Annotated in this window: 59 protein-coding genes and 1 pseudogene (1 of these 60 only partly in view); 22 read left to right on the forward strand and 38 right to left on the reverse strand. The window is 60.7% G+C overall.

The window, feature by feature from the left end:
* Positions 1–114: pseudogene (locus tag GVK95_RS23425) on the forward strand (IS5/IS1182 family transposase); the annotation flags it as partial.
* A 192-nt stretch (positions 115–306) separates the two neighbouring features.
* On the opposite strand, the gene GVK95_RS23430 reads toward GVK95_RS23425, so the two are convergent.
* A complete protein-coding gene (locus tag GVK95_RS23430; RefSeq protein WP_007607318.1) occupies positions 307–519 on the reverse strand; it encodes a cold-shock protein in 213 nt (70 codons plus the stop codon).
* Between the two features lie 444 nt (positions 520–963).
* Here GVK95_RS23430 and GVK95_RS23435 point away from each other — a divergent pair, with 444 nt between their 5' ends.
* Positions 964–1,584 carry a J domain-containing protein gene (locus tag GVK95_RS23435; RefSeq protein ID WP_159953176.1) on the forward strand — a complete coding sequence of 207 codons (621 nt, stop codon included), beginning with the start codon at positions 964–966 and terminating at the stop codon, positions 1,582–1,584.
* A gap of 79 nt (positions 1,585–1,663) precedes the next feature.
* Here GVK95_RS23435 and GVK95_RS23440 read toward each other — a convergent pair whose 3' ends face one another.
* Positions 1,664–2,200 (reverse strand): hypothetical protein, encoded by a 537-nt coding sequence (locus GVK95_RS23440; protein ID WP_159953104.1) that lies wholly within the window; start codon positions 2,198–2,200, stop codon positions 1,664–1,666.
* Between the two features lie 880 nt (positions 2,201–3,080).
* Here GVK95_RS23440 and GVK95_RS23445 point away from each other — a divergent pair.
* Positions 3,081–5,507 (forward strand): SIR2 family protein, encoded by a 2,427-nt coding sequence (locus tag GVK95_RS23445; protein WP_159953105.1) that lies wholly within the window; start codon positions 3,081–3,083, stop codon positions 5,505–5,507.
* A gap of 381 nt (positions 5,508–5,888) precedes the next feature.
* A complete protein-coding gene (locus tag GVK95_RS23450; RefSeq protein ID WP_159953106.1) occupies positions 5,889–6,200 on the forward strand; it encodes an antibiotic biosynthesis monooxygenase family protein in 312 nt (103 codons plus the stop codon).
* A gap of 138 nt (positions 6,201–6,338) precedes the next feature.
* Here the strand turns inward: GVK95_RS23450 and uvrB are convergent, their stop codons facing one another.
* From uvrB to GVK95_RS23465, 3 genes are all read right to left on the reverse strand, one after another.
* Complete coding sequence (uvrB, locus tag GVK95_RS23455; RefSeq protein WP_159953107.1) at positions 6,339–9,518, reverse strand: excinuclease ABC subunit UvrB; 3,180 nt, start codon at positions 9,516–9,518, stop codon at positions 6,339–6,341.
* Positions 9,519–9,630: 112 nt separating this feature from the next.
* On the reverse strand, positions 9,631–10,530 hold the full coding sequence (locus tag GVK95_RS23460; protein ID WP_159953108.1) for an HNH endonuclease: 900 nt from the start codon (positions 10,528–10,530) through the stop codon (positions 9,631–9,633).
* A 128-nt stretch (positions 10,531–10,658) separates the two neighbouring features.
* Positions 10,659–12,638, reverse strand: coding sequence for an EAL domain-containing protein (locus tag GVK95_RS23465; RefSeq protein ID WP_159953109.1), 1,980 nt, complete (start codon positions 12,636–12,638; stop codon positions 10,659–10,661).
* A gap of 400 nt (positions 12,639–13,038) precedes the next feature.
* On the opposite strand from GVK95_RS23465, the gene GVK95_RS23470 reads away from it, so the two are divergent.
* Positions 13,039–13,389, forward strand: a complete 351-nt coding sequence (locus GVK95_RS23470) for a DMT family protein (RefSeq protein WP_007607909.1) — start codon at positions 13,039–13,041, stop codon at positions 13,387–13,389.
* A 37-nt stretch (positions 13,390–13,426) separates the two neighbouring features.
* Here the strand turns inward: GVK95_RS23470 and GVK95_RS23475 are convergent, their stop codons facing one another.
* On the reverse strand, positions 13,427–13,831 hold the full coding sequence (locus GVK95_RS23475) for an acyl-CoA thioesterase (protein ID WP_159953110.1): 405 nt from the start codon (positions 13,829–13,831) through the stop codon (positions 13,427–13,429).
* Positions 13,832–14,005: 174 nt separating this feature from the next.
* Between GVK95_RS23475 and GVK95_RS23480 the strand changes: the two genes are divergently transcribed.
* From GVK95_RS23480 to GVK95_RS23500, 5 genes are all read left to right on the forward strand, one after another.
* A complete protein-coding gene (locus GVK95_RS23480) occupies positions 14,006–15,814 on the forward strand; it encodes a methyl-accepting chemotaxis protein (protein WP_159953111.1) in 1,809 nt (602 codons plus the stop codon).
* A gap of 202 nt (positions 15,815–16,016) precedes the next feature.
* The gene (locus GVK95_RS23485; protein ID WP_159953112.1) at positions 16,017–16,844 is read left to right on the forward strand and encodes a hypothetical protein; all 828 of its coding nucleotides are present in this window, start codon (positions 16,017–16,019) and stop codon (positions 16,842–16,844) included.
* Positions 16,845–16,976: 132 nt separating this feature from the next.
* Positions 16,977–17,798: a sulfite exporter TauE/SafE family protein gene (locus tag GVK95_RS23490; protein WP_159953113.1), complete on the forward strand. Its 822-nt coding sequence runs from the start codon at positions 16,977–16,979 to the stop codon at positions 17,796–17,798.
* Between the two features lie 104 nt (positions 17,799–17,902).
* Complete coding sequence (locus tag GVK95_RS23495) at positions 17,903–18,817, forward strand: DMT family transporter (RefSeq protein WP_159953114.1); 915 nt, start codon at positions 17,903–17,905, stop codon at positions 18,815–18,817.
* A gap of 138 nt (positions 18,818–18,955) precedes the next feature.
* On the forward strand, positions 18,956–19,336 hold the full coding sequence (locus GVK95_RS23500) for a DUF930 domain-containing protein (protein WP_159953115.1): 381 nt from the start codon (positions 18,956–18,958) through the stop codon (positions 19,334–19,336).
* A 97-nt stretch (positions 19,337–19,433) separates the two neighbouring features.
* On the opposite strand, the gene GVK95_RS23505 is transcribed toward GVK95_RS23500, so the two are convergent.
* The 3 genes from GVK95_RS23505 to GVK95_RS23515 form a co-directional block, all read right to left on the reverse strand.
* A complete protein-coding gene (locus GVK95_RS23505) occupies positions 19,434–20,453 on the reverse strand; it encodes a helix-turn-helix domain-containing protein (RefSeq protein ID WP_007607894.1) in 1,020 nt (339 codons plus the stop codon).
* A 305-nt stretch (positions 20,454–20,758) separates the two neighbouring features.
* Positions 20,759–20,974 (reverse strand): hypothetical protein, encoded by a 216-nt coding sequence (locus GVK95_RS23510; RefSeq protein ID WP_159953116.1) that lies wholly within the window; start codon positions 20,972–20,974, stop codon positions 20,759–20,761.
* 5 nt (positions 20,975–20,979) lie between these two features.
* Positions 20,980–21,249, reverse strand: coding sequence for a hypothetical protein (locus GVK95_RS23515; protein ID WP_159953117.1), 270 nt, complete (start codon positions 21,247–21,249; stop codon positions 20,980–20,982).
* 105 nt (positions 21,250–21,354) lie between these two features.
* Between GVK95_RS23515 and GVK95_RS23520 the strand changes: the two genes are divergently transcribed.
* Together GVK95_RS23520 and GVK95_RS23525 are read left to right on the forward strand one after the other, a co-directional pair.
* Positions 21,355–22,251: a LysR family transcriptional regulator gene (locus GVK95_RS23520; RefSeq protein WP_159953118.1), complete on the forward strand. Its 897-nt coding sequence runs from the start codon at positions 21,355–21,357 to the stop codon at positions 22,249–22,251.
* A gap of 32 nt (positions 22,252–22,283) precedes the next feature.
* A complete protein-coding gene (locus GVK95_RS23525; RefSeq protein ID WP_159953119.1) occupies positions 22,284–22,733 on the forward strand; it encodes a thioesterase family protein in 450 nt (149 codons plus the stop codon).
* Here GVK95_RS23525 and GVK95_RS23530 read toward each other — a convergent pair.
* Positions 22,728–23,453 (reverse strand): pyridoxamine 5'-phosphate oxidase family protein, encoded by a 726-nt coding sequence (locus GVK95_RS23530; protein WP_159953120.1) that lies wholly within the window; start codon positions 23,451–23,453, stop codon positions 22,728–22,730. The genes GVK95_RS23525 and GVK95_RS23530 overlap by 6 nt on opposite strands.
* A gap of 95 nt (positions 23,454–23,548) precedes the next feature.
* Here GVK95_RS23530 and GVK95_RS23535 point away from each other — a divergent pair, with 95 nt between their 5' ends.
* Complete coding sequence (locus GVK95_RS23535) at positions 23,549–24,973, forward strand: PLP-dependent aminotransferase family protein (protein ID WP_159953121.1); 1,425 nt, start codon at positions 23,549–23,551, stop codon at positions 24,971–24,973.
* Here the strand turns inward: GVK95_RS23535 and GVK95_RS23540 are convergent.
* A complete protein-coding gene (locus tag GVK95_RS23540; RefSeq protein WP_244618880.1) occupies positions 24,962–25,627 on the reverse strand; it encodes a TetR/AcrR family transcriptional regulator in 666 nt (221 codons plus the stop codon). The two genes, GVK95_RS23535 and GVK95_RS23540, sit on opposite strands and share 12 nt — an antisense overlap.
* 114 nt (positions 25,628–25,741) lie before the next feature.
* On the opposite strand from GVK95_RS23540, the gene GVK95_RS23545 reads away from it, so the two are divergent.
* On the forward strand, positions 25,742–26,338 hold the full coding sequence (locus GVK95_RS23545; protein WP_159953122.1) for an NAD(P)H-dependent oxidoreductase: 597 nt from the start codon (positions 25,742–25,744) through the stop codon (positions 26,336–26,338).
* A 16-nt stretch (positions 26,339–26,354) separates the two neighbouring features.
* Here the strand turns inward: GVK95_RS23545 and GVK95_RS23550 are convergent, their stop codons facing one another.
* The 7 genes from GVK95_RS23550 to GVK95_RS23580 form a co-directional block, all read right to left on the reverse strand.
* Positions 26,355–28,385, reverse strand: a complete 2,031-nt coding sequence (locus GVK95_RS23550) for an ASKHA domain-containing protein (protein ID WP_159953123.1) — start codon at positions 28,383–28,385, stop codon at positions 26,355–26,357.
* Positions 28,386–28,591: 206 nt separating this feature from the next.
* A complete protein-coding gene (locus tag GVK95_RS23555; protein WP_159953124.1) occupies positions 28,592–29,554 on the reverse strand; it encodes a methyltetrahydrofolate cobalamin methyltransferase in 963 nt (320 codons plus the stop codon).
* 98 nt (positions 29,555–29,652) lie between these two features.
* Entirely contained in the window at positions 29,653–30,747 is a 1,095-nt protein-coding gene (locus GVK95_RS23560; RefSeq protein WP_159953125.1) for a methylenetetrahydrofolate reductase, read from the reverse strand.
* Between the two features lie 3 nt (positions 30,748–30,750).
* Entirely contained in the window at positions 30,751–31,362 is a 612-nt protein-coding gene (locus tag GVK95_RS23565) for a methylenetetrahydrofolate reductase C-terminal domain-containing protein (RefSeq protein WP_159953126.1), read from the reverse strand.
* Positions 31,355–31,657: a virulence factor gene (locus tag GVK95_RS23570; protein ID WP_159953127.1), complete on the reverse strand. Its 303-nt coding sequence runs from the start codon at positions 31,655–31,657 to the stop codon at positions 31,355–31,357. Before GVK95_RS23570 ends, GVK95_RS23565 begins: the two co-directional genes overlap by 8 nt.
* A gap of 100 nt (positions 31,658–31,757) precedes the next feature.
* The gene (locus tag GVK95_RS23575) at positions 31,758–32,501 is read right to left on the reverse strand and encodes a formyl transferase (protein WP_159953177.1); all 744 of its coding nucleotides are present in this window, start codon (positions 32,499–32,501) and stop codon (positions 31,758–31,760) included.
* A 58-nt stretch (positions 32,502–32,559) separates the two neighbouring features.
* Positions 32,560–33,213, reverse strand: coding sequence for an exopolysaccharide biosynthesis protein (locus GVK95_RS23580; protein WP_159953128.1), 654 nt, complete (start codon positions 33,211–33,213; stop codon positions 32,560–32,562).
* 245 nt (positions 33,214–33,458) lie between these two features.
* Here GVK95_RS23580 and GVK95_RS23585 point away from each other — a divergent pair, with 245 nt between their 5' ends.
* Positions 33,459–33,599, forward strand: coding sequence for an entericidin B signal peptide protein (locus GVK95_RS23585; RefSeq protein ID WP_159953178.1), 141 nt, complete (start codon positions 33,459–33,461; stop codon positions 33,597–33,599).
* 13 nt (positions 33,600–33,612) lie between these two features.
* On the opposite strand, the gene GVK95_RS23590 is transcribed toward GVK95_RS23585, so the two are convergent.
* On the reverse strand, positions 33,613–34,263 hold the full coding sequence (locus GVK95_RS23590; RefSeq protein WP_159953129.1) for a DUF1638 domain-containing protein: 651 nt from the start codon (positions 34,261–34,263) through the stop codon (positions 33,613–33,615).
* A 42-nt stretch (positions 34,264–34,305) separates the two neighbouring features.
* Between GVK95_RS23590 and GVK95_RS23595 the strand changes: the two genes are divergently transcribed.
* Positions 34,306–34,464 carry an entericidin gene (locus GVK95_RS23595; RefSeq protein WP_159953130.1) on the forward strand — a complete coding sequence of 53 codons (159 nt, stop codon included), beginning with the start codon at positions 34,306–34,308 and terminating at the stop codon, positions 34,462–34,464.
* 69 nt (positions 34,465–34,533) lie between these two features.
* Complete coding sequence (locus GVK95_RS23600) at positions 34,534–34,686, forward strand: hypothetical protein (RefSeq protein WP_159953131.1); 153 nt, start codon at positions 34,534–34,536, stop codon at positions 34,684–34,686.
* 31 nt (positions 34,687–34,717) lie between these two features.
* On the opposite strand, the gene GVK95_RS23605 is transcribed toward GVK95_RS23600, so the two are convergent.
* On the reverse strand, positions 34,718–35,419 hold the full coding sequence (locus GVK95_RS23605; RefSeq protein WP_159953132.1) for a B12-binding domain-containing protein: 702 nt from the start codon (positions 35,417–35,419) through the stop codon (positions 34,718–34,720).
* A 257-nt stretch (positions 35,420–35,676) separates the two neighbouring features.
* On the opposite strand from GVK95_RS23605, the gene GVK95_RS23610 reads away from it, so the two are divergent.
* Both GVK95_RS23610 and GVK95_RS23615 read left to right on the forward strand, forming a co-directional pair.
* The gene (locus GVK95_RS23610; RefSeq protein ID WP_113143501.1) at positions 35,677–37,242 is read left to right on the forward strand and encodes a trimethylamine methyltransferase family protein; all 1,566 of its coding nucleotides are present in this window, start codon (positions 35,677–35,679) and stop codon (positions 37,240–37,242) included.
* Between the two features lie 98 nt (positions 37,243–37,340).
* Positions 37,341–38,045, forward strand: coding sequence for a ferredoxin (locus GVK95_RS23615; protein WP_159953133.1), 705 nt, complete (start codon positions 37,341–37,343; stop codon positions 38,043–38,045).
* Between the two features lie 6 nt (positions 38,046–38,051).
* On the opposite strand, the gene GVK95_RS23620 is transcribed toward GVK95_RS23615, so the two are convergent.
* Positions 38,052–38,786 carry a ParA family protein gene (locus GVK95_RS23620; RefSeq protein WP_159953134.1) on the reverse strand — a complete coding sequence of 245 codons (735 nt, stop codon included), beginning with the start codon at positions 38,784–38,786 and terminating at the stop codon, positions 38,052–38,054.
* Between the two features lie 187 nt (positions 38,787–38,973).
* On the opposite strand from GVK95_RS23620, the gene GVK95_RS23625 reads away from it, so the two are divergent.
* The gene (locus GVK95_RS23625; protein ID WP_159953135.1) at positions 38,974–39,720 is read left to right on the forward strand and encodes a phosphodiester glycosidase family protein; all 747 of its coding nucleotides are present in this window, start codon (positions 38,974–38,976) and stop codon (positions 39,718–39,720) included.
* 6 nt (positions 39,721–39,726) lie between these two features.
* On the opposite strand, the gene GVK95_RS23630 is transcribed toward GVK95_RS23625, so the two are convergent.
* The 6 genes from GVK95_RS23630 to GVK95_RS25405 form a co-directional block, all read right to left on the reverse strand.
* Positions 39,727–40,068 (reverse strand): hypothetical protein, encoded by a 342-nt coding sequence (locus GVK95_RS23630; protein WP_159953136.1) that lies wholly within the window; start codon positions 40,066–40,068, stop codon positions 39,727–39,729.
* 331 nt (positions 40,069–40,399) lie between these two features.
* Positions 40,400–41,416: a betaine--homocysteine S-methyltransferase gene (gene bmt, locus GVK95_RS23635; RefSeq protein WP_159953137.1), complete on the reverse strand. Its 1,017-nt coding sequence runs from the start codon at positions 41,414–41,416 to the stop codon at positions 40,400–40,402.
* Between the two features lie 128 nt (positions 41,417–41,544).
* On the reverse strand, positions 41,545–42,597 hold the full coding sequence (locus GVK95_RS23640) for a glycine betaine/L-proline ABC transporter ATP-binding protein (protein ID WP_159953138.1): 1,053 nt from the start codon (positions 42,595–42,597) through the stop codon (positions 41,545–41,547).
* Positions 42,590–43,504: a proline/glycine betaine ABC transporter permease gene (locus GVK95_RS23645; protein ID WP_159953139.1), complete on the reverse strand. Its 915-nt coding sequence runs from the start codon at positions 43,502–43,504 to the stop codon at positions 42,590–42,592. The genes GVK95_RS23640 and GVK95_RS23645 overlap by 8 nt, the downstream gene beginning before the upstream one ends.
* Before the next feature lie 225 nt (positions 43,505–43,729).
* Positions 43,730–44,728: a glycine betaine ABC transporter substrate-binding protein gene (locus GVK95_RS23650; RefSeq protein WP_159953140.1), complete on the reverse strand. Its 999-nt coding sequence runs from the start codon at positions 44,726–44,728 to the stop codon at positions 43,730–43,732.
* 641 nt (positions 44,729–45,369) lie between these two features.
* Positions 45,370–45,495: a hypothetical protein gene (locus GVK95_RS25405; protein ID WP_280178095.1), complete on the reverse strand. Its 126-nt coding sequence runs from the start codon at positions 45,493–45,495 to the stop codon at positions 45,370–45,372.
* 245 nt (positions 45,496–45,740) lie between these two features.
* On the opposite strand from GVK95_RS25405, the gene GVK95_RS23655 reads away from it, so the two are divergent.
* Complete coding sequence (locus GVK95_RS23655) at positions 45,741–47,195, forward strand: cobyric acid synthase (RefSeq protein WP_159953141.1); 1,455 nt, start codon at positions 45,741–45,743, stop codon at positions 47,193–47,195.
* 56 nt (positions 47,196–47,251) lie between these two features.
* Here GVK95_RS23655 and GVK95_RS25410 read toward each other — a convergent pair whose 3' ends face one another.
* The gene (locus GVK95_RS25410; protein ID WP_280178096.1) at positions 47,252–47,380 is read right to left on the reverse strand and encodes a hypothetical protein; all 129 of its coding nucleotides are present in this window, start codon (positions 47,378–47,380) and stop codon (positions 47,252–47,254) included.
* A 212-nt stretch (positions 47,381–47,592) separates the two neighbouring features.
* Entirely contained in the window at positions 47,593–47,826 is a 234-nt protein-coding gene (locus tag GVK95_RS23660) for a hypothetical protein (protein WP_159953142.1), read from the reverse strand.
* Positions 47,827–47,998: 172 nt separating this feature from the next.
* Here GVK95_RS23660 and GVK95_RS23665 point away from each other — a divergent pair, with 172 nt between their 5' ends.
* Complete coding sequence (locus tag GVK95_RS23665) at positions 47,999–48,376, forward strand: hypothetical protein (protein WP_244618881.1); 378 nt, start codon at positions 47,999–48,001, stop codon at positions 48,374–48,376.
* A 316-nt stretch (positions 48,377–48,692) separates the two neighbouring features.
* Here GVK95_RS23665 and GVK95_RS23670 read toward each other — a convergent pair whose 3' ends face one another.
* From GVK95_RS23670 to GVK95_RS23710, 9 genes are all read right to left on the reverse strand, one after another.
* The gene (locus GVK95_RS23670; protein WP_159953143.1) at positions 48,693–48,887 is read right to left on the reverse strand and encodes a hypothetical protein; all 195 of its coding nucleotides are present in this window, start codon (positions 48,885–48,887) and stop codon (positions 48,693–48,695) included.
* A 513-nt stretch (positions 48,888–49,400) separates the two neighbouring features.
* On the reverse strand, positions 49,401–49,625 hold the full coding sequence (locus GVK95_RS23675; protein ID WP_159953144.1) for a hypothetical protein: 225 nt from the start codon (positions 49,623–49,625) through the stop codon (positions 49,401–49,403).
* Positions 49,618–49,836, reverse strand: coding sequence for a hypothetical protein (locus GVK95_RS23680; RefSeq protein WP_159953145.1), 219 nt, complete (start codon positions 49,834–49,836; stop codon positions 49,618–49,620). The genes GVK95_RS23675 and GVK95_RS23680 overlap by 8 nt, the downstream gene beginning before the upstream one ends.
* A complete protein-coding gene (locus tag GVK95_RS23685) occupies positions 49,833–50,276 on the reverse strand; it encodes a DUF551 domain-containing protein (RefSeq protein WP_159953146.1) in 444 nt (147 codons plus the stop codon). The genes GVK95_RS23680 and GVK95_RS23685 overlap by 4 nt, the downstream gene beginning before the upstream one ends.
* The gene (locus tag GVK95_RS23690; protein WP_159953147.1) at positions 50,263–50,670 is read right to left on the reverse strand and encodes a hypothetical protein; all 408 of its coding nucleotides are present in this window, start codon (positions 50,668–50,670) and stop codon (positions 50,263–50,265) included. Before GVK95_RS23690 ends, GVK95_RS23685 begins: the two co-directional genes overlap by 14 nt.
* Complete coding sequence (locus GVK95_RS23695; protein ID WP_244618882.1) at positions 50,667–51,053, reverse strand: hypothetical protein; 387 nt, start codon at positions 51,051–51,053, stop codon at positions 50,667–50,669. Before GVK95_RS23695 ends, GVK95_RS23690 begins: the two co-directional genes overlap by 4 nt.
* Positions 51,054–51,084: 31 nt before the next feature.
* Positions 51,085–51,633, reverse strand: a complete 549-nt coding sequence (locus GVK95_RS23700; RefSeq protein WP_159953149.1) for a hypothetical protein — start codon at positions 51,631–51,633, stop codon at positions 51,085–51,087.
* Complete coding sequence (locus GVK95_RS23705) at positions 51,630–52,574, reverse strand: DUF551 domain-containing protein (protein WP_159953150.1); 945 nt, start codon at positions 52,572–52,574, stop codon at positions 51,630–51,632. The genes GVK95_RS23700 and GVK95_RS23705 overlap by 4 nt, the downstream gene beginning before the upstream one ends.
* Positions 52,571–52,632 carry the 3' end of a hypothetical protein gene (locus GVK95_RS23710; RefSeq protein WP_159953151.1) on the reverse strand. It continues 238 nt past the right edge of the window, so 62 of the gene's 300 nt are visible here — the last part of the coding sequence; its start codon lies beyond the right edge, outside the window; it ends in the stop codon at positions 52,571–52,573. The genes GVK95_RS23705 and GVK95_RS23710 overlap by 4 nt, the downstream gene beginning before the upstream one ends.

A 52,632-nucleotide genomic window follows, 5' to 3' on the forward strand; every position in this document is an offset into this window, starting at 1 on the left:
TTCAGCAAACTCAAACAGTTCAGAGGCATCGCCACCCGTTACGACAAAGACCCGATGAACTTTCTCGCCGCCGTCAAATTGGCAGCAGCGAGAATTTGGATCAGATCGTTATGAGTCTACGGCCTAGCCCGACACATCCCTGGCCCGAAACATCCCTGGCCCAACACATCACCAGACCGGCACATCACCAACAAAAAAAACGGCGCCCGGTGAGGCGCCGCTGGTTCCTCGTGCCCAGGGGGACAAGGATAATGCGAAAATGTGGCGCGCGTCAGGCGGGCGCCCTCATCAAGCCGGCAGGTGACCTTAGTCAGCCTGGATGTTGACGGCCTTCGGGCCCTTGCCCATGCGATCCGGCTCGGTGTCGAAGGTGACCTGCTGGCCGTCCTTCAGGGTCTGCAGGCCCGAGGCCTGGAGCGCCGAGATGTGGACGAACACGTCTTTCGCGCCGCCGTCCGGAGTGATGAAGCCGAAGCCCTTGTCCTGGTTGAAGAATTTAACGATGCCCTTGGTGGCCATGGGGGATTTCCTTTTCCCGTGTTGCGGTATCCTCCGCGCCCGGCTGACCGGAGGCGGACAAGTTAAGTCCCGGCAGGCGGGACCGTCGAGTGGTCGCGATAACGGGGAAAGAACGTCTACCAGCGGGAGGAGGCCCCCAGAGACCGCATGACGCGGTCGAAACAATCGTTCCAGTCTCCGGGATCATTAGTGCCCGAACATCAATAGAGGTATGGACATTTTTTCCGAAAGGCAAGGGCCAAAAATGAACGGCGCCTTTCCGTATGCCCTGCAAACGGCTGATATCCTTGATCATTGACAGGTCAACCGGGGCAGCCGTCCCTCCGGCAAGCACCCGCCCGGGCGCAGCAGCGGCTGCAGGCGGCGGGGGAAAGCCGGTCGTCCGGTCTTGATGCCGCCGGCGGTCCGGGGTAGGGGAAGGGCGGCTGGGAGCGAGGTTTTATGATGGCGAAAACGGGTGCCACGGTGATCGATCCCTATGACATTCTCGGCGTGGCGCGCGATGCCGACGAGGCGGCGGTCAAGGCCGCCTACCGCAAGATGGCGAAGAACGCCCATCCCGACGGCGGCGGCGATACGGACCGGTTCGCGACGATCAGCGCCTGCTACGAGCTGCTCAAGGACCCGGTGCGCCGGCGCGTCTATGACGATACCGGATACGATCCACAACTGGCCGAACCGACCGACCTCAAGGGGCTTATGGTGCTGGAAACGCTGGTCAATGACATGATCCTCGACGAGCGCGAGCCGGGCAGTTTCGACCCCGTCGCCGGCCTTCGCCGCAAGCTCACCGACGATATATTGAAAGCCCGCTTCCACATTCTCGAACTGGAGCGGCACCGCGCCCGGGTGCGCAAGCACATGGACCGGATCGGCCGGAGGCCCGAGGCCGACGTGCTCGGCTCGATGCTGCGGGCGCGGGCCACCTCGATCTCCGAGGCGATCAAGAACAGCGAGACGCAGATCGCCGCGATCGAGCGGGCCTATACGATGCTGGAAGGCTATTCCTACGAAATGGAACCGGCACCGGCGCATGCCGAGGAACTGCCGAAGGCAGCGGAATAGAAGGCAAGCCGGCGGCCGAGCGATTGGCAAGGCCGGGGGCACCTGCTGCCGGATAGTCGGCACCATTGCCCCGGCTCGCTCAGGTCGGGGGCGCCGGACGTCTTTTCCTGGGCGGTTTCTGCATTGCCGCCCTGTCGCTCGGCCAGTCGGGATCGGACCGCACCCAGGCGCGCACCCTGGCGCCATGCACCGGATGCCGAAAGCCGAAGGCGAGATTGAGCAGGATCACGTCGAGCCGGCGCCGGCCGACGGCGTCTTCATTCTGATCCGCCGACTCCTGCTGCAAAGACCCTTGCTGCACTGGCCAGGGATCGGGATCCCGGCCGAGCTTGTCGCGGGCGCCGGCCGCAAGCCGGTGAAATTCGCAGCGCGTGGTGGCGCGATCGGCCTCGGACAGGACGGCGAGGCAACGCGGCCAGGCGGGCTGGCCGCTGCTGGCGGTGCACCGGTGCCGGCGGTGGCAGGCGCGCACCCGGCAGGCGTCGAGCTTGAACACCAGCTTGACCAAGGTGCGGAAGATCACGTCGTCGGCAGGTGCCGAGGTCGGATCGGCGGATGTCGGCCTGGCTGCCGAACTGGCGGATGATGGGGGGAGGTTGGTCTTGCGCTCGGTCATCCTGGGTCTCCTGAACAGCGCTGGTGAAAGGGAAGGGTGGAAAAAAGGTCGCGCTTCGCCGCCGGTCGGATCGAACTCCTCCGGGGATGGTGGCAGTTTCGGACAGGGCGCCAGAAGCAACCTGATTTAATAATTTATATGGCTCCTTCCGGCGCCCTGTTCGGCGATTTTTGCCGGTTGCATGCGTCTCTCTGGCAAGGCGGCTCTGGCCGGCGAAACCAAGCGTTTCACCGTCAACCGGGCTTGGATCCCAAACGTCTCGTTGAGACGTCCTGGCCGGGTGCCCGGGAGGTTTCAGGTTCTCGGCGGATGTGCGCACATCCCGACCTGACCCTCGCCCGGGGAGCCTTGGCATTGTCGCCGCAGCTCCCGCCGTCTTTGTCACCGCACCCGTTGACCGGATCCGGCGCCTTGTTTGTGTGCCGCTGAGGCACGTCCGATGGCCGTTGGGATCGAGGTTGGCTCAAACCATCCGAGGTCTTTGCCATCCACCATCCCTCCACCGGAGGGAGACCGTTGCATCCGGCCCGGAGGGTCTGGCCAGCGACAGCCGCGCCCCCCGGCGCCGGTTCCGCTTCGCCGGGCTCGCAGCACCCGGTGTATCCGAAAGCGGAACGGGAGGAGTATGGCACGGACGGAAACGAGGGGGATGAAATGTGGTGCGTTTTATTGAAAAGACTGGGGGATTTGGAAAAGTCATCCTCTCTCCAGAAGTCAAGCTGCAGGCCTAACGGCGCAGAGTGGCATCGCGACAATGAAAACCTTTTGATATCGCTCCAAAGAGCGCGGGGGTCGCATTCAATTAGAAAATTCAACCGTTGATTTCAGAAACTACAAATTGTTACATGGGCTCGAAGGAACGCGAATCAGGAACGGGGCAATGACAAAAAACCACCTTTTGGATGAAATGTTGACTGACGTTCATGCTGGTTTTCCTATCCTAATCGTTGGTTCTGGATTCTCCGCTCAAGCCAAAGATCAAAATGGCTCCCCCATGAAGACGGGCGGACAGTTCGCGGCTTGGCTTAACAGCAAGCTCTCCTTCGCGAAGGAGTACCCACTCGATATCGTGTCTCGCGAATACAAAGAGGCTTTTGGCGAGCACGACTTGTTCGAAAAAATGCAATCTATGTTTACTTGTAGCGCAATTTCTGATCTGCAAACGAAAATGGTTTCATTGCCATGGAAGAGGATATACTCAACAAATTACGACGATGTAATCGATGAGGCCGCAAAATCTCTCTCGAAGCATATAGATGTAGTAAATGGAACAATTTCATCATCTTCCGATGTCGATAAAAACAAACTTAGCCTAATTCATATAAATGGCAAAATAAAGGATGTTGAATTTAAGGATTTTGATCAGAAGGTTCGGCTTACGAGAGCCAGTTACCTCACGGACGCATTTCTGAATTCTTCGTGGCCATCAATGATGCGGGCAGATCTCTCAGTTGCATCAGCGATTGTTATATACGGATACAGCACTTATGACTTGGACATTGCGCGGATATTGTACAGCGACCCGCAGTTTCGACAAAAGACATACTTCATTGAGCCTGTGGACTCAGATCCAGTTTTTAAGCGGGAGCTTGAGCAATTTGGTAGGGTGATCGAAGTCGATCCCTCTATAATTCTTGATACAATTAGACAATTCAAGGTCGTCCCTTCGGCCCCCAAAAATCTCCTCTCTTTTGAGCGGATGGATATGCCTGCGACGGCCAAGTCAGCGAGCGGAGATGACGTTCTCTCGCTCCTGTTGTACGGAGATTTCCAATCCGTGGTCGAGGTTGGCTCGCAGCATAGTCATCATAAGTACACTGTGAGCAGCAATATTGCGTCCGACATCAGGGAGAGAATTGTCTCAAATTCAGATAGGTATTTTCTGTTGCACTCTGACCTGGGCAACGGGAAAACGGTTTTTTGCGAGAAGCTCGCCCTTCTTTTAATCGCCGAGAAGAAAAAGTGCTATAAACTTCTTCAGTACGATGAGTATGTTGAGAGCGATCTATTTCAAATTTCCAAAGAAACAGATGTAGTTTTCTTCATAGAAGACGTATTTAGAAGCGGTAAAATAGTTTCAAAGGTCACTACAATGTGCCCCAATGCAGCTATCGTTGGTACTACTCGATCTGCAATATACGAACTAAGATCTCATCGTGTGAACGAGATTTTTTCTGCAGATTTCGTCGAATATGATTTAAATAAACTTGATGCCAATCAAGCGGATGAATTGATTGATCTCATTGATCAAAACGGGCTTTGGGCTGAGTTCTCAAGAAGGTCCCCTTCTGAGAAAAAGGACTTTGTTACGAGAAATTGCAAAAGTGAGTTGCGTAACGTTCTGATTTCCCTACTGGAATCTCCATCTATAAAAACTAAAATTCTCGACGCCTACAGGGATCAGCCGGACAGTGATGCACTTAGGGTCCTTGTTTCTGCGCTATTGTTAGATGTGGCTGGTTTCAATCCTGATATCATCCTCGTTAATCAGTTTACAGGCGTCGATATTTTCAAAAACAGGGAGAAGATAAATAACTCGTTCTCTATGGAGTTCGTGCAGAATGTAGGTGGACGAATTAAGGTGAAGTCTGCGGTATTCGCTGAGTATGTTCTCCAAAATGTCGTCGGATATAAATATATTGTGGATCGTATTATTGAAGTTATACGTACTTGCGAGAAATCAAAAAACAGTGCGTCAGTATTTTCCGATATACAAAAAGAGGTCATAAGGTTTAGCTTTATAGACAGAGTTTTCAAAAGGAAGGACGCCGGTGATAGCTACAAGCAGATATATGACAGCATTAAAGACTTGCCTTCGATGGCGCGCAATCCGCAGTTTTGGCTTCAATATGCAATAGCTCGACTCGAAGACGGAAACTACCGGGTAAGTGAAATACATTTCAAAACATCTTATAGTCATGCCAGCAAAATAAAGGGCTATGACACGTTCCAGATTGACAATCATTATGCAAGATTTCTGCTTGAAAGCCGTAAAAATGATAATTCTCTGAAAGATGATTTCAAAGCCTTCATCGATGCCCACGCACTTCTTATAAAGCAGGCGCGAAAAGAGAAAGATGCTTACTACCCGTACAAAGTCGCTAGAATATATCTTGATTTCTACAAGGTTAGAGGTGCATCTTATACTCCTGAGCAATTGAGGGTTTTACTTAACTCATGTCAGGAAATGATTGCAGAGATCGGAAAAGTAACGAAGGCGGCAAACAAGTATTATGTGATAGAAGAATGCTACGCTGATCTCACACGAATGAGCTCCGATCTTAAAAGTGCAATTGCGGGACGCTGATCGAGGGTTGCAGCTGGGTGCCGAAAGCTATGCGGATCGGTTCACAAAGTTACCAAGTTCTGCATGGGTTCCGGATCCAGGTCGTCTCAAGGTGGCAATCTGCCCCTTCGTTACCCTGCACAGAAGTGCGAGGGATGTTCCTCATCCGCGTATTGTGGGATTTCTCCCAGTGAGCTGGGAGAAAGGAGTGTCAGAGGCCCGGTCTTCCCGTCTTGCCCTTGGTGCGCTTCTGTCGCTTGACGTCGCCGGCGTCCTCGTAAGAGCCGGCGCCGGATTTGGCGCGGATAATCGGTCCTCGGGGCGAGACCGGGGATGGGGCTTGCGCATAACCCGCACTCAGCCGACACTCCACCGCTGAGCCAAATACCTCGGGAGGATACCATGAAATGCATCATCGGTTTCTTTACCACCAAGCCCGGACAGCGCGAGGCCTATCTCAGGGCGGCGCAGGATCATCTGGTGAAAAGCAGGCTTGATCCGGACTGTCTTTACATCGAACTGGTGCCGATGCCCGAGCATCCGGACCGGATCCTGCTGGCCGAGGCGTTTACCAGCGAAGAGGCGCATCGGCGGCATGAGGATACCGACCATATGCGGGCACTCTGGGCCGTCGGGCCCTTGCTGCTGTCGCATGTGGTGATCGACAATGTGATCTCCGACCAGGTGCAGCATATCGATGAGCGGTTTGATTGAGGGGGGCGCGCCCCCTCATCCGCCCTTTGGGCACCGCCGGCCCTTCGCATGGCTCAGGGCGTTCGACACTGCAATCGATTCACTGGATCGATTGCTTCGCTTCGCGAACCGTGTCTCACCCTCCGGGGGAGAAGGAAGTCACCGCCCGGGTCGGCCGGTCTTGCCCTTGGTGCGTTTCTGTCGCTTGACGTCGCCGGCGTCCTCGTAGGAGCCGGCGCCGGATTTGGCGCGGATGATCGGGCGGGGGTCGTCGGTGGATCCTCGGGTCGAGCCCGAGGATGACGATGTTGTGTCCGTGGCCGGCTTTTCCGGCAGTTTGCCGGGCATCGGTTTTTCGGTACGGCCGACGGTCATTTCGTCGAGGGTGTTCTTGCGGAACAGCGGCGTCGCCGTATCGGTGCCCGGGCCCATGTCGTCGAGGGTGGGTTTGGCGAAGTAGCTGCCCTTGCCCTCTGGTGAGCCGGATTTGTTGCGGCCTGACGTCGAGATGCGGGGTTGGCTTTCGCCTGCGTTGTCGGTGGGTCCTCGGGTCAAGCCCGAGGATGACGCCGGAGAGGTTGCGGATGGAGACGGAGAGGCTGCGGATGGAGACGGAGAGCTGGGTGCGGATCCTTTTCCATTGCCTCTCGAGCCTTCCGCATTTTTCGCCTCCTGTCTGGCCATCGGGTCGTCCATGGCGGCGAGTTCGGCGGCCTTGAGGCGTTTGATCTCGTCTCGCAGGCGGGCGGCCTTTTCGAAGTCGAGGTCGGCGGCGGCGTCGCGCATCGATTTTTCCAGGGCGTTGAGGTGGCTCTGGAGATTGTTGCCGACGAGGTGGCCGCCATCGGCAAAGCCCTTGCCGCCGGTGACGCCGGAAATGTCGGCGCGGACGTGATCGCGCTCGTAGACGGAATCGAGAATGTCGGAGATCTTCGCCTTGACCGATTCCGGCGTGATGCCGTGTTCGAGATTGTAGGCCTGCTGCTTTTCTCGGCGCCGGGAGGTCTCGTCCATCGCCCGCTGCATCGAGCCGGTGACCTTGTCGGCATAGAGGATCACTTTCCCGTCGACGTTACGCGCGGCGCGGCCGATGGTCTGGATCAGCGAAGTTTCCGAGCGCAGGAAGCCTTCCTTGTCGGCATCGAGAATGGCGACGAAGCCGCATTCGGGGATGTCGAGGCCTTCGCGCAACAGGTTGATGCCGACCAGCACGTCGAAAGCACCGAGACGCAGGTCACGCAGGATCTCGATGCGCTCCAGCGTGTCGATGTCGGAATGCATGTAGCGGACGCGCACGCCATGTTCGTGCAGGTATTCGGTGAGGTCCTCGGCCATGCGCTTGGTCAAGACGGTGACCAGGGTGCGGTAGCCCTTGAGGCTGGTTTCCTTGATCTCGCCGAGCACGTCGTCGACCTGGGTCTTGGCCGAGCGGACCTCGACCGGCGGGTCGATCAGGCCGGTCGGGCGGATGACCTGTTCGGCAAAGACGCCGCCGGACTGTTCCATCTCCCAATTGCCGGGCGTCGCCGAGACGGCGACCGTCGGCGGGCGCATGGCGTCCCATTCCTCGAAGCGCAGCGGCCGGTTGTCCATGCAGGACGGCAGGCGGAAGCCGTATTCGGCCAGCGTCGCTTTTCTGCGAAAATCTCCTCGGTACATGCCGCCGATCTGGGAGACGGAGACGTGGCTCTCGTCGATGAACAGCAGGGCATTGTCGGGGATGTATTCGAACAGCGTCGGCGGCGGCTCGCCGGGCTGGCGGCCGGTGAGATAACGCGAATAGTTCTCGATGCCGGCGCAGGAACCGGTGGCTTCCAGCATCTCGACATCATAGCGGGTGCGCTGTTCGAGGCGCTGGGCTTCGAGCAGACGGCCGGCCTTTTCCAGTTCGGCGAGGCGCTGTTTCAGCTCGTCCTTGATCGACTTGATCGCGCCGTTGAGGGCAGGGCGCGGGGTGACATAGTGGGAATTGGCGTAGATCTTCACCGACTTCATCTCGCCGGTCTTCTGGCCGGTCAGAGGGTCGAATTCGGTGATTGAATCGATCTCGTCGCCGAACAGCGAGATGCGCCAGGCGGCATCCTCCAGGTGGGCGGGGAAGAGTTCGATCGTGTCGCCGCGCACGCGGAACGAACCGCGGACGAAATTGATCTCCTGGCGCTTGTATTGCTGGGCGACGAGGTCGGCGAGCAATTGCCGCTGGTCGATGCGGTCGCCGACCGACATCTGGAAGGTCATGGCGGTGTAGGTCTCGACCGAGCCGATACCGTAGATGCACGAGACGGAGGCGACGATGATGCAGTCGTCGCGCTCGAGAATGGCGCGGGTGGCGGCGTGGCGCATGCGGTCGATCTGTTCGTTGATCGAACTCTCCTTCTCGATGAAGGTATCGGAGCGCGGCACATAGGCTTCCGGCTGGTAGTAGTCGTAGTAGGAGACGAAATATTCGACCGCGTTGTCGGGGAAGAAGTGCTTGAACTCGGAATAGAGCTGGGCGGCGAGCGTCTTGTTCGGCGCGAGGATGACGGCCGGGCGCTGGGTCGCCTCGATCACCTTGGCCATGGTGAAGGTCTTGCCGGAGCCGGTGACGCCGAGCAGGACCTGGGAACGCTCGCCGGAGTTTATGCCCTCGACGAGGTCGGCGATCGCGGTCGGCTGGTCGCCGGCCGGCTCGTAGTCGGAGACCATGCGGATGGCGATGCCGCCTTCCGACTTGTCCGGCCTGGCCGGGCGGTGCGGCGTCCAGATCTTGCCGTCCTTGAACAGCGGATTGCCGCTTTCGATCAGCGAGGACAGGGCTTCCACGGTTGCGGTGACAGCGCCGGGGGCGAGGCTTTCGGCCTCTTCCAGCGAGACATCCATGCCCGCGACCGGATTGAGGCCGGCAGCCGCGCGGGTCTTCGGATCGGAGGAGGCACCGACGGAGACGCCGCGCGACGTGGTGGTCGCGGTGGTGTGTTTTGCGGTTGCCTGTTTTGCGCTCGCGCTGCCGTCGCTCTGCGACTTCGCTCCGCGGGGGCCTCGCACGGGCTCGGACGCCCGTTCGGGCTTGCGGCCTGCGGCCGATTGCTGGGCCTTTTCCAGCGCCAGCTTCTCGGCGTGGCGGCGGGCCTCGATCTCGATCTTCTTGCGGTGCTTGCCGGCCTTCGACGCCAGCTCGCGCTGGCTCTCGACGCCCGCCGCCTCGGCCTCGGCCTCAAGCTGCCTGACCCAGTCGGAGACGGAGCCGGACAGCCCGCCCGAGATCGGCGCGCCTTCGAATTCAGACTGCGGGGCTTCTTCGAAACCGGGGGCGAAACCGGGCTTCGAAGGGGCGGAGGATTTGGGTGTCTTGGCCATCGGCGGAATATGGCGAAGGGCCGCGCGAAAAGGAAGGGCTGGCGGTGAAGAATCCGGAACAAAGGTGCAACGGGATCGGCGTCAACTGACAGGGTGGTGGCAGGAGGACGTGCTATTGCTTGAAGATGTTGTCGCGATGCCAGGCCATGTAGGCTGGATGTGGCCGATGGCGTGGCTCGGCTGGAACCTTGGCGATCAGATCCCGGGCGAGCATGTGCGAAATGTCCTCGTTCAGATGGCGCGACTGCAGGATTTTGTAGTCATCCGCAATCGACAGCAATCCACGATCGAACATCCAGTGAACTGTGCCGGACAGAGCAAGACCGTTCTGGATCGAGTCGTTGCCGCCACGCTCGACCGGCACGATATGGGCCGCTTCGACTTCCGGGCGTCCACCGCCATTGATCAGGCGCAGGCCGGTGAAGGCGCAGGTGCGGTCATAGACCTGACGGATGTGCTGCTTGAACTTGGCGTCGCGAAAGGGACGATTGATGGTCTGCTGGAGTATTGTCCGCTCAATGGGCTCGAACAAGAATGGGGTCTGGGCGGTTTCGTCGAGCTCCAGGCGTGGCAAGTCAATGGCTTGGGCATCGGTCCGGGCCGGCCATTCATCCGGCTCGGACAGACCTACCTGCACGATGGCAGCAAATTCGCGGTCGTCGATGATGCGAACGGCCTGGACACTTCGACCGGGATTGATTGTGCCGTCGGGGCGAACAAGTTGTTTCTCGAACCCGCCTTGCTCGACGTAATCGACAGGTCTGTCGAAATCCAAATAGTCATCAAGGAATGCGTAGAAATGGTCTGACTTCAACGGATCGGGTGAAACGCGGTTTATCCTCGCCAAGCCGGAATAGTATCGGCTTTTAAGGCCGGGCAGTGGGCCGTAGTAGATGATCCAGTCGCCGACTGCCTGTGAGACACGGGAAAGATAGGTCTTGGGGAAGTGATAGCGTCCCAGCGCATCGTCATAGATGCTTCCAGCCTTATGATAAAAGATCGCCTTGGCCATATCCCCCCCGAGTCACACGGCTGTAGTTTTAGGCGAGGACAGCAGCAAGTGGCAACAGCCTTAAGCCGCAACCTGAGCTTGGCGAAGCTTCATGCCCGGAGCAGAGCGTAGTCCCGTAGCAATCGGGATCAGGGTGCGGCGACCGAGAGGTGGCTGGTCTTGCGCTTCAGCGGCGTCTTGGTCTGGTGTTCGGCGATCCAGTCCTCGAGTTGCTTGACCGGCATCGGGCGGGCGAAGAGGTAGCCTTGCGCGGTCGTGCAGCCGAGGCGGGCGAGGATGGCGGCATCTTCGGCTGTTTCGACGCCTTCGATGATGATGTCGAGGGAGAGCGATTCACCGAGGCTGACCAGGGCGCTGATCAGCTTCTGGTTCGTCTCGAAGCGGGCGACGTCCTGGGCGAAGCTGCGGTCGATCTTCAGCCGGTCGATCTTCAGGCTGATCAGATAGGCGAGCGACGAATGGCCCATGCCGAAATCGTCGACGGCCAACTTGTAGCCGGCGGTTTCCAGGCGCTTCAGCTGTTCGCCGGCGATTTCCGGATCGAGGATCGCTTCCTCGGTGATCTCGATCTCGATCAGGCTGGGATCGACGCCGTGTTCGCCGGTGACGCGTTCAAGCATGTCGGCGACCGAATAGAGGGCGAATTCGCGCGGCGAGACGTTGAGCGCGACTGTCACGCCCTTGATGCCCAGTTCCGGCAGCCGCTTGCTGAGCAGGCAGACATCGGCGGCGATGCGCGCCGTCAGGCGGTCGGACAGGTGCACGACGCCCGCGGCCGTGACGATTTCCGGCGGCGAGACAAAGCCGAGCTGCGGATGCTGCCAGCGCACCAGAGCCTCGAAACCGGCGATGTCGCGGGTGGCCAAGTTGATCTGCGGCTGGAACCAGGCGGTGACCGCGCCGGATTCGATCGCCTTTTCCAAGTCCTGCTCGATGATGCGCTGGCGCTCGGCGTCACGCTTGAGATCGGGATTGAACTCGCGCATCTGGCGGCGACCGAGACGCTTGGCGTCATAAAGCGCCATGTCGGCGCAGGCGAGCAGTTCCTCGGCATTGGCGCCGTGATCGGGATAGGCGGCAAGGCCGATGCTCAGGCCGATGACCGAATTGCTCGCTCCACAGCGGATTGCGTCCCGACTGGCCAGCAACACCCGGTTGGCGTGGTTGCGCGCACGCTCCATCGCCCGTTCCCCGGTCACCACAACGGCGAATTCGTCGCCGCCGAGGCGGGCGATCAGGCTGCCATCGGTGATCGTATCGCGCAGCCGGTTGCCGATGTCGCAGAGCAGCGTGTCACCGGCGCTGTGGCCGAGCGTGTCGTTGATCGACTTGAACCGATCGACATCGATGATCAGCAGGACAACCTGCTCGTTGACGACCACGGCCCGGGCAATGTCGCCACTCAGGTGGCCATTGAAGAACATGCGGTTGGCGAGGCCCGTCAGCGTGTCGCGATTGGCGAGCGCCTCAAGCCGGGTGTTCTGGCGAAGGATGTCATTGTTGGCGCGGGTCAGACTGTCGGCAAGCGCCGTGGCCTCGAGACGGGCGAGCTGGTTGCTGACGAACATGCGTTCGGTCCACAGGCTGCGCCGAACGAATACGTAGATCAGCATCGCCAGGCAGCCGGCCAGCAGGTATTCCGGCCATTCGCCGATGCGGACCAGACTGAAGATGATCGAGCTGAGGATCGGCAGCGAGAAGACCAGCGCCAGCGGCGTGTAACCGATCTGCTTGACGACCGAGCCGGCCGCCAATCCACCGAGCAGGATGACAAGCGCCGCATCTGAACCGAGTGGCGCAAAGTTATCGACGAGAAAGGGAAGTGCAGCCCAGCACAGACCGGAGGCCGCCGCGCCGAGCGACATAAAGAACAGGGCGGATTGCGGCTTTTGTACCGCAACTTGCCGGCCGCGCAAGTAGTTCACCGAGATTCGGCGCAAGACGAGGATGGACAAGGCGAGAGCCAGCCAGACCAGGGCCGGCAGTTGCAGTCCGTGGTTGAAGGTGAGGATGCAGAGAGCGACAAACAGATTGATGGCGTTCATGGCCAGTGTCGAAACATGACCTTCGATGATGTCATCGACCTGCGCCTGCATGACTGCAGGCATGAAATGGGCGCCTCGATTTCGAAACAATGACATAAAAAACGTCCGTGCTTAATCGCAATAATTACTCAATAACATGAGCCACTTAACGTCCCGTTACATGACTAGGCATGCATTTTAGTAGAAATCGTCCCTCAGTTTTCAGGCAATATGAGTATTCTGATCGCCGGTTGCGATTTGCACGCCCTGCGAGCATGCACCGAAGGCTGATGTCACCGCCCGGCAGTGCCGCGTCAAACGTCTTGGTTGCAAAGGCGTCATGGCTGCGAAATCGATTGGTGCGGCTTACAAACAGTGTCTCCGCTGATAAAAAGGCATAGGCGTGAATTGCGGATTCGCAAACTGACGCCACCTGCCATCCAGCATTCGCTGATCTTTCATTTTTCTCTTTGCGGACCTCATCATGCCAAGCTTCTCCCCGGCCGCGCTCTGGCCTATCCTGCTACTGTCGCTTTCCAATGTCTTCATGACATTTGCCTGGTACGGACACCTGAAATACAAGAATTCCGCGCTGTTCATGGCTATTCTGGTCAGCTGGGGCATTGCGTTCTTCGAATACTGCCTAGCGGTCCCGGCCAATCGCATCGGTTCGCAGGTCTATTCCGCGGCGCAGCTGAAGACGATGCAGGAGGTCATTACCCTGATCGTGTTTGCCGGCTTCTCGGTATTCTGGCTGAAGGAAGCGCTGACCATCAACCATGTGATCGGCTTCATCCTGATCGCCGCCGGCGCCGCCTTCGTCTTCAAGGGCTGACGGCACAACATGCCGGCGTCCGTGACACCGCGGAGGCTCAGGCCGGCGGAACGGGTGTCGGCTTGCCGTCACTGTCGAGCGCGACCATGACAAAGGTCGCGGCCGTGACCTTTTCCATGATGGGGGTGAGATAGCGCTGGGCCCAGACCTCGACAGACAGCGTGATCGAGGTACGGCCGACGCGGGCGATATCGGTATAGACGCAAAGCGTGTCGCCGATCTTGACAGGCATGGCGAAGGCCATTTCCTGTACGGCTGCCGTGACCACGCGTCCGCTGGCGCGCTCTGCGGCACGGATGCCGCAGGCCAGGTCCATCTGCGCCATGACCCAGCCGCCGAAGATATCGCCGGCGGCATTGGCATCGGCCGGCATGGCCAGCGTGCGCAGTGTCAGTTCACCGGTGGGGATCGGAGGCTTGGTTGGGGTCTTGGTTTCTGTCATGCAGCACCTGAATCACGTTTCATCGGCGCTCAGGCTAACGGAGACGATGCCGCGCCGCCACCGACAAGATTAACAAAGCCTTGCCGTATTCGTTACGACTTTTGATAGTTTGCTCTTTAGAATATAAAAAAATGACTTATGGCAAATTGCCTCCAGTTTAACTGGGGGGATTCCATGAAAGCCTTTTCCTTGTCCGTCAGGCTTTATGCGCTGGTCGGCATTACGCTTGCGGTTCTGGTTGCGACGCTGACCTACAGCCTGTTCCATTCCTATGATGCGCTGACCAATGAACGGCGCGCGGGGCTGTCGGCGATCAACGACAATGCCGTCGCCATCTTCAACAAATACTACAAGATGGAGCAGGAGGGCACGCTGACCCGCGCGGAAGCGCAGGAGCGGGCGAAAGAGGTCGTCGCGGCGATGCGCTACAAGCCCGACGGCTATCTGTGGATCAACGACATGGGCCCGACCATGATCATGCATCCGATCAAGCCGGAACTGAATGGCAAGGACCTGAGCCAGAACAAGGATCCGACAGGCAAGCACCTGTTCGTCGAATTCGTCAACACGGTGAAGGCGCACAAGCAGGGCTTCGTCGACTATATGTGGCCAAAGCCCGGCTTTGACGAGCCTGTGCTGAAGTTTTCGCATGTCGTCGGCTTCGAGCCCTGGGGCTGGGTCGTCGGCACCGGCGTCTATTCGGACGATCTGGCGGCGATGTTCCGCCAGACGGCGCTGCAATATGGTGCGATCATCGGCGTCTCGATCCTCGCGATCATCGCCTGCGCCTATGCGGTGGTGGCCAGCGTCGTCAAGCCGATCAACCGGCTGAAGTCGGCGATGACCGATATTGCCAATGAACAGGTCGATACCGTGATTGCCGATGCCGACCGTCGCGACGAGATCGGCGGCATGGCGGGCGCACTTCTGGTGCTGCGTGACAGCGTTCGCGACCGTATCGGCATGCGCCAGCGCGAGAGCGAGCAGCAGCACAGCCTGAACGGCGAGCGCGAGCGTAATGAAAGCCAGTTGCGCTCTGCCGCCGAACGGCAGAACCATGCCATCCATTCGATCGGCTCGGCACTGGAACGTCTGGCCGAGGGCGACCTGACGGTGCAGATCGAGGCGCTCGGCGCCGACTATGAAAAACTGCGGCACGACTTCAATCGCGCGGTCGATTCACTCGGTAGCGTGATTGCATCGATCAACCAGACCAGCGATGTGGTCACCTCCAGTGCCGGCAATATCAGCGAGGCGACCAACAACCTGTCGCGGCGCACCGAGCAGCAGGCCGCCGCGCTGGAGCAGACCGCGGCGGCGCTGGACGAGATCACGGCGACCGTGCGCACCGCCGCCGAGCGGGCGAACGAGGCGCGCGACATGGTGGCGGCGACCAAGAAGAGCGCCAACCGCTCCGGCGAGATCGTCCGCAATGCTGTAGACGCCATGGGCAGGATCGAAGGTTCGTCGCAGAAGATCAACCAGATCATCTCGGTGATCGACGAAATCGCCTTCCAGACCAACCTTCTGGCGCTGAATGCCGGCGTCGAGGCGGCGCGGGCCGGGGAAGCCGGTCGTGGTTTCGCGGTGGTTGCCCAGGAAGTGCGCGAACTGGCACAGCGGTCCGCCAATGCGGCGAAGGAGATCAAGACGCTGATCAGCGCATCGGCAGCTGAAGTCGATACCGGCGTCGGCCTGGTGCGCTCGACCGGCGAGGCGCTGGTGGAGATCGAGCAACTGGTCAACCGGGTCAATGACAGCGTCGATACGATCGCGACGGCTGCCCGCGAACAGGCGACCGGGCTGCACGAGATCAACACTTCGGTCAACCACATGGACCAGATGACGCAGCAGAACGCGGCGATGGTCGAGGAAACCTCGGCGGCCGGACAGGCGCTGGCGGAAGAGAGCCACAACCTGCGCCAGCTGCTGTCCAGGCTGAAGATCAACCGCGACCAGGGCCGCGCACGCCGCGCCGCCTGACACGGATGGGCATGAACGGGAGGCCGGCGGAGCGATCCGCCGGCCTTTTTTTGTCTTGCGCCACGCGTTAACCATGACGGCAAAAGATGGGCGGCATCGGTCGACCGGTCCTAACTCGGCCTTAATGGCTGGCTTCTATCCTGTCTCGCAATGGTCTGGCGTCGGCTGTCCGATGTCGGCCGCATTGAGAGTGGAACCTGGTATGGCGTCTTCCTTCTCCCAGATGTGCGTGGCCCAAACCCGTTTGGCCCATTCCCGTATGGCCTTGGTACTCAGCGCTGTGGTCATGCTGGGTGCCTGTTCCGTCAACGAGCGGCTTCCGCCGGTCGAAGTTTCAGGCGTGCCGAAGGGTATGCGCGGCGAACGGGTGCTGGAGGGCAGGGTTCGCGACGTGGACATGGCGCAGCGGCGCGGAGGCTACGAGGAGCCGATCGCCTATGCCGCACCGACCAGCAACGGCAATGGCGGCAGTGCGGGCATCGACTATCTCGACACACCCAATCTGGCTGGCAGCAATTTTCAGTCGGACGATCAGCAACAGATGCAGGCGCATGCATCGACAGGCATGGCGGCGGCGGCAACCTTGGCCAGCATGGACAGCGATGCGGCCGGCCAGGGCAGCCTGATCATTCCCGAGGGCGGAGTGAGCATGGATGCCGAACTCGGCATCGCCTCAGCCGAGAGCGAGGGGGCCAGCCCACAGCAGATCGAGGGCGTGCAGCCGCAGATCGTCACGTCTGGTGGTGCCATGGCGATTGCCGAGGGCACGACCAGCCAGCCGGTGGTCGACGGTATCGGTTTTGACAATCCGACCTCGGTGAATGCCGGGCAGCCACAGCCGGTCGTGGCGGAGATGCCTGTTGCGGAGATTGGCGGCGAATACGCGGCCGGCGCCGAGGATGGCATTCTGCCGCTTGCCGTAGACAGTGGCACGACAGGCATGGGCGACGGCACGGGCGGCGGCATGGACAGCAAGCCGGCGGTCGATTGCTCGCTCTATCTCGACAAGCGCAATTGTCCGAAGGGCTGACACTCCGAACAGCGGTGATGCTGCGTACCGGATCGGCCGGCTGCGACCTTGCGGTCGGGTTGTCCGGCGCCTAGACCGGGGTCCGAGTGAGAAGGCCGGTTGATCGGGACCCGCCGAACGTGCCGAGGGACCATGCCACCACTATCGGAACTGTTGATGTTTGCCGCACTCCTGCTGGTCGCCGGCGGCGTGGCGGGCCTGCTGGCCGGCGTATTCGGCATTGGCGGCGGTGCGGTGCTGGTGCCGGTGTTCTATCAGGTGTTCGGCTGGGCCGGGATCGCGCCGGAAGTGATCATGCATCTGGCGGTCGGGACCTCGACCGCGCTGATCGTGCCGACCTCGATCCGATCGTTCAAGGCGCATCAGACGCGCGGCGCTGTCGATGTCGACCTGCTCAGGAGCTGGATCCTCGCCGTGCCGCTTGGCGCGCTTCTGGCAACCGTGGTGGCCGCCTATGCGTCGAGCGAAATGCTGCGGCTGATCTTTGCGGTGATCGGGCTGGTTCTGGCGGCGCGCATGCTGTTTCTCAGCAACCGCTTCCATCTCGGCACGGAACTGCCGGGCGAACCGGGGCGCTTCCTGACCGGTGGCGTGATCGGGCTGATCTCGGGCCTGATGGGCATTGGCGGCGGCGTGCTCAACAATACGTTCATGACGCTGTTCGGCCGGCCGATCCACCAGGCGGTGGCGACATCTTCCGGCGTCGGCGTGCTGATCTCGATCCCGGCGCTGGTCGGTTATGTCTGGGCCGGCTGGGGCAGGGCGGACCTTCCGGTATTTTCGACCGGCTATGTCAACTGGGTGGCATTCGCGCTGGTCTTTCCGATCGCCATGCTGGTCACGCCCTATGGGGCAAAACTGGCGCACCAGATGAGCAAGCGGCAGCTGGAAGTCGGGTTCGGGCTGTTCCTGATCTTCGTGTCGATCCGGTTCTTCATCAGCCTGTATGGCTAATTCGATCCGGCCATGGCGCAGCGGAACGTGTTAAGGCTGCGCGTTGCAAACGCGGCAGAAGCGGAAAACGGCCGAGCATAACGGCCTGACTTGGAGGAAACATCATGAACCTGCGCGCCGCCGGGACGGCCGGCAATGCGGTGCTGGTCGGCGTTGTGCTGATGCTTTTCGGCGACTTCCTTTTTTCGCTGAATGATGCCATGGGCAAGTGGCTGGTCGCGAGCTTTTCCGTCGGCCAGGTTCTGGTGATGCGCTCGCTCGGATCCTTCGTGATGCTCACGCCGATGATCGCGAAACAAGGAAGCGACGGGCTGTTCCGGCTCGAACGGCCGTCGCTGCAAATCCTGCGCGTGGTGCTGACGACCGCGGATGTGGCGCTGTTCTACGCTGCGGTTGCCTATCTACCGCTGGCCGATGTGATGACCTTCTACATGGCCGGCCCGATCTATGTCGCGGCGCTGTCGCATTTCTTCCTTGGCGAGACCATCGGCTGGCGTCGCTGGCTTGCGGTTGTCATCGGTTTCATCGGGGTGATCATCGCGCTGCGGCCGTCGTCGGCGATGCTGTCATGGCCGGCGGTCTTCGGCCTGATCGGCAGCCTGTCGTTTGCGCTGACGCTGATCCTCAGCCGGCGGCTGCGTCAGACCAGCGATGTGACGCTGGTTACCTGGCAGACGGTCGCAGCGCTTGTCGCCGGCGCGGTGCTCAGCATCGGCAGCTGGAACCCGATGTCCGGCCTCGACCTCGCGGCGATGCTGGCGCTCGGGATTGTTGCGGCCAGCGCGCATATGATGATCACCCGGTCGCTGAAGCTGGCGCCGGCTTCCCTGCTCGCGCCGCTGCAATACAGCCTGCTGCTGTGGGCGATCATCCTGGGCTATCTGTTCTTCGGCGATCTGCCGGACACGCAGGTCCTGGTCGGATCGGCGGTGATCGTGCTTGCCGGCCTGTTCATTTTCCACCGGAAAAAAGTGGTCAGCGGGATAGCACCAGACGATGTTGCGCCTGATGGGCACTGACGTCCTGCCGTCCAAGGGTTTTGGGCTGCGCAAGATCGATGGTTTCGAGGTTTTCTGGCGGAGCTGCAGACGACACAGCAGCAGCTGGAAACGATCTCCGGCTTTATTCCGACTTTTTCAAGTGCTAGTGACGTCCGCATGCCAAAGACATCCAACACTGCCATTGCAGGCTTTGTCTGCGTCCTCATGGTCCCAATGGTCGCACAGGCGATCGACAAGAGCACTGCGAACCAGATCGAGAAGCTCGATCCGTCCGACCAGCTTGAACAGCGATGTGATCTGGAAGGCATGGACCGGCTGAAAGCCGACAAGGTGATTTCCTATACCTTCTCGCGCCCGAAACACACCGATGTTCATATTGAAGCGAATGGCGCGGTATTCCGCCGTGACGGCGAGTGGTACCGCCTGGCTTACGCCTGCACGACCAGTGCGGATCATCTGTCGATCACGGCGTTCGAGATGAAGCCCGGGGCACGCATCGCCCATGAGGATTGGGACCGGTACTACCTCTATCCCTGAACTGGATCGTCCGCCATCGACGCAGGTATGATCCCGCAAATAGCTGGCCCTCCGCTGCTCCAGGTGGGGGAGCGAAGAGGGCCATTTCGCCTTTTCCTCAGACCACGATGCCGGTGCGATTGCTCGACATGGTCAGCTTGCGTTCGGCGCGCTCCTGCTGGGGCGAGCGGTTGTAGAGTTCGCGATAACACTTGGAAAAGTGCGAAGCGGAGACGAATCCGCAGGCAACGGCCACTTCGACCACCGGCATCGACGACTGGACGAGCAGATGGCGGGCGCGATCCAGACGGATCTCGAGATAGTAGCGGGCCGGTGAGCGGCCCATCTCTTGTCTAAACAGGCGCTCGATCTGGCGCCGCGACAGGCCGGCATCGTCGGCAATCTCGAGCAGGGACAGCGGCTCCGACAGATTACTTTCCATCAGTTCGATGATCTGCAGCACCTTGGAGTTCTGCACGCCGAGGCGCGCCCTGAGCGGCAGCCGCTGACGATCATGGGCGGAGCGGACGCGGTCGGTCAGGTGCTGCTCGCAGACGCGGTTGACAAGGCCCTCGCCGAAATCCTGGCCAATCAGGTTCAACATCATGTCAAGCGAGGCTGTGCCGCCGGCGCAGGTGTAGAGATTGCCGTCGACTTCGTAGAGGTCGGCATAGACTTCTGCCTGGGGGAAGGTTTCGGAGAACCCGGGCAGGTTTTCCCAGTGGATGGCGCAGCGCTTGCCATTCAGCAGGCCTGCCTGTGCCAGCACATGGGCGCCCGTACAGAGCGAACCGATGGCGACGTTGCGGTTATAAGCCTCCCGCAGCCAGGCATTGACCGACTTGTTGTTGAATTCCTCGACATAGATGCCGGAACAGACGATCGCCATGTTCGGGCGGTTCTCGCCCCCGAGAAAGCGGCGCTCGTCGGCCAGCGACGAATTGACCTCGATGCCGATGCCGGAGGACGAGTGAACTTTCTGGCCATCGACCGAGGCGAGGCGCCATTCATAGGCCGCGTAGCCGAGCATGCGGTTGGCGATGCGCAGCGTTTCAATCGCGCCTGCGAAGGGCAGCAAGGTGAAATGCGGAACGAGAAAGAAGGTGAGTGATCGCTTCTTGGTTTGCTGCTTGCTCATGGTGATGTCCAGTTCCCTTGTTTTCCGGCATGCTCGACCGGAAATGCATTCTGGGATGTTCTCACTGCGACATTGACATGGAATTCAGCGGCGGGAAACTATTCACGACCGCTAAAAAGCGACATTTCTTTCCTGTTTCCATCCTGCGACGAAAATGTACAGGCGATAACAATCGTCAGTTTAGCAGGTCTTTGAAAAGAAATTACTTTGTCGAGGCGATCGAGACACAATCGGAGATTGGCTTTTCTGCCGGTTTGCGACATGACCGAACGATCACGTCGCAAGCCGTTGCGAAACGAAGGCCGTCAGCGACGCATGTCGCCGGCAGGCCAGCCGAGGTCCTTGCGCACATCGAGGGGAAGGGATTCCAGCGCCCTCTGCTCCTGGCGGCGCTTGCGCCAGTTATTGATCGCCGCGATGGCCTTGACGATAAGGTGGGCCGAAAGGTGCGACGGGCGGTTCGCCGCCGGAGCACCACGCAAGGAGCGCGCAATCGGGGTATCGAAATGAACCAGTGTCATGGCATTTATCCTTTTCGGTCAGGCCCAATGGGCAGGCTGGTTATCCGCCCATCCAACTCATCAATCAATCGAATGTTTTTGATGGCATTCATTTGTTTCTGTGATGTTGGCGCATTGTTCGGAAACGCAATGTCGCGGCGCAGATAGTCCGGCAGTCGGGCGATCTGGCGCAAGGCTGCAGCATGGGCGTCTCTGCGGTGCCGGCTGTTACGGCGTCGGCGCTGGTGGTCCAGCCAGCGGGTCATCCAATGGGCAAGCAGGGATCCAATCAGCATTGTTCTGTCCTCTTTGCGGCTCATGGGGACAGAATGCGACGCAATTGACATTCAATCAAACGCAATGATATCGTCTTCAAGTTCAATTTTCTTGAAGGTGAAGTCATGACCCTGATGTTGCGCCAGCCGTTGCCATTGCTCGACAATGACGTGCTCAGAACATTTGTGGCGATTGCCGAAACCGGCAGCTTCACCACGGCCGCCGACAGGGTTTTCCGCACGCCGTCGGCAGTGTCGATGCAGATCAAGAAGCTGGAGGAGCAGTTGAGCGTGGCGCTGTTCCTGCGCGATGCACGATCGGTGACGCTGACGGAAGGTGGGGAGGTGCTGCTTCCCTATGCGCGGCGTATCCTGGCGCTGTCGAACGAGGCGGTCGGGCGCTTTCGCATGCCGGAGATGAAGGGCGTGGTCAGGCTCGGCGCACCCGACGATATCGGCGAACGTTTCATGCCGACGATCCTCAGACGTTTTGCCGAACATTACCCGGCTATCATGGTTGACCTGACCGTCGACACGTCCGGGGCGCTGCGCCGGCGGCTGCAGGAACAGCGGCTGGACCTGACGCTGATCAATTGCGCGCCGGGCGCCGTTGTGCACGAGGGCGAGGTGATCCATCAGGAGCAGCTGGTATGGGCCGGGGCGAAGTGCGGCACGGCGCATATGCGCAATCCTTTGCCGGTGTCGATCTGGGAAGACGGCTGCTGCTGGCGGGCGGACGCGCTGGCGCGGCTCGACAAGGACAAGCGGCCCTACCGCATTGCCTATCTGTCGGCGCATACGATGGCGCAACGCGCGGCCGTGATTGCCGACCTGGCCGTGGCACCGCTGCCGCGCAGCTATCTGACAGCCGACATGACGGCTCTCGGTTCCAAGCACGGATTGCCGGATCTTGGATCCTTCGACGTGCGATTGCTGACCGGCAAGGAAACCAGCGACACGATCCGGGCGGTGGCCGACAGCGTGCGCTATGCATTTGCCGAGATGATCGGGATCGCGGCCTGACCAGCGAACCTTCGCAGCCTGTCGGAGACATCATGAATCAACTGCCTCGCCTCGACGATTTCCCGTGTCGCAGCTACGACAAGCTGCGCTATGGCGACACGGATCGCCAGGGGCATGTCAACAATGCGGTGTTTGCGACCTTCCTGGAAACCGGCCGCGTCGAGATGATCTATGCCTCGGACGAGCCGCTGCTGGAGGACGGCTTTTCCTTCGTGGTGGCCAAGCTGGAGATCAACTATCTGGCCGAGATCCTGTGGCCGGGCACGGTCGATATCGGCACACGAATCGTCAAGGTTGGTCGCTCGTCGGTGACGATGCAGCAGGCGGTATTCCAGAACGGCGTCTGCTGCGCGTCTGCCGAAACGGTCGTCGTGCATTTCGATCAGGCGACACGCAAGTCGCATGCGTTTTCCGACGCTCAGAAGGCACGGCTGCTTGAGGCCGATGTGGACCAAGCGGCCGCAGCCACCGATGGCCTATAGGGTTTCCTCGTAGGCCGACTGCGCCTGACGCAGGGCGTCGTCCAACGTCCGGCCTTCGCTATAGATCTGCAGATAATCCGGCTCGTCGACGCCTGGCGGCACATGCGGGCAGATTTCTGCCGGACCGATCACCGTGCGCACCGGAATGACGCCTGCCCAAAGCGGGGTCGTCATGTCTTCCTCGTCGTCGCCGACGCCCTTGGCGCGGGTTTTCGCCGATGCCTCCTCGATGCGCATGCCGATCACCATGGTGGCCTTGATCTCCTGGCCGTGGTTTTCCCGCAGCTCGGTGCTGCGGCCCGGATAGAAGCGATCAACGACGGTGGCCAGCGCGCGGGCCTTGTCCTGCGGATCGTCGATGATGGCCGCCGTGCCGAAGCACATGGCTGAGCGGTAGTTGGCCGAATGGTTGAAACCGGAGCGGGCGAGCACCAGGCCATCGAGATGCGCAACGGTGACGCAGACGCGCACGCCCTCTCTCTGGCTCTTCAGCATGCGGCTGGCCGACGAGCCGTGCCAATAGAGCCAGTCGCCTTCCCGCCAGTGGATGGTCGGGGTGCAATAGGGCTGGCCGTCGATGACATAGGAGACATGACAGAGAAAACTGCTGTCGAGGATGGCGTAGACGGCTTCGTGATCATAGGCCGCGCGTTCGTGCAGCCGCTTTGCGCGGTTGCGTGGGGTGACCGGGAATGTCGTCTGTCCTGCCATCTTGTCCATGTGTGTCTCCAACGAGAAGGTTTCCGGCCGCACTTGTCATTGCATCGGCGGTGGTGCAGGGATAGATCTGCCAATTGGTCCATCAAAGATCCAATATGACCAAGAAAGAACGAACCAATTCCGACTGGTCTGCCGCAAGACCCTTGTTGCCGGCGTCCGGACCGCGACGGCAGGCGCTTTACCGCGCGCTGCGCGATCAGATCGAGGATGGCCGGCTTTGCCCCGGCGACAAACTACCGACGACGCGCGATATCGCCGCGCGGTTCGGCATCTCGCGCGGCGCTGCGGTCGCGGCCTATGAAATGCTGGCGGCCGACGGATTTGCCGAGGCAAGGGTTGGTGCCGGAACCTTTGTGGCAGCAGTCGTGCCGAACCTTGCACGGGAAGGCCGCCCGCCGCTTCGCAATGCACCGGACGCGGTGGCGCCGCTGCCCGGCACGCTCGGCTGCTCGACCGCGGATGCGACGACGCTGCGGATCTTCCGCATGCTGATGAACCGGCACCTGGCCAAACCGTCGGCCCGGCATTTCCACTACAACGATCCGGCCGGCAGCCATGCACTGAGGGTCGAGATCGCTGCTTATCTGAAAGCGGCGCGGGGGGTGAATTGCGATCCCGAGCAGGTGATCATGACCTCCGGCACGCAGCAGGCGCTCGATCTTGCCCTCCGTGCGCTGCTGAAAGCCGGTGATCCGGTCTGGATCGAGGACCCCTGCTATGTGATGGCGCGCAACGCCTTTGCCGCAAGCGGAATGCACATCGTGCCTGTGCCGGTCGATGGCGAGGGGCTGGACGTTGCCGCCGGGGCGCGGCTGGCACCGCATGCACGGGCCGTCTACGTGACGCCGTCGCACCAGTATCCGCTCGGCGTGACGCTATCGATGGCGCGGCGGCTGCAACTGATCGACTGGGCGCAGCAGGCGGGCGCCTATATCATCGAGGACGATTACGACAGCGAGTTCCGCTTTTCCGGGCCGCCGCTGAGTGCGCTGCAGGGCATCGACGGCGAGGGGCGGGTGATCTATGTCGGCACGTTTTCCAAGACGCTTCTGCCCGGCTTTCGCATCGGCTACCTCGTCGTGCCATGGGCGATGCGCGACCGGGTGCTCGAGGTGCGGCAGCTGACCGACCGCTTTCCCTCGACGCTGGCCGAGGATGCGCTGGCGGAATTCCTGCGCGACGGGCATTTTTCCGCCCATGTCAAACGGGCAAGGCGGCGGGTGCGCGCGGCGCGCGATGCGTTGATGACGGTCTTTGATGAGGCCGGACTTGATGTGGAGCCGCCCGAACAGGGGCTGCATCTGGTCGCACATCTGCCGGCCGGGGTCGATGACGGGGCGCTGGTGGAGATCGCCGCAGATTCCGGGTTCGGGGTGAGGGCGCTGTCGTCGCTTCATGCGGGGCCTACGGACAAGCGCGGGCTGGTGATCGGGTTTTCCGGTTTCGAACCCGAGGTGTTGGCGCAGGCCGCGCGGCGTTTCGTCCGCGATCCGCGTTTCGTCGCGCTTTCAGGCCGGTGACGCGCTGCCACCGGCATCAGCGCTTGCACTGGCGCTTGCATTGGCACTGGCACTGGCACGGGCGCTGGCACCGGCAATCCAGACCGTGAGGAAATCCTCGAGCATCGCCCTTGCGGCGGCGGCGTCCGGGGTCCAGCCGGACAGGCGATAGACCATGACCTCGTGCAGCAGCGCCTGGATGCCGCGGCTGAGCATGGTGGCGCGGGCGTCGTCGCACGCCGGCAGGGCGGCACGGATGAGGGTGGCAGTCAGACCTTCCAGCTCGTGACAGATGGAGAGGAAACGCTCGGTGAAGGGGCCGGCGCCAAGCCCTGACTGAGAGAGATAAAGGCGGGCAAAGGCAGGATCCGCACCGAAATAGTCAAGCCAGGGCGAGAGCAGCCGGTGGATCGTTGTGTCGAGCGGTTCGGTCATCGGGGCCGACGCCAGGCGCCGGCTGCGCTCGAAGATCGCCTCGATCTCGACCAGCCCGAGGGCGGCGAGCAGATTGGTCTTGTCACCGAAATGGGCAAAGACGCTGGCCTTGGCAACCTTTGCGCCGGCGGCCACCTGATCGATGCTGGTCTGCTCGAAGCCCTGGACGGCGAACAGGGCGCGTGCGGCGGCGAGGATCTGTTCGCGGGTCTGGCGGCTGCGTTCCTGGCTGAGTTTCATAGCGTGGTTTTCCTGCCCGTGCATCCGTATGCAGATATTCTTTGCGTTAATTGTTGACCGCGGTCAATTTGGGTTGATATAAAATGACCGCGGTCATTTTTATGGAGATTTTCAATGTCCTTCCTTCGCGCATCCGAAACTCCGGCACGTTTGCTGGTACTGAACGGCAATCCGGGCAAGGCGACGCTGTGCCGGCAGATGGCCGAGCGCATCGCCGAGGCGGCACGGACACAGGGCACGGAGGTGAGGCTGGTGCACTTGTGCGACCTCAGCTTCGACGCCAATCTGGCGGAGGGCTATCACCAGCGGATGGACTGGGAACCCGATCTGGCGGCACTGGCCGAGACGCTGGTGTGGAGCGACCGGCTGGTGCTGGTGCAACCGTTGTGGTGGGGCTCGGCGCCGGGCAAGCTGAAGGGCCTGTTCGACCGGTTGCTGATGCCGGGATTTGCCTTTGCATATATCGACGGCAAGGCACTGCCGAAAGCCCTGCTCAAAGGGAGAAAGGCGCGTGTGGTGATCACCTCGGATACGCCTTGGTTCGTGCTCCGGTGGTTCTACGGCAATGGCTGGGTCAAGGTGCTGAAACGGCAGATCCTGGCCTTTGTCGGTTATGGCGACCTGAAGACGATGTATTTCGGCCCGATTCGCGGCGCCTCGGCGGAGAAGCTCGGCGCGATGGTGGAAAAATCGGCGACGATTCTCGACTGAGGGGCGACTGCCTAACTTACTCGCGGCTTCTGCGGCGTCTGCGACCGCCACCTTCGCCATCGCCGTCCGACGGGACCTTGCGCTCCGGCAACGTGACCACGGCCGAGAGCTTGGGGAAGGGATCGACCTTGTTGGGCAGGGCCATGGCGTCGATGAACAGCTGCTGGAAATGCGGCTCGAGTGCGGTTTCGATCTTTTCGATCCGGGTGACGGTTTCCTCGATCTCGCGGCGATGGCCACGGTTGAGAAGCGCCATTAGCGCGCCGGTGCCGGCGGCGTTGCCGACGGCTTTGACTTCGGCGAGGTCGCAATCGGGGATCAGGCCAAGGACCATGGCGTATTTCGGGTCGATGAACGAGCCGAAGGCGCCGGCGAATCGGATGGTGTCGACGGTCTGGATTTCCAGCTTTTCCATCAGCAGCTTGATGCCGGCGTAAAGCGCTGCCTTGGCGAGCTGGATGGCGCGCACGTCGTTCTGCGTCACCGTGATCTTCTGCGCACCCTCATGCAGCAGATAGGAGAATGTGCGGCCGTTGGCGAGGATGCGCGGGCTTTTCTCGGCCATCGAGCCATCGACGACGCCATCGGCGGAAATGACGCCGGACAGGTACATTTCGGCGACGACCTCGATGATCGCCGAGCCGCAGATGCCGGTGATGCCGGTCTTTTCCGCCGCCTCAGTGAAGCCGTCCTCGTCCGACCATTGTTCGACGCCGATGACCTTGAAACGTGGCTCCAGCGTCGTCGCATCGATGCGCACGCGCTCGATGGCGCCGGGGGCGGCGCGCTGGCCGCAGGAGATTTCCGCACCTTCGAAGGCCGGGCCGGTCGGCGAGGACGCGGCAACGGTGCGCTCGCGGTTACCAAGGACGATTTCGGCATTGGTGCCGACATCGACCATCAGCATCATCTTGTCCTGACGGTGTGGACCTTCGGCAAGCGTGGCACCGGCAGCGTCGGCACCGACATGGCCGGCGATGCAGGGCAGCAGATAGGTGCGGGCGCCGGGATTGAGGCCCAGTTCGATGTCGTCGGCCGGGCAGGTAACCGCGCCGGAGACGGCGAGCGCAAAGGGCGCCTGGCCGAGCTCGGTCGGGTCGATGCCGAGAAACAGGTGATGCATGATCGGATTGGCGACAAAGACGCTATCGAGAATGTCGCTGCGGGCGATGCCACCTTCGCTGCAGACCCGGTCGACGAGATCTGAGACCGCCTGGCGCACAGCCTTTGTCATCGCTTCACGGCCGTCCGGGTTCATCATCACATACGAGACGCGGCTCATCAGGTCTTCGCCGAAGCGGATCTGCGGATTGGAAGCGCCGGAAGAGGCGACGATGCGGCCGGACAGCAGCGAGACGAGATGCATGGCGATCGTCGTCGAGCCGATGTCGCAGGCAATGCCATAGGCTTCGTTGTGCAGGCCGGGCCAGAGGGCGACGATGGTTGGGCGCGAGGTCGGGCTGTCGCGGTGGATGGCGGCCGTCACCGTCCAGTTGCCCTTGCGCAGGATCTTCTGGATCTCCGGATAGAGATAGGGCTCGACCTGCAGGTCGGTGTAGCCCCAGTCATTTTCCAGCATGACCTTCATCCGGTCGAGATCGCCCAGCGGCTTGTGCATGTCGGGCTCGTCGACCTCGACATAGCAGAGATGCACGGCCGGATTACGCTCGATCACCCGGTCGCTGGCGGCCTTGCGCACGACCTGGGCATTGACCACGGCATCCTGCGGCACATCGACGACAAGATCGCCCTGGATGGTGGCGGAACAGGAAAGGCGCCGACCTTCCGGCAGCGTGCGCACTTCGCCATAGCGCTTTTCCTTCGGTCCGACCGGGGAAATGTGATCATTGGACGAGGTGATGCCATGCTTGGCGAAATGGCCTTCCTGGACCTCGATCTGGCAACGCCCGCAGGTGGCACGGCCACCGCAGACGCTCTCGACATAGACACCGAGCTGGCGCGCGGCATCAAGTACCGGCGTGCCGACGGCAAAACGACCGCGCTTGCCGGACGGCATGAAGAGGACGAGGGGGTCAATTTCGGTCATGAGCAATGCAATTCCTGAGAGGCTTGGAAGCAAGGGGCGTGCCTAAGCGGTATTTTTGCCGTTGTCGAGTGGACCGCCTTGCCCCTCACCCTAACCCTCTCCCCTTAAACGGGGCGAGGGGATTGGCCGCGGTGCCGATTGTCTCTTCTCCCCGCCTGCGGGGAGAAGGTGCTGGCAGGCGGATGAGGGGGTGAGCTATAATATACTCACTCCGTCGCAGCACCCGCACCGACACGGCTGGCACGACCGCCACGACGACCCGAGGAGGCGCCGGGGGGCGATGTGGACGGAGCGGCACCGGCTTCGGACGGCTTGTGGTCGCGGTAGGTCATGATCCAGTTGCCGCAGTTCGGGTCGGTGCCGTTCAAGACGTTTGCGGCACGCACGGCCTCCATTTCCTGCGGGCGGCAGGGGTTCATGATGGCGGATGTCATGCCGGCGCCGATGACCATCGGGATAAAGCCGGCATTGATGCCGTGGCGATGCGGCAGGCCGAAGGAGATGTTCGACAGGCCGCAGGTGGTGTTGACCTTGAGTTCGTTGCGCAGGCGGTAGAGCAGCTGGAAGACCTGGCGGCCGGCATCACCGAGTGCGCCGATCGGCATGACGAGCGGATCGACGACGATGTCATGCGGCTTGATGCCGTAGTCCATGGCGCGTTCGACGATCTTCTTGGCGACGGCGAAACGCACGTCCGGATCCATGGAAATGCCGGTCTCGTCGTTGGAAATGGCAACGACCGGAACATCGTACTTGGCGCAGAGCGGCAGAATGGCTTCGAGCTTTTCTTCCTCGCCGGTCACCGAATTGACCAGAGGACGGCCTTTGGCGATCTTCAGCGCTGCCTCGATGGCGGCCGTGACGGAACTGTCGATCGACAGCGGCACATCGACGAGGCCCTGGACGATTTCCATGGTCCTGACCAGAAGGGCCGGTTCGGTCTCGTTGGGATTGACCGAGGTGACGCCGGCATTGACGTCGAGCATGGTGGCGCCGGCGGCGACCTGTTCGAGCGCGTCCTTGATGACGGTGTCGAAATTGCCCTCGATCATCTCGGCGGCGAGCTTCTTGCGGCCGGTCGGATTGATGCGCTCACCGATGACGCAGAACGGCTGATCGAAGCCGATGATGATTTCCCTGGTGGCAGACGCGACGATGGTACGGGTCATGTGGATCTCCGGTGTGGCCTCTTGGCACTGTTTGCCAGACGGCCGATGGATGCAAGGTGTCTGATGCGGGTGGATGATCTCCGCCCGAATTCTGCTTGTCAGTGCGGCAGGTGGGCGGCCTTGTCGACCAGCGCCTGCTGATCCTGGACGGGCTCCGTGCCGATTTCGTGCAGGCGTTCGGCGACCATGGCATCGCTGTGCCCGGTTTCCCGCTTCCACGGCTGGCGGCCCTTCAGGATACCGGATTCATGGACGATCTCGGCGACATATTCCTCCTGGCGGTAAGCCATGACATGCACGCCGGAGACGCCCTCGATCTCCTTCACCTCGTTGATGATGTCGATGCAGAGCTGCTTGCCTTCCTTCTTCTGATCCTGTGCCCCTTCCAAACGGGCAATGATCGAATCGGGAATATGGATGCCCGGAACATTGGAGCGGATCCACTTGGCGGTCTTGGCAGAGGCGAGCGGGCCGACGCCGACCAGGATGTAGCAGTTTTCGTGGTGGCCGAGATCGCGGACCTTTTTCATGTAGTCGCGGAACATCGGCACGTCGAAGCAATACTGGCTCTGGACGAACTGGGCGCCGGCCTCGATCTTCTTGCCGAGCCGGTAGGGACGAAAGTCATAGGGCGGCGCAAACGGGTTGATGGCGGCGCCGAGGAAGACCTTTGGCGGCGTCGTCAACTTGCGGCCGGAGAGGAATTTCGCCTCGTCGCGCATGGTGCGCACGGTTTCCAAGAGCGACATGCAGTCGAGGTCGAAGACCGGTTTGGCGCCCGGCTGGTCGCCGGCCTGCACGCCGTCGCCGGTCAGGCACATGATGTTGGCGACGCCCATGGCGGCAGCGCCCAGCACGTCGCCCTGGATGGCGATGCGGTTCTTGTCGCGGCAGGCGATCTGCATGATCGGCGCGTAGCCCATGCGGGTCAAAAGCGCGCAGATTCCGACCGACGACATGTGGCAATTGGCACCGGAGGCGTCGACCGCGTTGATGCCGTCGACCCAACCGTCAAACACCTTGGCGCGCTCATAGACATCCTGCGGATCGGCGCTGTCGGGCGGGTTCAGTTCGGCGGTGACGGCAAATTCGCCGCGACGCAGGACGCGTTCGAGACGTCCGAGCGACGAATGGCCGGGCAGCGGATCGAGCGGGAGATGCGGGCCGAGCGGGTTTTCATCGATATGGGCCATGGATCAGGCTTCCTTGCCAGCATTTTTCGAGCCAGCGGCGTCGCGCCGGGCCGCCGCTTCGGCTGTCACCCGCAGCCAGGACGAGGTTTCGCGCAGCGACTGGTTGACCGGTTTCTGCACATTCAGGATTGCATCACCTTTCGCCATGTTGCGTGAGCCGTTCCACGCCTGGACCCAGACGCAGGGCATGTCGGGTTCGACTTCGCAGTTGCCATTGGCCCGCACACCACCGCAGGGACCATTGCGCAACTGCTTGGGACAGTTCATCGGGCAGGACATGCCGGTCGACGACAGCGCGCACTGGCCGCACATGCGACAGTCGAACAGCAGGCCCTTGACGTTGCGTTCGACGAAGGTGATCGGGCGCTCCACGCGGCTATAGCCGATGGCTTTCCACAGCGGATGTAGCAGCAGGAACGTATCCGCAAATCGGTTGTAGAACCATTCGAGGAAGCGCGAATGGCGCACGGCCCAGAGACGGATGGTGTAGGAGCGGCGGGCGCGACGGTTCGGCGAGACGCCGGCGGGGGTGTAGGCGCCGGTGGCGGCTTTCTTCGCCGGGGCGGCATTGCCCTTGGCTATGGTGGTCACGGGAGCCGGATTGGCGTCAGCCATTGTCGCGGCCTCCGGCATGAACCAGCGCGACGAGGCGGGCCTTGTCGTATGCGGCTTCGATTTCGGCCGTGGCCTTGTCCGCCTCGGCTTCGAGATCATCGCCGACAGGGATCGGGTCGGCCTTGCGCCATTCGGCGAGATAGTCGTCGGTTTCGGCCGCGCCGGTGCGCATCGCGCACATGTCGATCGCCTCGGTAAAGCGCAGGGAAAGCTCGCGCTTGGCGGCCTTGCGCCCCTGCTTGATGATCACCTGGGCCGGAATATCGCGCCAAAATACGATGATCTTGTCTGCCATGCCACTCACTCCCCTTTATCTCCGCAGAATGCACGGCGTCAGGGTGCCAGACTGCGCTCTTCACGACGTCGCAGACAGCAAAAAACGACGCAATCGGGATTTACCAGATTCGCCGGGTGATGCCGTGGAATATCCACGACCAGAGCGTGGGTGGAAAGTGCAAGGCGGACGGGCCCTGCGCAGGGTGAGGCTGCAAGTTTTCGGCCAGCGCATCGGCGACGGCGCGGCAGGTGACGTCGAGCGCGGCGACCGTCAGGACCAGCGGATAGGTGGAGATGAAATCGCCGGGTGCAGGCGTGGCGCGGACCTGGTAGAGCGTGCCGCCGGTGTCGGTTCCGGCATCGACGAGATGCACTGTTGCGCCGAAGTTTTCCGCGTCATTGTTGCGCAACGACCAGTAGCCGCCCATCTGGCCACGATAGGCCGGATTGAGGCCAGCATGAAGGTTCAAGACAGGGCAGGGCATGGCTGCGAGCTGTTGCCGCGACATCAGCCGGGTCGATACGAGCAGGATGACGGCGGGGCGGATCTGCGCGATCAGGGCGCGGGTCTCCGTGTCGTTGATCGAGGCGACACGATGAACGGGTACGTCCACTGGCATTCTGCCGTCAAGATTGTGGTCCGTCAGTATTTGCGCAATTCGTTTATTGGCTAAATTCCTCATGAGTCTTGCAGCAACCATGGTGCCGAGCTGGCCGATGGCGGCAAACCAGCCAACACGGCGGGCGCGGCGTCGGGTGATTTCGGCCTTGCTCTGTGACTGCTCGATGAGCACGCGCACGTCGGCATTGCGGGTGCAAAGCGCCCGGATAACCAAGGTCGGATTGAGCCCGCCGGCGGTCATGACCACGACCGGGGCTGCGGCGGGCTTGGTCGCGGTTTCGGTCACGGCCGGCTCCCGATCAGACGACGAGCATCAGCACGGCGCAGGCCGTGTAGACGACAAAGCCGGCGACCAGCAGGGAGGCGACACCGAGCAGGCAGCCGAGCGTGACGCCGACGCCATCGCGCTGGGAATGGGTGAAGCCGATGATGGCGAGCGCTACGGCGGGCGGCCAGTTGCCGAGCGGGATGGGGAGGAAAATCACGACCGCCAGAACCAGCGCGAGAAATCCGATGACACGCTCGGCGGCGCGGCTTTCGAGGAACCAGAAACGCGGCACGACGAGCTTTTCCGCCTTGCGCAGCCAGGGAACGAGACGATCGACGACGAGCTGGAAGGTGCCTGCCTCGACGCCGTAGTCACCGATGCGGCGGGGGAAATAGACGCGGCCCTGCGCGGAGGCAAACATCTGCCAGGCGATAAAGACCAGCGGCAGGCCGAGCACGAAAGTGGCGCCCGGCGGAAGCGGCACGAGATTGGGAAGGGCAAAAACCAGCAGGAAGGCGCCGAAGGAGCGATCCTGCAGGGCAATGGCGATGTCGCGGATTGTCACCTTGCCATCGCGGGAGCGGGCGAGCCGCGCCAGAAGGTCGGAGAGGTTTTCGGGATGCGTTGCAACTGCAGCCGTCGTGCCGGCAAAGCCGGTTTTATGCGTGTCCACCCTGTCGGTCATGATCTCGCTTCATTGTTTTTTGTTGACCTGGGAGACAGGCTGACAGCGATTGCTTGCAGGACAATTAAGGCCGGCCAAGACCGGGCATGGGCGCGGACCAATATTGGGTGGATGGTAAAGGCAGGGTTACATTTGCAGCCATACCGAGGTCAGCCTTGATTTTTCCCAAGAGCTTTGTCACCAACTGGTGGGTGATTTGTTCCATCGGAGAGATGAAAATGTCGGCTTTGACATGTAACGGCTTGATGCGACTGACTGTTCTGGGACTGGCGCTGGTGGCGCTTTCGGCTTGCGGCAATACGATCCGCGGCGTTGGTCGCGACATGGGCAATGTGGTCGACGCGACGCAGGATGCCGGGCGCAGCGTGGCGAATTCGGTAAACTGAGGAAGCGTGCGACCTAGAGACCTGAGACAACGACCGGTGGCTCTGCGGAGACTGCCGGTCGTGCCGCAAGCGTGAGTTCGCGATCGAGATCGCCATAGCCGGTGAAGCGGTATTCGTAGTCGAGCTTCAGGTAGTCGGCAGCCCATTTCGCCTTTTCCTGCAAGGTCTTGTCTTCGGTCTGGGCGAGATAGACGATCTTGGTGTAATTGCCGAACACCATGTCGCGCAGTTCCGGATGGCGGTCGAGCTTCAGCGGTTCGATGACGAAGGCCTCGAACTGGCGGGTGATCAAATCTGTCAGGTAGAAGGCGGTGAATTCGGTTTCGCATTCGGCGAGGAATTTTTCCGTGCCGGAGAAGAAGGCGTAACAGTGAGGACCGGAAATGCGCTCGATGCCCTCTTCGGCGCAGATCTTGTCGATCTCGCCCTGGGTGCCGCATTCGGCATAGCCGATGAAGATCTTCTCATGGCCATTGGCGCGGGCTTCAGCGATCTTTTCGCGAAGCGCCGGCGCTATCTTGCCGGGATAGACGTGCCAGATCGCCGGCAGACATTCCAGGGTCAGATAATCCAGCCGATTCGCCGCCTTTATCGCGAGAATTTCCCGGGCGATCGCGCCGCACGCAATCACGTGAACCTTTTCGCTTTTCGCGCGTTGTTCCATCGCAAATCGTTCCTCGTCGAATTTCAGAAGGATTAAACACTCATGATGGCGAAAAAACTGACCACCGGCGCAGCTCTCATTCTCACCGTATTCGCGCTCAGCGCCTGCGGCAACACGATCCGCGGTGTCGGCAAGGACGCCGCCAACACGGTGAACGCGACCCAGGCCGCCGGCCAGAGCGTCGAAAGCGCCGCGAACTAATTTCTTTGGCGCGGGCGACATACAGGTGTCGCCTGCGCCCACTAAGCTTTGCCAAGAAGGAGAGGGGCAATGACACTTACATCGGTTGCAAAGGCAAGCGCCATCTACATGCTGGTCGCGGTCCTGTACTCGACTGGACATGTGGCGATGAATTCGATGTCCGGTGCAGACCGTCCGGACCACGGCGTCCAGATGTCGCTTTTGACCGATGCCGGCCATTAATGCCGGCATCGCCTTGTGGTAAAGTTTCGGCTCAGGCGCGAGCAGCGAGGCTGTTGTGCTTGCGTGCGACAAATTCCTTCGCCGTTTCAACGGCCACGGCCGCATCGCGACAATAGGCATCGGCGCCGACAGCCTTGCCGAATTCCTCATTCAGCGGCGCACCACCGACAAGCACGACATAGTCATCGCGAATGCCCTTTTCCTTCATCGTGTCGATGACGACCTTCATGTAAGGCATGGTGGTGGTCAACAACGCCGACATGCCGAGAATATCCGGCTGTTCGCGCTCCAGGGCTTCCAGGTAGTTTTCGACCGGGTTGTTGATGCCGAGGTCGATGACGTCGAAGCCGGCGCCTTCCATCATCATGCCGACGAGGTTCTTGCCGATGTCGTGGATGTCGCCCTTTACGGTGCCGATGACCATCTTGCCCTGCTTCGGCGCGCCGGTGGCGGCGAGCAGCGGGCGCAGGATCGTCATGCCGGCTTTCATCGCATTGGCGGACAGAAGGACTTCCGGAACGAAAAGAATGCCGTCGCGGAAATCGATGCCGACGATGCGCATGCCTTCGACCAGCGCCTGGGTCAGCACGTCGTATGGAACCCAGCCACGCGCGATCAGAATGTTCGTCGCTTCCTCGATTTCTTCCTTCATGCCGTCATAGAGATCGTCGTGCATCTGCTGCACAAGCTCTTCGTCGGACAGGTCTTCGAGAATGATTTCGTCGTCTGACATTGGATGTTTCCCGCTCGCTGTTTTTTGGCACTGTCGATGACAGTTCAAATCGAGACTGCCTGAGTTGCAGTTAAACCTCAAGTTCGTGAAAAACTCTTTTCGAAAGCGACGCCGCTTCGGTGAAAAGCGACGGGAATGGACAAGGCATGTCCGCAACGTGCCATTGGTTGGCGCAATAAGGAATGTTTCCCATGGAAATGCGAATAGCATACAGGTGAGGAAGCAGCGCGGAATGCGCGAAGGACGAGGAAACACAGATGGACGATAGCACAGCACAATCGGGCGCCGGTCGGCGCGTGCGCGGAGAAGGCCGGGGCGCTGCCGCCAGGCGCGCCTCGCGGACGGGTGGGGGCCCGGGCGCGTCGCTTTCGTATATCGAGCGCCAGATTCCGGTCTATGAAGTGCTCAACGAAGAGGCTCTGCTGCTGATCGAGCGCAATGCCGACATCGTGCTTGAAGAAATCGGCATCGAATTCCGCGAAGACCCGGAAGCGCTGGAACTGTGGAAGCAGGCCGGCGCCGATGTGCGCGGCGAACGGGTGCATTTCCCCAAGGGCTTGTGCCGCGAAATCCTGAAAACGGCGCCGTCGGAATTCACCTGGCATGCGCGCAATCCGGAACGCAATGTGCGCATCGGCGGCAATGCGACCGTGTTTGCGCCGGTCTACGGCCCTCCCTTCGTGCGCGACCTCGAAGGCGTGCGTCGTTATGCGACGATCGAGGATTTCCGCAATTTCGTGAAGCTCGCCTATATGGCGCCGTCGATCCATTCTTCGGGCGGCACGGTCTGTGAGCCAGTCGATGTGCCGGTCAACAAGCGCCATCTGGATATGATCTACAGCCATATCAAGTATTCCGATAAGCCGTTCATGGGCTCGGTGACCGCGCCGGAACGCGCCGAAGACACGATCGCCATGGCGAAGCTGGTGTTCGGCGACGATTTCGTCGAGAACAATTGCGTCACGCTCAACCTGATCAATGCCAATTCGCCGATGGTGTTCGACGAAACCATGGTCGGTGCGCTGAAGGTCTATGCACGGCATAACCAGGCCTGCGTCGTATCGCCATTCATCCTGTCGGGTGCGATGAGCCCGGTTACCGTCGTCGGCACGCTGACCCAGATCCTGGCCGAAGTTCTGGCTGGTGCCGCCTTCACGCAGCTGATCCGCAAGGGTGCGCCGGTGCTGTTCGGTACGTTTGCTGCCTCTATCTCGATGCAGTCAGGCGCGCCGACCTTCGGCACGCCGGAACCGTCGCTGGTCTCCTATGGTGCGGCCCAGTTGGCACGCCGTCTCGGCCTGCCGTTCCGTACCGGTGGTTCGCTGTGCGGATCGAAGGTTCCCGATGCGCAGGCCGCACACGAATCGGCCAATACGCTGAACACGACGCTGCTTGCAGGCACGAACTTCGTGCTGCATGCGGCCGGCTGGCTCGAAGGCGGGCTCGTCTCGTCCTACGAGAAATTCATGATCGACCAGGACCAGCTCGGCATGATGCAGAAGATGGCGCAGGGCGTCGACACGTCGGAAAGCGGTCAGGCGATGGATGCGATCCGCGAAGTCGGCCCAGGCAGCCACTATCTCGGCTGCGCCCATACGCAGGCCAATTTCCAGACCGCCTTCTACCGCTCGGCGCTGATGGACAACAACTCGTACGAACAGTGGGAAATCGAAGGCGAAAAACGCATCGAACAGCGTGCCAACGCGCTTTGCCGTTCGTGGCTCGAGAGCTATGAGGCGCCGCCGCTTGATCCGGCACTCGACGAAGCGCTGCTGGCCTATATCGCCGAACGCAAGGATTCGATGCCCGACGCCTTCACCTGAAAGGTTCCCGCAGCCAGGGAGCAAGGCGGAGCGGACAGGGTGGCGGACATGATCCAGGCAGAAGTCTGGCGTCCTCACTACAAATTCGAGGGGCCGCGATGAGCGGCCCTTCGGCCATTCTGGCACGTCTGTCGGACGCCCTGGCAGCGCATGGACTGTTTATCCGCGGTGTCGTGGATCTTGACGCGTCAGGTCCACGGCCGACGCTGGGCGATGGTTCGACCGCACGCGCCGTCGCGCTGGTCGGGCCGATCGGCGGCTCGCTCTGGCCGGCTTTCAGTCGGTGGCGCGCGACGCAGTCCGATCAAGGTGGCCCGCATCCGCTGGATGCCTGGTCAAAGTCCATCCTGACCGCGACGGCGCAAATCTTTGGCGCCACAGCGTATTTCCCCTCGGATCCGCCCTATCAGCCGTTTCAGTCATGGGCAAAGCAGGCCGAAGGCCTGCAGGCTTCGCCGCTCGGCATCCTGATGCATCCGCAATTCGGTCTCTGGCACAGCTATCGCGGCGCACTCGGATTCTCACATCCACTGGATGCACCGGTCAACACGCGTGACACCGTGCATTCCTGCGATCACTGTTCAGACAAGCCATGCCTTGGCCAGTGTCCGGTGAATGCGATCAGCGTTGAAGGCTTTGATGTGCGGTCCTGCCGGGCGCATCTGGCGACCGAGGCGGTGCAGGCGGGGTGCATGCAGAAAGGCTGCCTGGCGCGTAATGCCTGTCCGGTCGGGCAGGCGTTCCGGTATCCGGGGCCGCAGTTGCGTTTTCACATGCAAGCGCTCGGGCCAGCCCCGGAATAGACCAGATCAGGCTGCCTTCTTGAGCGGAGCCTTGGCAACGGCCTTCGGTGCAGCAGCCTTGCGCACGGCAGGACGGGCGGCGCGCTGTGGCATGAGCGAGAGAACTTCATCGGCTAGACGGGCGGCATTTTCGAGCGCCCTGGGCAGGTTGGAGACGTCCAGCATGTCGAGATTGTGCAGCAGGCCACCCCGATCGAAGATGTCGCGGTAGGCAGCGCGTTCGGCAATGGCGGTCGTCAGGGTGCCGATGTCTTTCTCCCTGAGAAAATCCTTGGCGGCTTGCAATGCGCGCGTGGTCACGGCAGCGTTGACGCGGGTCAGGACGACGGAATGGGGGATCTTTACGTCGCATTTACTGTCGAGTTCGGCCAGCAGATCGAGGACTTCGGCGCCGCCCTGGGCATCCATGGCGCAGCCCTGCACCGGGATGATGACATGGTCCGCCAGTCCGACGGCGCGGGCGAGCAACGCATCATGGGACGAGGGCAGGTCGATGAGGATGTAGCCGCCGCGCTTCTTTGCCTTCAGGGTTGAGGATTCAATCGTCTCGTCCGTCACCGGCACGACGGAGAGCAGCGCACCCGTTGCGCCCTTGGCGTGCCAGCGGCTCATCCAGCCGCGCGGATCGGCATCGAGAATGGTGACGCGGTTGCCGCGGGAAACGAGTTCGCATGCAAGCATGAGGGCTGCCGTGGTCTTGCCGGCGCCGCCCTTGGTATTGGCAAATGTTACAACTGGCATAATCTTTTCCTTTTAAAATAAGGGTCCGAGCCAAGTCATCGCTCTGGTAAAGCAGCCGTCTACATGCTGCGTGACGAGGATCATTGGCGCGCATGGTTAACCAATGGTAAACGCAGCGCAGGATTTGTTAACAACTGCGGAAAAGGCCTGCACAGCAGGGCCTTGCGGTAATCAAAGGCAGTTCATCTTGCTGTTGGGACGATTGATTTGTCTGACTTATCTGGTGCTCGCTGTGACATCCGGCACAGTCATGGCCAATTGTGGGGAGATCGACGAAAACGGCACGCGTTACACCGCCTGCCGGTTCAATCCGGGTGAAGTTGCGATCCGGACCCACCTGGCCGATCCCGACGGGCGGACCTACGGCGGATTCGATTCCCTCAGGCGACAACTCTGGGCCGAGCGCCGCGTGCTGCTGTTTGCGATGAACGGCGGCATGTATCACGACGATCGCTCGCCGGTCGGCCTGTTCGTCGAGCATGGCAAGACACTGAAATCGGCAGTGACCGGCGGCGGATGGGGCAATTTTCATCTGCTGCCGAACGGGGTTTTTGCCGTTCGGGACGGTAAGCCAATGGTAATGGAAACCAGGGCTTACATTGCGCAGGGCATCAAGGCGGATTTCGCCACGCAGTCAGGGCCGATGCTGGTGATCGACGGCAAGCTGCATCCGCGTTTCCTTGCCGACAGCGACAGCCTCAAGGTGCGCAACGGCATCGGTGTCGATGCCGAGGGGCAGGTGCACATGGTGATCTCGAAGGGGCCGGTACGCTTCTACGACTTCGCCAGGCTGTTTCGTGACCGGCTCGGCTGCGCCAATGCGCTTTATCTCGACGGAACGATTTCAAGCGCCTTCATCGCCGAGAGCAATCGACGCGACCGGCTGTTTCCGGTCGGGCCGATCATCTCGGTCAGCATTCCCTTACCTAACTGAACGCTTTCAGACGGCCGCCGTGGGATAGGCACGTTCCAGGCCGCCGGAGGCCTGCAGGCCCTTGCGGAAAGCGGCAAAGGCCGGATGCTGGCTCGACTTGGCAGCCTCCATCAGGCGGATCTGAAGGCGGGCCGGGGCATTGTTGCCGATCCACTCGCCGCAACGCTCCAGCTTGAGCGAATTCAGGAACTTCGCCTCGGAGGCTCGGTCGAGATAGAGATGCAGGCCGGCAAACAGGGCGTCATCCTGGGCTACGTTTTCGAACAGCAGACGCAGGAAAGACTGGTCCTGATCCTGCAGGGACGACAACTTGTCGGCGACGGTCTGACGATCCGGAAAGACGGACATGGCGGATACTCCCTTACAAGGCACAACACAGGTTTTGCAGCCTTCCAAGGCCGCGTCCATTAGGGCAAGCTACACCACATCAAGATTGCCTGAAACTGGTCTGTGGTTTTGCAGCACAGACGGCGTGGATCGCATGGTTGCGGTTCCGGCCGAAAATTCGCTTCCGGCAAATGAAAAACGGCGACCCGAGAGCCGCCGTTTGCGTATGTCTTCAGTCTGGCGATCAGCCTAGAGCATTGCCGGCGAAAACGGAGTCGCCTTCAATGCTCTATCTCTTTGTTTTTACGCAATTCCGGACGCAAAACCGGTTCCCACTTTTGCTGGAATTGCTCTAGCCGCGACGACGGTTGCGGCGGCCGCTTTCCTGGCTGCTCGATTCGGTCGCCGTCTTGTTGCGCAGCGGGCCGATGCGCTCGACGATGACCTCGAGGGTCGGGCGCGGGCCAGGCGTGTAGTCGTCAATGGCGGCGCGCATGGCGGCCAGGTGGCCGCAGGACGTGCCGCAGCAGCCGCCAATGATCCGGGCGCCGGAATCACGGGCGAGACGGGCATAGTCGGCCATCAGCGGCGGGGTGCCGGAATAGAAGATCTCGGTACCGCGGAATTCCGGGATGCCGCAATTGCCCTTGACGATGACGGTCGCGTCCGGATTGGCGGCTGTCATGTCGAGCAGGCTGGCCAGGATGTCGGAGGCGCCGACACCGCAATTGGCACCAACGGCGAGAGGACCTGCGCCGATGTCGCCGGCAACGCCATGGATGTCCTTGGGATCAAGGCCCATCATCGTCTTGCCGGCGGTGTCGAAGGAACCGGTGAATGTATAGGGCAGGCCGACCTTGACGGCGGCTTCGGCTGCGGCGCGGATTTCTTCCGGCGACGACATGGTCTCGATCCAGGCGACGTCGGCGCCGCCGGCCTTCAGGCCTTCCATCTGCTCGACAAAGGCGGCGACCGCTTCGTCATAGGTCATCGCGCCGAGCGGGACCAGCAATTCGCCGGTCGGGCCGACGGAGCCAGCCACGATCACCTTGCGCGGTGCCTTGTCGGCGACGGCGCGGGCGATCTCGGCGGCTTTCCTGTTCAGTTCGTGCACGCGGTCCTGGGCATGATGCAGCTTCAGCCGGTGGCGGGTGCCGCCGAAGGAATTGGTCAGGATGATATCGGCGCCGGCATCGACGAAGTCCTGATGCAGCTTGACGATCTTTTCCGGCTGCGCCTCGTTCCACAGTTCCGGCGCTTCACCGGCCTCAAGCCCCTGGGCGAACAGGTTGGTGCCGGTCGCGCCATCGGCGAGCAGCACGCCTTTTTCGGCCAGCAGATCGGAGAGCGGATTGGAAAGGTTTGCCATGGTCGGTCCCTTTGATGATGTTTGAAACATCATATAAAGAAGTCTTTATGTGACTTCAACGACTAAAAGAAAAACGGTCCCGACGGCAGAGGGCCAACGGGACCGATCGTGACATAGTCAGCAAGCCGTCATTCAGCCGCGAGCGGCTTTTCCTCGTGGTTCACCGGGGTTACCATAGACGAGATGATCTGCTGCAGATCGATCATGCCTATGGGCGCGCCATGATCGTCGACGATCTTGGCGCTGGTCTGGTTGAACTCGATCATCAGCTTGGCGGCGGTTTCCAGGACCGTGTTGCGCGGAATGGCGATCCCGTCCGCTGCCCCGACAAAGGGCGACATGATGGTATCGACGCGGATGACGCGGCCGCGGTTGACCTCCTTGACGAAGGAACTGATGTAGTCGTCGGCCGGTTTCAGGACGATTTCCTGGCCTGTGCCCTGCTGGATCACCTCACCGTCGCGCAGAATGGCGATCTTGTCGCCGAGGCGCAGCGCCTCGTCGAGATCGTGGGTGATGAAGACGACTGTCTTCTTCAGTTCCTGCTGCAGATCGAGCAACACGGTCTGCATGTCGACACGGATCAAGGGGTCGAGGGCGGAATAGGCCTCGTCCATCAGCAGGATGTCGGCGTCATTGGACAGGGCACGGGCAAGACCGACGCGCTGCTGCATGCCACCCGACAGCTGGTTGGGGTAGTGTTGCTCGAAACCGGTCAGGCCGACGCGCTCGATCCAGCGGCGGCCGATGGCCTCGCTCTTCGACCGGTCCATGCCCTGGATATCCAGTCCATAGACGGTGTTTTCCAGCACGGTACGATGCGGCAGCAGGGCGAACTTCTGGAAGACCATCGCCGTTTTCTGGCGACGGAAATCCCTGAGTTCGAGTTGCGTCATGCGGCAGACATCGACATTGTCGTAGAGCACTTCGCCGGCGGTCGGCTCGATCAGCCGGTTGATGTGGCGAATGAGGGTCGACTTGCCGGAACCCGACAGGCCCATGACGACGGTGATGCCACCGGCCGGCATGGAAATGTTGATGTCTTTCAGGCCGAGAACATGGCCGTGTTTCTCGTTCAGTTCGGACTTCGAGATGCCAGCCTTGGCTGCCTCGATATAGTCTTCGCCGCGCGGCCCGAAAATCTTGTAGAGGCCGCGAATTTCAATGCCGTGACTAGCCATGGACAACCTCCGTATGACGCTGCAGTCGCTTGCCATAGGCCTGGCTGGTGCGGTCGAAAATGATGGCGATGACGACCAGCGCAAATCCGTTGAGGAAGCCGATCGTCAGGAACTGGTTGGAAATCGCCTGCAGCACGTTCTTGCCGAGGCCGCCAACACCGATCATCGATGCCACGACAACCATGGCCAGCGACATCATGATGGTCTGGTTGATGCCGGCCATGACGGTTGGCAAGGCGAGCGGGATCTGCACGTTGAACAGTTTCTGGCTGGGCGACGAGCCGAATGCATCGGCCGCTTCCAGCACCTCACGGTCGACGAGGCGAATGCCGAGATTGGTCAGGCGGATCATCGGTGGAACCGCATACATGACGACTGCGATCAGGCCGGGCACCTTGCCGATGCCGAAGATCATCACGACCGGGATGAGATAGACGAAACTCGGCATGGTCTGCATGACGTCGAGGATCGGATTGATCACCGACTGCACACGTTCCGAGCGGGCCATCAGGATGCCGATCGGAATGCCGACGACGATGGAAATCAACGTACAGACCGTGACCATGGCCAGCGTGATCATCGTGTCTTCCCACAGGCCGACAAAGCCGATGGCGAGCATCGACAAGGCGGTGCCCACGGCAATCTTGCCATTGCGGCTGGCGACATAGACGATCAATGTCATGACGAGAATGACGATGAACCATGGCGTGGCGACAAACAGCGCCTGAAGCCAGTTCAGGAACCATTGCAACGGCTGCACCGCTGCATCGAGAATATAGCCGTAGGCGCGGACGAAGGCCTTGAAGTTATCGTCGATCAGTTTTCGCGCCTCCCGCATCAGCGTCTGGTCGATTTGCGGAAATTTGCACAGCAATTCCGGCACGTAATTGCATAGGACTGAAGCCATCTTTTTCCCCTTACTGTCCCCCCACTTACGAGCGATGCCGGGCCGAGCAAAAACTGGCCATGATGGCTATGCGCCGCTTTTGCGGTCAAGGTCGCTGGCAAGTTAACCGAGTTCCACAGAGGAATTCATGCTGTCTGCGACGTTTGGCACCGTCTGATGGCGGGTTGCGGCTTGCCGCATGGCTGAAATGAACGACGGGCCCGAAGGCCCGTCGCAAATGATCGATCAGAGGCTGGCCTTGATCTTTTCGGCCACGTCCGGGGCCACCCATGTGGTCCACATGTCAGCATAGTTCTCGAGGAAGTGCTTGGCGCCGTCCTCGTTGGTGCCCTGATTGTCACCCATCCAGGCGAGAACCTTGCCGACCGTCTGGTTGTCCCATTTGCGGGTCTTGACGTAATCCATGGCAACGCCGGCCTTTTCGGAGAAGCCCTTGGTTACGACGGTATAGACGTCAGAGATCGGGTAGGCGTTGACCTTCGGATCCGGGCAATCCGGAACCGCGGTGCAGGCATCCCAGTTCGCCTTGTCGTGATCGACGCCGAAGGACAGCTTGACCATCTCGTACTTGCCGAGGATGGCGGTCGGAGCCCAATAGTAGCCGAACCAGCCGGTCTTGTTTTCAAACGCGTTGGCGATCGAGCCATCGAGGCCGGCAGCAGAGCCGGTGTCGATCAGCTCAAAACCCTTTTCCTTGGCGCCGAGCGCCTTGTAGAGGTTGGCGGTCGAAACCTGGCAGTTCCAGCCCGACGGGCAGTTGGTCACAGCGCCCTTGGACGGGTCTTCCGGCGCCGGAAAGAGTTCCGGATGCGCCAGCGCGTCCTGAACGGTCTTGATGTCCGGATGCGCGTCAGCGATGAACTTGGGGATCCACCAGCCTTCAACGCCACCGTCCGAGAGAAGCGGCGCTGCCTGGATCAGGCGGCCTTCGGCAATCGCCGTGTCAAGCGCCGTGCGCACGGCATTGACCCAGAATTCGGGCGCCATGTCCGGCTGGCCCTTTTCGTTCATCGAGGCGAAGGTCGGCATGGTGTCGCCGGTGACCATGGTCACCGTGCAGCCATAGCCGCTTTCGAGGATGATCTTGTCGACATAGGCGGCAACACCCGCCGATGCCCAGTTCATTTCCGCAATCGAGACGTCACCGCAATCTGCAGCCTGAGCAGAACCGGCAGCAGCATAGAGACCTGCAGCGAGGATAGTGGAAGCGAGGAGCTTCTTCATGGAGTTAAGACCTCCCAGTCTTATCAGCAGCGTTCATCGGGAAGGGCATGGACGGTTACTGCTGATCCGGCCTGCCAATGGTTCCTGTCGTGGAGTGCGGGCGCGATACGCGCCGATCATACACCAACACCCCGCGTACGAAGCGGCCTTGTCTTTGGGGCAGGAAAATTGCCCGGTCGGCCTGTTTCGTAACAGCAGCCTACGTCTTTGGATGAGGAAATCAACCTCTCGAAACAGCTCAGGCCAGAGCGTGGCCGTGGAACAACCCATTGGAGCGACTTATTTTGCCGCATTTTAGGAAGGCGGTGAGGAGGTTTCGCACAATGCGCAGGCAGGGACGCAAGACGGATCGCAAAGCCAATCGCACCGCCCCTCCAGATAAGACCTCAGCTATTCTGGTTGCGGCACAGACAGGTGCTTCCGGTGGTCCGCGCAGAAAGTCAAAAAATGTCAAAAAAAATCGCCGCTCGGGCAAAAATAACCATCCGGTAACGGTTGAACCGATAGATGGAGGGGCCGGCGCGTTTATGCCGGTTGCGCCCCGGATCCTGTATTGCGTCCCGGGGCGTTTGTTTTTTCAGCCCATGGCTGAACATGTGTGCCGACCGACGATCGGTCGTGTACCGGCCAAACGGCCAGTCTCAGCGCTTTGCAACAACCGGAATGCGCGGGTCACGAACTTCCCAGCGGGCGACCGTTTCCAGCTGCGGCGCGCGGCCGTTCCAGGCGATGGCGAGACTATTGTGGTTGCGCAGGATATAGAGCATGGAGTGTTTCCTTGAGGGGCCGCGCTTCTCTTGCGGAGCGCTGGTTTCGAATGGCAGATAATCACTCTCGATGGTTCGCGCAACGACATTTATCGGCATTCGATGTCGCATTTGAGCGTTTCATGAAGAAAGGTCCGCGGCAGGCTGTCGCAGTGTCGCATTTCCGGCAATTCAGCCCGAGGAATTGCGGCACAAGCACGGCAAAATAGCGTTTTTTTAGGACGGCGCAGACAGGACAGGATGCAATGACCAGGGCGATCATGCTGCAGGGAACCGGCTCGGATGTCGGAAAGACGATACTGGTTGCCGGGCTCTGCCGGCTGGCTTCCAATCGCGGACTGAAGGTCGCGCCATTCAAGCCGCAGAACATGTCGAACAATGCGGCAGTGGCCGATGACGGCGGCGAGATCGGCCGGGCGCAATGGCTGCAGGCGCTGGCGGCGCGTACGCCGTCGTCCGTGCACATGAACCCGGTGCTGCTCAAGCCACAAAGCGAGACCGGCAGCCAGATCATCGTGCAGGGCAAGGTGTTCGGCCAGGCGAAGGGCCGTGACTACCAGAGACTGAAGCCGCAACTGATGGCCGCAGTGCTCGACAGCTTCGAGCAGGTGAAGGCCGGCCGTGACCTGGTGATCGTCGAGGGGGCCGGCTCGCCGGCTGAAATCAACCTGCGGGCCGGGGATATTGCCAATATGGGCTTTGCGACGCGGGCAGGGGTGCCGGTCATCATGGTCGGCGACATCGACCGCGGCGGCGTGATCGCCTCGCTGGTCGGCACGCATACGATCCTGACCGAGGAGGATCGCGGACAGATCGCCGGCTACATCATCAACAAGTTCCGCGGCGACGTCACGCTGTTTGCGGATGGGGTCGAGGCTATCGGCAATTTCACCGGCTGGCCTTGCTTTGGCATCGTTCCCTGGCTGAAGGCCGCAGGACGGCTGCCGGCGGAAGACAGCGTTGCTCTGGAACGGCTGGTGCGCGGCAAGGGCGGGGCATTGAAAGTGGCGGTTCCGGTCCTGTCGCGGATTGCCAATTTCGACGACCTTGACCCGCTCGGTGCCGAAGCCGAAATCGACCTGGTCTATGTGCGGCCCGGCGAGGCACTGCCGGCCGATGCCGGGCTGGTCATCCTGCCCGGATCAAAATCGACGATCGCCGATCTCGAGGAGTTTCGCAGCCATGGCTGGGACCGGGATCTTGCCACGCATGTGCGGCGCGGCGGCCGGGTGATCGGAATTTGCGGCGGGTATCAGATGCTGGGGAGGACCGTTGCGGATCCGCTCGGGCTCGAAGGCGCGCCGCGACAGGTCAACGGTCTCGGGCTGCTGGATGTCGACACACAGATGGCGCCGGAAAAGACCGTGCGCAACAGCGCGGCGCGGTCTGTCGCCTATGACGTTGCGCTGTCAGGCTACGAGATACACCTCGGCGTGACGGCCGGGCCGGACTGCGACCGGCCGATGGTTGACATCGAAGGACGGCCAGACGGCGCAAGCTCAGCCGACGGGCGGGTGAGCGGCACCTATCTGCACGGGTTGTTTGCGAGCGACGACTATCGCCGGCATCTGCTGGAGAGTTTCGGCATTAACGGCGGCGGCGTGAATTACCGGCAAAGCGTCGATGCAGCGCTGGACGAGGTGGCGGGTGAACTTGAGAGCCAACTGTCGCCGGAATGGCTGGAAAGTTTTCTCGGCTAGGCCTTGGCCTTTCCTTTGGCTTGGGCTTGGACTTGGACTTGGGCTTTTGCCAAGCGTCAGTTCTGCGTGGTGACGCCGTGAACAGGCGATGCCATCAATTGGCCGGTACCGAGCGAGTTGTCGGAATATTTGAAGGCCAGAATGCTGAGCACGCTCGCGATCAGCAGGATGAAGATGTATCTCATGACGTGTCCCCATGTGTCCGAGTAACAACGACACTAAGGCACAAGCAGTTCCGGCCCGGCTAAACCGGACGTTAAAATCTTAAGCATTGCGGCAAATTTGCCGCATTTCACCGCCGCCGCGAGAAGGGCGCGCCGCCAACGCTGCGCTGGCGGCCGCGCCGGATGCGAGGCAATTGCTCAGATTTGCGGGTGATTTCCGATAGCGATCTGGGTCAGAGACCGACGACGCGCCACTTGCCGCTGACCATCTCGACCGCAGCGCGATGATGGTGGCCATGCGGCGATTCCAGCACGATCTCGTGCTGCTCGACGGCGTGGATCAATGTATCGGGGTCGCCGTCGATGACGCTGGGCGACACCCGCTTTGTGCCGCGTACGGTTTCGAAATGAATGTCACCCGAAATGCCGTGACGCGTTCCGTCCTTCAGAAGTATCTTCCAGGTCATAGTGTCTCCTCCCATGGTCGCCCGAGGACGTTCTCCCAAACGGCCTGCGGTGGGTGAAAAGGTGACATGGCGGGCGCAGGAGTCAAGATGGGGGTGGGTGACGGGCTGTGCCTCGGCGGTGCATGGCCATGCCACGATGTCGCATTGACGCCTTCACGGGCCGGAAACATCTTTGCGCCAAAGTCCGCCGATGTCGACATGGATTGAAATCATACCGTGGGTTCTTGCGCTGCCTCCCGCCCTTTGGGAGTTGCGCAACGTGCGGAAATCATACGGCTGGATTCTGGGTGCATGCGCTGGCTTGATCGTCTTCGGCGGCCTATTTCTTTGGATTTTCTTACTCTGGCTTTCGGCAGCCAATCTCCACAACCTCAACTATGGCGCAATCGGTGTGGTGCAGGTGTTCGGCTTGTTGCTGGGACCTCCTGCGGCGGCGGTCTTCATGGCCAAAAGATCGGGGTTGGCAGCCGGAGTCTTTGCCGGTGTTGTCGTCGGGAGCTGTGTGCTTTACGTCACGATTGCCATCGGAATTGGTGTCTACGGGAAGTAGGTCGCACATGACATGAGTGTTCTGATGTGGGGTGGCCGCGGGGGAACTGCACGCTTGGCAGATCGGAGTGCGTCAAAACTGTATGTTGCGCATCTCGCGAGAGACGGCGTCCTTGGCTAGGTGAAGATCACTGGCGTCAAGAATTGACATCGAATGTGGCGGAAGAGGTGTCCGTCGATTCCAGCCAATCAAGCCATTGAAAACTATACGATTAGAATTCTGAAAAATTCTGCGATACCCCGTTTAGTACCCCGTTTTTTCAGTGCTTGAAATGCCCACGATACCCATACATTGCAGCACCTGTATAAGGCGCGACCTATAAATTGATCCCGAAAAATTCGGCTAGGATGTCGATATGACAGGCCTCTACCAGCCCAAATACCAGTGGCGCCAGACACAGCTTGACGAGAATGACCCACCAACTGATCTCGACTGGTGCGGCTTCGATGGTGCCGCCTACATTGGCCGTATTCGGAAGGAAGAGCACGGTCCAACGAAGGGTAAGTGGCATTGGGCTGGCTCATTCCCGCGCACGCACAAAGGAACCCCACCGTCACCGGTGGCCGGGTATGCTGCCACGGCACGAAAGGCCACCCAATTGGTCGAGGAGTATTGGGACCGGTGCAAAGAGGTGATGACGCCTCGGTGATTTACCGAAACCGTACCGAATAATGCTCGTAAATATGCTTTGATTTAGAAGACGTTGATAGTTACCCACGTTATCCACACCAAGCGCACTAATTGCGGCAGCTAATATTTCGTTCACGTTCTACCCCTTGTGTAGACAACCATTGCCCAACATACTGCGCAGCAGCAGGCAGCACCGTTTCTTTTAGCGAGAGGTGCGCCTATGAACTCCGACATTCTTCGAATTCAAATTTGGGATCTACAAGCAGAGGCCAGCGGCCAGATGGCTATCGCGGCGCTGCTTGTGATTGCTGCACTGTACTTGCTCCAGCAGCGCCGGCCTTAGCCTTCATCAGCGGCGGAAGACCTCGGCGAACTGCTCTCCGGATTGATGCGATCAGGGGGCCATTTCCCTCGTGTCACATGATTGGTTTTGCTTGATGAGGTCTGCTGCTGGCCGCAATAACGACGCGCGAGCGGTTTCAATGTCCGTTCTGATGATGGCCTCAGTTGCTGGATCCATTGCCCACTCTGCGATCGTTTCGCGGAATAGGTCATCGTCGGCGACCACGACAATTGCGCGAACTTCACCGCATCGGACGCAAAGCATCGCCTCACTCATTCCCCACCTCCCTCGGTTGGGGCGCTGGGTCGACCCACTTCGCCTCGTAGGTGGTGATGAACTCCGCCTCGAAAGAAGAGCGCCAGCCACAACCGCACTGGAACTGACCGCTGATGTAGCGAGTGCGCGGCATGTTTAACCGGCAGTGCTCGTTGCCGCAGTACGGCGTGTAGCCCTTGCGGGTCATGAGATTGTCGCGAACGATGCTCATCCTGCCGAGCCCTCCGTGGTGGTGGGCGGGGCGGGTAGCGGCTGCCAGTGCGTTGGCTGACGGCTGCACGGATAGATGACTTCGGAGCTATCGTTCTCCTCATACCAATCTTCCGGAGCGTATTCCTGCTCGTGGTCGCCGTACTCATCCGACCATTCAAGCTGCGTGTGGTAGCAGGCCGTCACGATGCGCCAGTTACCAACCTCGTTGCGATATGCGGCCAGAACCTTCGTGTTCTTTGGCGCGGTGCTGATGTCCTGCCACCCGCTCAAATTCGGTTGAGGCGATGGGGTCCGCTGGATCTCGCGAAGGCGCTCACCGAACCGGCGACTGGTATCCTTCACGATCTCGTCACGGGCGACCGCTCCGCAGGTGCAGAACTCATCTTGAGCGCGAAACCGGGTGCAAGGACACATGTCGTCGTGCTTATTCTGCTTCATGGTTTGCCCCTTTGAAATCGTCCCACAGGCTCTTGCCGATGATGAACTCATCGCGGCGCTCGACCAATTTGCGAAGGCGACCGGCTTCCTTTTCCGACGCCTCCAAGGCATCTGCAGCGCGTCTCAGTTCGTCGCGAAGCTCTTCTTCGATGCATTCCCAAGCGGCCGTTTGGCGGATCTCTTGCGGGGTGATGATGCCCGCCACATGTGATGAGGGCGCTGGGGTGGCGGCAAGAGCGGTATTCCAGTAATGCCAGCCCGCGTTTATGACCTCGTCCTGATAACCGTCGCCACAACGCGTGAGGCTTTCGGTGCGGATCTCGATTTCGAGGAAGCCACTCTCTTTGAGGCGGGAGATCACGGCGGATTCGAATAACTCTCGCTGATCGGTCATGCTGCGATCCTCACGGTTGCCGAACGGCAGAATTTGTTGAAAGTCAGGTCGCAGAAGCAATCCGAAATATCCAGCCAGAGGCTGTATTTCGCTTTCGCTGCCGAGACCGCTACGATGCTTGAGGTCAGGCCCTCATATGTGACCGCGTAGACGCGGTGCTTGTCACCAATCTCTTTCAGGTGCCGTTTGAGCGCCTTCCGTCCAGCTTCGTTGACGAAGAAATAGGCCATGCGACCTGGTTCGGTTTTGCCGTTGGTGTCCCAATAGGGGGAAGCTGCAAAGGCCTTCCCGTTTTCGCTTTCGGGGTCCGTTGCGAAGTAGTTGCGATAGCTCTCGACCATAGGATCGACCGGGCGCCCCAAGGTGTGGTCGATATGGTCCATGGCTTTGTCTTTCAGGGAACGATTGACCTGCTTACTCATGGGTGGCGCCCTCCGATGCTAAATCCGGCGCGATGGCAGCGATGAATTCGTCGACCACTGTGGCTCTCGGTGGCCGTTCGGTGATGCCGAACAGCTTCGCGCGCAACCGCATGATGCGCAGCCAAGAGCCGTCGCTGTCCATCTCGAGGCTATGAGCCTCATACCACTCAAGCGGCCTCCGGTGCCTTCCAAGGATGACGACTTCCTTCACCTCGTTGCAGCGGAACGCTCGGCAGTGGCGGCAAAGCTGACCGCTGTTGCGATAGGTCTCGCGACCCCAGAGGTGATTGCAGCCGTTCTGCTTCACGAACTTGGCGTAGGCGTTGTCTTCCGCCTCCTCGATCGTAGCCCCTTCTCCGCGAATGAAGCCGCCGGCAGTCGATAGCTTCTCGTCTGGAAACGCTTCGAAGAACGCGGTGCTGTACGGGTTTTTCCCGAGAACGATACCGCTAGCGCCCCACTGCACGAGCGTGTCGCCCGTCCAGTCGTGACGGGGCTGGTAATCTTTATCTTTCCATGCGTGCTGAGAGGCGATCTTCATTTCGAGCCCTCCGATGCGTCAGGCTCATTTTCGTTCGGCGCCGCAGGTAGTGGCATCCAGTGGGTCGGTTCAAGCGCATCGGTGTCGTCACGGTCCCGCCAACCTTCAAAGCTCCAGCAGCCGACAACTACATCGCCGTGCCAGCTCGCGGCGGACAGGAGCAAGTCGCTCCCGTCCTTAGGTGCGGAAGCGATCGGCCGCCATCCGAACAAATTTGGTGAGGGCTGGCGCTGCCGCTCCAAACGACCGTCATTGAGACCGGCGGTGTAGCCGGCGATGAAGCGAGGGTGCGACTTGTCGTTCACCTCTGCCAAAAATTCTCGGGAAGCTTCCAGCCGTTTAAGGCGGGCGAAAATTATGGTTTCAAGCCCATTTCGCCAGTCTGTCTTACCCTTGAGACCACCCTCGACATACTCTGTGACCATCGCGGCAACCGATGCCGCTTGGCGCTCCACCAGGTCAAACGTCGGGAATGGTTGCTGATCCGTTCCGGGGTGATGTACCATCCGGTCATCGGGTGAGCCGCCGGCAGCAATGTGCTTGTCGTAGATCTCCTGCGCCTGGTCCGGCGTCATGTGTTCGTCGCCGTCAGTGATGAAGCTGGCGGGATTGGCAAGCATGTCCGCAAACGTCGGGCTGCAGTCGTGGCAGAAGTCCACGTCCGGACCAGTGTGGTAGGTCTGGCCTTCCATGATGCCGTTGCCGCACGATTCGCAGGTGGCGATGCGGCCATCGTCCGACGGAATCGTGTCAAGGAGAGCCACCGCGATGGCAGCTTCAACCCGAAGGCCAAGCTGATTGTATGCGTTGTGCCCCATCTGCTGGCGACTGAATTTCAGGACTACCGCGTCGTGGTTGATTTCATGGCTGCAAGCGATGATCGCCTGCATCACGGCTTTTTTGACCAGGCCGGTCCGATTTGATTTTACTTCTTTGCTCATATCCCTGCTGCCCTTTCAATTGCTTCGCGCTTGCAGCGCTCCCATGCGTTGTCGTGGC

Source organism: Rhizobium sp. 18065 (assembly GCF_902706095.1).
Taxonomy (GTDB): Bacteria; Pseudomonadota; Alphaproteobacteria; order Rhizobiales; family Rhizobiaceae; genus Allorhizobium.

What these genes read in the sequence shown, in the direction of transcription:
- GVK95_RS23590 (WP_159953129.1), bottom strand. Translation starts at nt 34,263, where the DNA reads ATGGAACAACGCGCGAAAAGCGAAAAGGTTCACGTGATTGCGTGCGGC.
- GVK95_RS23605 (WP_159953132.1), bottom strand. Translation starts at nt 35,419, where the DNA reads ATGTCAGACGACGAAATCATTCTCGAAGACCTGTCCGACGAAGAGCTT.
- uvrB (WP_159953107.1), bottom strand. Translation starts at nt 9,518, where the DNA reads ATGGCCAAGACACCCAAATCCTCCGCCCCTTCGAAGCCCGGTTTCGCC.
- GVK95_RS23550 (WP_159953123.1), bottom strand. Translation starts at nt 28,385, where the DNA reads ATGACCGAAATTGACCCCCTCGTCCTCTTCATGCCGTCCGGCAAGCGC.
- GVK95_RS23490 (WP_159953113.1), top strand. Translation starts at nt 16,977, where the DNA reads ATGCCACCACTATCGGAACTGTTGATGTTTGCCGCACTCCTGCTGGTC.
- GVK95_RS23565 (WP_159953126.1), bottom strand. Translation starts at nt 31,362, where the DNA reads ATGGCTGACGCCAATCCGGCTCCCGTGACCACCATAGCCAAGGGCAAT.
- GVK95_RS23485 (WP_159953112.1), top strand. Translation starts at nt 16,017, where the DNA reads ATGGCGTCTTCCTTCTCCCAGATGTGCGTGGCCCAAACCCGTTTGGCC.
- GVK95_RS23700 (WP_159953149.1), bottom strand. Translation starts at nt 51,633, where the DNA reads ATGAAGATCGCCTCTCAGCACGCATGGAAAGATAAAGATTACCAGCCC.
- GVK95_RS23555 (WP_159953124.1), bottom strand. Translation starts at nt 29,554, where the DNA reads ATGACCCGTACCATCGTCGCGTCTGCCACCAGGGAAATCATCATCGGC.
- GVK95_RS23470 (WP_007607909.1), top strand. Translation starts at nt 13,039, where the DNA reads ATGCCAAGCTTCTCCCCGGCCGCGCTCTGGCCTATCCTGCTACTGTCG.
- GVK95_RS23580 (WP_159953128.1), bottom strand. Translation starts at nt 33,213, where the DNA reads ATGACCGACAGGGTGGACACGCATAAAACCGGCTTTGCCGGCACGACG.
- GVK95_RS23690 (WP_159953147.1), bottom strand. Translation starts at nt 50,670, where the DNA reads ATGACCGATCAGCGAGAGTTATTCGAATCCGCCGTGATCTCCCGCCTC.
- GVK95_RS23450 (WP_159953106.1), top strand. Translation starts at nt 5,889, where the DNA reads ATGAAATGCATCATCGGTTTCTTTACCACCAAGCCCGGACAGCGCGAG.
- GVK95_RS23705 (WP_159953150.1), bottom strand. Translation starts at nt 52,574, where the DNA reads ATGAGCAAAGAAGTAAAATCAAATCGGACCGGCCTGGTCAAAAAAGCC.
- GVK95_RS23660 (WP_159953142.1), bottom strand. Translation starts at nt 47,826, where the DNA reads ATGACCTGGAAGATACTTCTGAAGGACGGAACGCGTCACGGCATTTCG.
- GVK95_RS23560 (WP_159953125.1), bottom strand. Translation starts at nt 30,747, where the DNA reads ATGGCCCATATCGATGAAAACCCGCTCGGCCCGCATCTCCCGCTCGAT.
- GVK95_RS23640 (WP_159953138.1), bottom strand. Translation starts at nt 42,597, where the DNA reads ATGGCTAGTCACGGCATTGAAATTCGCGGCCTCTACAAGATTTTCGGG.
- GVK95_RS23430 (WP_007607318.1), bottom strand. Translation starts at nt 519, where the DNA reads ATGGCCACCAAGGGCATCGTTAAATTCTTCAACCAGGACAAGGGCTTC.
- GVK95_RS23675 (WP_159953144.1), bottom strand. Translation starts at nt 49,625, where the DNA reads ATGAGTGAGGCGATGCTTTGCGTCCGATGCGGTGAAGTTCGCGCAATT.
- GVK95_RS23615 (WP_159953133.1), top strand. Translation starts at nt 37,341, where the DNA reads ATGAGCGGCCCTTCGGCCATTCTGGCACGTCTGTCGGACGCCCTGGCA.
- GVK95_RS23620 (WP_159953134.1), bottom strand. Translation starts at nt 38,786, where the DNA reads ATGCCAGTTGTAACATTTGCCAATACCAAGGGCGGCGCCGGCAAGACC.
- GVK95_RS23505 (WP_007607894.1), bottom strand. Translation starts at nt 20,453, where the DNA reads ATGAGCAAGCAGCAAACCAAGAAGCGATCACTCACCTTCTTTCTCGTT.
- GVK95_RS23445 (WP_159953105.1), top strand. Translation starts at nt 3,081, where the DNA reads ATGACAAAAAACCACCTTTTGGATGAAATGTTGACTGACGTTCATGCT.
- GVK95_RS23630 (WP_159953136.1), bottom strand. Translation starts at nt 40,068, where the DNA reads ATGTCCGTCTTTCCGGATCGTCAGACCGTCGCCGACAAGTTGTCGTCC.
- GVK95_RS23680 (WP_159953145.1), bottom strand. Translation starts at nt 49,836, where the DNA reads ATGAGCATCGTTCGCGACAATCTCATGACCCGCAAGGGCTACACGCCG.
- GVK95_RS23570 (WP_159953127.1), bottom strand. Translation starts at nt 31,657, where the DNA reads ATGGCAGACAAGATCATCGTATTTTGGCGCGATATTCCGGCCCAGGTG.
- GVK95_RS23500 (WP_159953115.1), top strand. Translation starts at nt 18,956, where the DNA reads ATGCCAAAGACATCCAACACTGCCATTGCAGGCTTTGTCTGCGTCCTC.
- GVK95_RS23610 (WP_113143501.1), top strand. Translation starts at nt 35,677, where the DNA reads ATGGACGATAGCACAGCACAATCGGGCGCCGGTCGGCGCGTGCGCGGA.
- GVK95_RS23510 (WP_159953116.1), bottom strand. Translation starts at nt 20,974, where the DNA reads ATGACACTGGTTCATTTCGATACCCCGATTGCGCGCTCCTTGCGTGGT.
- GVK95_RS23525 (WP_159953119.1), top strand. Translation starts at nt 22,284, where the DNA reads ATGAATCAACTGCCTCGCCTCGACGATTTCCCGTGTCGCAGCTACGAC.
- GVK95_RS23460 (WP_159953108.1), bottom strand. Translation starts at nt 10,530, where the DNA reads ATGGCCAAGGCGATCTTTTATCATAAGGCTGGAAGCATCTATGACGAT.
- GVK95_RS23535 (WP_159953121.1), top strand. Translation starts at nt 23,549, where the DNA reads ATGACCAAGAAAGAACGAACCAATTCCGACTGGTCTGCCGCAAGACCC.
- GVK95_RS23475 (WP_159953110.1), bottom strand. Translation starts at nt 13,831, where the DNA reads ATGACAGAAACCAAGACCCCAACCAAGCCTCCGATCCCCACCGGTGAA.
- GVK95_RS23575 (WP_159953177.1), bottom strand. Translation starts at nt 32,501, where the DNA reads ATGACCGCCGGCGGGCTCAATCCGACCTTGGTTATCCGGGCGCTTTGC.
- GVK95_RS23650 (WP_159953140.1), bottom strand. Translation starts at nt 44,728, where the DNA reads ATGAAGAAGCTCCTCGCTTCCACTATCCTCGCTGCAGGTCTCTATGCT.
- GVK95_RS23595 (WP_159953130.1), top strand. Translation starts at nt 34,306, where the DNA reads ATGATGGCGAAAAAACTGACCACCGGCGCAGCTCTCATTCTCACCGTA.
- GVK95_RS23530 (WP_159953120.1), bottom strand. Translation starts at nt 23,453, where the DNA reads ATGGACAAGATGGCAGGACAGACGACATTCCCGGTCACCCCACGCAAC.
- GVK95_RS23435 (WP_159953176.1), top strand. Translation starts at nt 964, where the DNA reads ATGGCGAAAACGGGTGCCACGGTGATCGATCCCTATGACATTCTCGGC.
- GVK95_RS23585 (WP_159953178.1), top strand. Translation starts at nt 33,459, where the DNA reads ATGCGACTGACTGTTCTGGGACTGGCGCTGGTGGCGCTTTCGGCTTGC.
- GVK95_RS23655 (WP_159953141.1), top strand. Translation starts at nt 45,741, where the DNA reads ATGACCAGGGCGATCATGCTGCAGGGAACCGGCTCGGATGTCGGAAAG.
- GVK95_RS23600 (WP_159953131.1), top strand. Translation starts at nt 34,534, where the DNA reads ATGACACTTACATCGGTTGCAAAGGCAAGCGCCATCTACATGCTGGTC.
- GVK95_RS23670 (WP_159953143.1), bottom strand. Translation starts at nt 48,887, where the DNA reads ATGCCACTTACCCTTCGTTGGACCGTGCTCTTCCTTCCGAATACGGCC.
- GVK95_RS23520 (WP_159953118.1), top strand. Translation starts at nt 21,355, where the DNA reads ATGACCCTGATGTTGCGCCAGCCGTTGCCATTGCTCGACAATGACGTG.
- GVK95_RS23480 (WP_159953111.1), top strand. Translation starts at nt 14,006, where the DNA reads ATGAAAGCCTTTTCCTTGTCCGTCAGGCTTTATGCGCTGGTCGGCATT.
- GVK95_RS23645 (WP_159953139.1), bottom strand. Translation starts at nt 43,504, where the DNA reads ATGGCTTCAGTCCTATGCAATTACGTGCCGGAATTGCTGTGCAAATTT.
- GVK95_RS23515 (WP_159953117.1), bottom strand. Translation starts at nt 21,249, where the DNA reads ATGCTGATTGGATCCCTGCTTGCCCATTGGATGACCCGCTGGCTGGAC.
- GVK95_RS23495 (WP_159953114.1), top strand. Translation starts at nt 17,903, where the DNA reads ATGAACCTGCGCGCCGCCGGGACGGCCGGCAATGCGGTGCTGGTCGGC.
- GVK95_RS23685 (WP_159953146.1), bottom strand. Translation starts at nt 50,276, where the DNA reads ATGAAGCAGAATAAGCACGACGACATGTGTCCTTGCACCCGGTTTCGC.
- GVK95_RS23545 (WP_159953122.1), top strand. Translation starts at nt 25,742, where the DNA reads ATGTCCTTCCTTCGCGCATCCGAAACTCCGGCACGTTTGCTGGTACTG.
- GVK95_RS23695 (WP_244618882.1), bottom strand. Translation starts at nt 51,053, where the DNA reads ATGGACCATATCGACCACACCTTGGGGCGCCCGGTCGATCCTATGGTC.
- GVK95_RS23540 (WP_244618880.1), bottom strand. Translation starts at nt 25,627, where the DNA reads ATGAAACTCAGCCAGGAACGCAGCCGCCAGACCCGCGAACAGATCCTC.
- GVK95_RS23465 (WP_159953109.1), bottom strand. Translation starts at nt 12,638, where the DNA reads ATGCCTGCAGTCATGCAGGCGCAGGTCGATGACATCATCGAAGGTCAT.
- GVK95_RS25410 (WP_280178096.1), bottom strand. Translation starts at nt 47,380, where the DNA reads ATGAGATACATCTTCATCCTGCTGATCGCGAGCGTGCTCAGCATTCTG.
- bmt (WP_159953137.1), bottom strand. Translation starts at nt 41,416, where the DNA reads ATGGCAAACCTTTCCAATCCGCTCTCCGATCTGCTGGCCGAAAAAGGC.
- GVK95_RS25405 (WP_280178095.1), bottom strand. Translation starts at nt 45,495, where the DNA reads ATGCTCTATATCCTGCGCAACCACAATAGTCTCGCCATCGCCTGGAAC.
- GVK95_RS23440 (WP_159953104.1), bottom strand. Translation starts at nt 2,200, where the DNA reads ATGACCGAGCGCAAGACCAACCTCCCCCCATCATCCGCCAGTTCGGCA.